Raw genomic sequence first — 57,268 nt, forward strand, 5'->3', positions numbered from 1 at the left:
GGGAAATGCATCGGCCTCGTCGACAATTACGGCATCAAACGCTTCCCTGAACCGGAAAAGCTGATGCGTGGTGGCGATGACCAGTCCGGCAAGACCATCCCCATGACCCGAACCCCCGTACAGTCCGTGGATGACTGTTTCGCCGATCGCCTTCTCGAATCTCGGCAGGAGTTCCAGAACCACATCAGTTCGCGGTGTCGCGATGCAAACCCGCTTCCCCTCCGACAACAGGCGGTGGACCGGTCCGAAGAGAATCTCAGTCTTCCCGGCACCGCAGACAGCGTGAAGCAGGTGCGTCCTGCGCGCCAGCAGGCTCTCTTCCAGTTCTCCCGCCGCCCTCTCCTGCAGAGGGGTGAGCCGGCCCTTCCATGCCAAGACCGCATTCCCTGCCGGCGGGAGGTCGGGTCCGCTCCAATAGAGCAGTTCATCGCACTGGGCGACGCGCCCCATGTTCAGGCAATGACGGCAATACCTGCAGATCTTTCCGCACTTTCTGCAGTTGAATGCGTGAAAGTGACGGGCATCTTCAGACAGGCACCGGTTACAGCGGGAGGCGGTCCCGCCATGCCATTTCCGTACTGTTGTGATGCCCGGAACGGTCCCGATCAGCCCGTCCCTGATCAGCCCGTCCACCGCCTCTTGGCCAAATGGCAAGAGTTCCCGAAGCCAGATCCGGCCCTGAAGAAATTCCTGCAATTCACTCTGAATGCCTATGCACCTCCCCCTTTTTTGGACAGAATTTTCTGAACAAAAAATTTACAAAAAATGACCGCCGGAAACGGTCACTTCTTCACCCAGCCGAGCCCCATCGCCCCTTCCCCGAGATGGGTGCCGATTACAGGTCCGAAATGGCTGATCGTAATATCAACATCAGGAAACTTCCCGCTCAGTTCCGCTCTCCATGCTTCCGCGTCTTCCCTTCGGTTTGCATGGATAATGGCTGCTTCCAGCGGACCTTCCTCAGTGTCCCGCGCCAGCAGGTCTGCAATGCGGTTCATGGCTTTTTTCCGGGTACGGATCTTCTCGAACGGAACGATCACCCTGTCCTCGAAGTGCAGCAGCGGCTTTACCTGCAACAATCCGCCGATCAGCGCCTGCGCTCCGGACAGACGGCCGCCGCGCTGCAGATGGGACAGGTCATCCACCATGAAATATGCACTGAGGTTTTTCTTCATCCGATTCAGTTCCGCCATGATTGACTCCGGTGAAGCACCTTCGATTGCCATTCCTGCCGCTCTCGTTACGTAAAACCCCTGCGGCATGCAGGCAATCTCAGAGTCAAACACGCGGACATCCAAATCGTCCACCAAATCTCCGGCCTGGACCGCGGAATTGAATGTACCGCTTATGCCGCTTGAAAGCGTGACGACGACAACTGCATCAAATCCTTCTTCTCTAAGGCTCTCAAAGCACTTTGTGAACTTTCCGATCGGAGGCTGTGAGGTTTTGGGGAGTTCTCCCTCTTTGACAAGATCATAGAACCGATCTGTTTCGAGGTCGACTTCTTCCTCATAGGTTTTCCCGTCAATGGTGACGCTGAGCGGAACCATCCGGATGCCCAGCCGGTCCCGCTCCGGTCCGGGCAGATAAGCGGTGCTGTCGGTCACGATGGCCGTTTTCATACTATCTACCTCCGTTGTCCTCATTCTACTAAATCCTGATGGAAAACGGAATCAATATAAAGCCCGGGCGGATATCCGCCCGGGCTTCAGGATTCAGCTACCCGGCATATTGCCGACGTAATAGACTTCCTTTACTTTCCATTCTCCATCCTGCTTTGTGAGCACGGTAACCTGCCGTCCTTTTTCGGTTACGGACTCACCAGTCTCCTTATCAACGAGTGTCGTCTCGAGGTTTGCAAACAGTTGCGCTTCCGATTCTTCGTAGGAGACGACCGTCATGTCCGACGGTGTCCGCTCAACCTTGTCAAACTGGGCGGACATCTGTTCGAAAGCAGCCCGCTCCTGTTCCGGGTCGTAGGCGTCTTCGCCCGTCGCGAGGACTTCCAGATAGCCGTCTATGTCTCCGCTGTTGAATGTATCGATGTATCGGTCAAACGTATCAAGGATGGCATTTTTCTCTTCCTCGGGAACGCCGGACGCTTCCTCGATCGAGCCGTCGTCCGTCATTTCAAAGCCGATCGCCCCGTCCTCCGTTCCGTGTCCGATGGCCGATTGTTTCCCGGCCGGCGCATTTCCTTCATCAGTGGAATTGGTATTTCCTTCATCGCTTCCGCCGCAGCCTGCCATCAGCAGAAGAGCTGCAGCCGGAGCCAGTAGCCATTTCATTTTTTTCATGTCGATTCCCTCCTCGGATAGTTTGGCACAGGAACGGATTCCGATGCAACGGATTAACTATCCGATACCTTGACGAAGCGGTGAACAAAAAGGTTCGGCAGTGGTGTTTCCATTTATTTGCAGAAAAAAGCCCGGACAAGGCCGGGCAATCTTTTAAATCGGTCAGCGAACTTCCACCCATCCGTTTTTGATGGCTGTCACGACAGCCTGGGTCCGGTCGTTGACGTTCATTTTCTGCAAGATGCTGGAGACATGGTTTTTGACTGTTTTCTCGGAGATGTAGAGAGATTCTCCAATCGCACGGTTGCTTTGACCGTCTGTCAATAACTGGAGCACTTCGCATTCCCGTTTTGTGAGCAAGTGGTACGGACGGCGGATTTCCGCCTGATGGAACGAGCCGAGATGCTCCTTTGCACTGAGCCGACGGAATTCGGCCACCAGGTTCTTAGTAACTTTCGGGTGGAGATACGAGCCGCCTGCCGCCACCACTTTGATGGCCTGGACAATTGCATCCGCGTCCATTTCTTTCAGCATGTAGCCGAGCGCGCCTGTCTTCATCGCATGGGTTACATATGATTCGTCGTCGTGGATCGAGAGGATGATGATCTTTGCTTCCGGATGGGCGGCCATCAGCTCTCCGGTCGCTTCGATCCCGCTTTTGCCAGGCATATTGATGTCCATCAGGACGACATCCGGATGGTGCTGCTCATACAGTCGGATGACTTCGTCCCCGTCGGAGCCTTCCGCCACTACATTGAATGTTTCTTCAAAGTCCAGGATTCGCTTCACGCCTTCGCGGAAGAGCTGGTGATCGTCGATAATAATGATGTTCGTCAACCTGATTTCCCCCCTGCGTCTTTATCTGTTGCATGCTGATCGTGCGGAAGGGTCAGGAGAACTTCGGTCCCGTTCCCTTCCTCTGTCCTGATTTCAAATTCGCCTTTCAGCAGTGCGACACGCTCTGTCATCCCCTGCAGACCGAAAGAAGAATCGCCGGTCTTTGAGGGATCGAAGCCGCGCCCATCGTCAGTGACCGATGCCCGGATCCAGTTTTCACAAATCTCAATCCGGATATCGATCACAGTTGCTCCGCTGTGCTTGATGGCATTTGTGACGGCCTCCTGTACCAGACGGAAAACCGCAACTTCGGTTCCCTGCGGAATCCGGGCCACGACACCTTTTGATTCGAACGTGAAACGGATATCCGGATGGTATTCCTGGATCTTTTCCACATACTTGCTGAGTGCGGGCACAAGCCCGAAATCATCAAGCACCATCGGCCGGAGATCGTAGATGATCCGCCGAATTTCGGACAGCGTGCTCCTGGCGAGTTCTTTCGTGAAACCGAGCTGGGCCAGCCCGGCATCCATGCCCTTGTCGTTAAATACACGCTCGACAAGTCCAAGCTGCATCACGAGATTCGCCATCATCTGGGCAGGACCGTCATGAATTTCCCGGGAAAGGCGCTTCCGCTCTTCCTCCTGGGCCTCAAGCACTTTCATGCTGAAGTGTTTGCGCATCTTGGCCGACTCGAGTGCCGGGCCGACATCCTTCAGATCGGAGGTGAGATACTTGGTCACGACGTTTACATGGCCGGCCAGATGATCTGCCCGTGCCATCGAGTCCTCGTATGTCCGGATCCGGTTTTGGAGATGTAGCTTCAGATCATTCAACTGGCGGATCTTCGTGCTGTTCAGCATGAACTCCAGCTGTACTTCATGTGCGGAGTCATAGGCCTCACGCACTTCATCCTTCGTGTAATCAGAGAAATGGACCGAGACGTGCTGAAGTTTCTCCCTGGCCGCAAAGGAAGCTGCCGACAATTTCTCCCCTTCGGTTATTGCCCGGGAAATTTCTTCTTCTGTCCGTCTCAGATCCTCCCGCAGTTCTTCAATCTGGCGGCGGCTTTCCTCATTAATGATGAAAATATCGCTTTTGGACTGGTCAAGCGACCGGACCATCGAGCTGAAAATGGCATCAAGTGCATGTATGTCTACTTTATCTACAGGCATTTCTTCTATCCCCTCATCGTCCGGAACCGGTAATTTCCGGCATTTGAGTTTAGACTGTGTATATTATAGCATTACAGCGATTGAAATATATTAAAATTACATTACAGCAAGGAGGCTGATGGCATGAGAGACGACTACCGCACCGTGAAAGCCAACGGCGAGAGCGAAATCACCATCAAAAAGTCCCGTTTCATCGGCCATGTTGCGCGTGCCGAAACGGAAGATGAAGCGATGGCGTTCGTCGCAAAAATTAAGCAGGCCCACCATTCTGCCACTCACAACTGCTCCGCCTATCTGATCGGCGAACATGACCAGATCCAGAAAGCCAATGATGACGGCGAACCGAGTGGCACAGCTGGTGTTCCCATGCTTGAAGTACTAAAAAAGCAGAACCTGAAGGACACCGTTGTCGTTGTGACGCGTTATTTCGGCGGCATCAAACTGGGTGGTGGCGGACTGATCCGGGCATACGGCAGTGCAGTCTCCGATGTGCTGAACAACACGGGAATTGTCGAACGGAGGCTCCACCACCTCATGAAAGTGACAATCGACTACACATGGCTCGGTAAAGTCGAAAATGAGCTGCATATGTCGCCTTACCCCCTGGACCGGCTGGATTATGCCGAAGCGGTCTCGGCTTTTGTCTATGTGCCTGCCGCAGAAGAAAACAAATTTCGCGACTGGATCGCCAATCTGACAAACGGCCAGGCAGTTGTCGAAATGGAGCACAAAGAATTTCTCGAGTTCGACGCATAAAGCACTAACCGTTTTACGTAAGGTTATAGGAGTAGTATAATATAGGGGATTGGCAATTTTACCAGAGTGTTAACTTATATAATAAGTACATGCACCCTGGCTTTCCCGGAGGAAAATAAATGAAAAGAAAAGAATACAGAAAAAGAAAGCATGCTTCGAAGAAAAAAACAATTTATAAAATAATCGGCATGCTCACTGTAACTGTTTTGCTTCTCGCCGGCTCCTATACTGTTCATCTTTACAAAAAAGCACAACATGCCGCCGATAATGCATATCATGCCCGGGATGGCTCGGCTCTACGGGAAGAAAAGATCGAGCCTTATAAGGACAATGTTTCCATATTGTTCATCGGTGTTGACGATAGCGAATCACGAAACGATTCGAACAGCCGGTCAGACGCATTGATGCTGGCCACTTTAAACAATGACGACAAGAGTATCAAACTTTTGAGTATTCCAAGGGACTCACTTGTATACATTCCTGAAGTTGGCTACCAGGATAAAATCACTCATGCACATGCCTTTGGCGGTGTGGATGCTTCTATCGAAACGGTTGAGGAATTACTTGATATTCCTGTTGACTACTTCGTCAAGATGAATTTCAATGCTTTTATTGATGTAGTTGACGCTCTTGGCGGAATTACAGTGGATGTTCCTTATGAACGCATAGAATTGGATGAGAACGACAAAAAAACTATTCACCTTAAACCGGGTCTGCAAAATCTTGATGGACGCCACGCGCTTGCTTTGGCAAGAACCCGAAAAGCAGACAGCGATATCGAAAGAGGTAAGCGTCAGCAGGTTATCCTTAAATCAATGATCGAAAAAGCAGGTTCCGTTTCATCCGTAGGAAAATACGGAGAGGTGATCGACGCCTTGGGCAATAACATGACTACAGATTTATCATTTGATGATATGAAAGCGATGATTGCCTACTTGAATAATGGATCGCCCCTGATTGAGACCTATACACTTCAAGGGTATGATGATAGTTCAACTGGAGTATATTATTGGAGAATTGATGAAGAGAATCTTCAGAGCCTTTCTTCCGATTTGCGGAGCCATCTCGAATTAGAAACACCCCTCGGCATGAGCGAGTAATTTTAGACTTGATCCATGCTTAACTGCATTAAATGACCCCGAGTTGCGGACATTGCAAAAATGTCCCGGCTCGGTTTTTTTATCGTTAAATACCAGACACAAAGACTCAAGTCCCTTTTGCGAAACGAACTCTCTGACGTTGAAAAATGATTATAACATCGGCTTATCGTCCAGATTGGCGCATCCGGAGACCTTCTCAACAGGCGATACACAGGCGAACTCAGTTTATCATTATAGAATTCAGAGACCGGCAAAGCCTCCTGCCTTTATCCAAAAAAAAAAAACTCCGGCAATTAACCGGAGTTATCTGTTCGCCCAATAGGCCGAATATTATATTCGATGTGTAGACCCACATGTTGCGGCTGTTGCCATCTCTTATTTATTTCCTTTGCCTGACCAAGCCCAGTATAGGACGATAATTTCTGCCGGCCAAACCTAAGACTTCAACAATGAGTTCCATTGCCAAGAGTATGATGACCGTGATTACCAAAGCCCCCCATACCGTTGCCTGGGAGAATAAAATGGCTGCGCCTCCAAGCAATATCGATCCGACATAGATCAAAAGCACAGATTGTCGATGTGAGAACCCGGTGTTGATCAGGCAATGGTGGAGATGCAGCATATCCGGTGCTGATATCGGCTGCTTATTTTTCACTCTGCGAATGATAGCGAAAAGTGTATCGAGAATGGGAATTCCGAGAATCAGAATCGGAATGACCAACGAGATGATTGTTACATTTTTAAATCCAAGCAATGCCAATACTGAAATCATAAATCCTAAGAACAGTGAACCGGAATCCCCCATAAAGATCTTGGCAGGATAGAAATTATAAAACAAAAAACCGGCACAAGATACAGCTAACAAAACTGACATCACGATAACAAATGAATCCTGCATAATGACGGCCATAACTGCCAATGTACAGGAAGCGATCATTGAAACACCGGCGGCCAAACCATCAAGCCCGTCAATAAGATTAATGGCATTTGTAATTCCGATAATCCAGACAATCGTCAGCGGGATACTCAAATAACCAAAATCCAACTGCCCGCCAAAAGGCAGATTAATGAATTCGATATGAAGTCCGCCAAATACAACAACAACGCCGGCTGCTATGAATTGAAAGAAAAGCTTAGCTTTTGCCGTGATATCGAGCAGGTCATCCATTACACCTGCAATGGTAATAATGAGCGCACCAATCAGTATTGGCATGAGATCCTCATTATTTGGTCTTGCTACAATCAGACCTGTCAAAAAGGCAGCGACAATCGCAAGTCCTCCAAGTCTGGGAATGTTTCGTGTATTGATTCTTCTATAATTCGGTTTATCGATAGCTCCCAGGTAAATTGCCAACCGTTTAACTAGCGGAGTGTAAAGCAATACCGCGATCAGCGTTACCAGTACTGCTATTATCATTTTTACCTGCCTCCCGCGAATCGCTATAACATTCAAATTAATTATACCACGTTCTTTGAAATGTTAACCCATTGTTAACTCGGTGTAAATAGACGATTGAGCAAGCGAAAAGTTTCATTTACCGTTTCGATTTAGCAAATCGGGGGAAATATCATGGTAACTACATCGTCAAGGAGGCATTTCGGATGGGACAAGACAATCAAGAGTTCATCAACAAAGCGAAAGATTCCCTTGAAGAACTGGCCGGCAAGACAAAGGAGATTTTTGGTGACGTGAAAAATCGCAACGAAGCGCGGATGGAGGGTAACCCAAGTCAGGACGATAATAACGACTGGAGCAACCGGGACCGGAAACATGCAGCCGGGGAATTCGAATTCCAGACCCGCAACCAATACCAGAACGGCGCCCAGCTTGATGCCGTTCCTGATTTCGGCAACAAGTCTGCCGGTGGGGACTCCCGCTATACGGAACAGGAGCCGGTCACAGACTTCACGGAACTGGGAGTCGCAGGAGGAGAGGCTGCAGTTGAAGACGCTGTTGAAGGCAGCCGCGCCGACTACGGGACAGAAGCGGTTTATGGTGACCCGACAGGGCGTTATGACGGCAATGAGGCGAACATGCTAGGTGATGCGGAGCGCCGGAAACGATATGACGAACAGGATTCGCTCGACAATTACCTTGATGAAGCAGAAGGACCGGAACATCCAGGGCACTGATACTGATCATTAAAAAGGATCCCGCAAGCAGACATCTGCTTGCGGGATCCTTTTTGATTATGGCTTACTTGATACCATTAAGGTCGGTAATGATGGTCACATCCGGATGGCCTAACAATGCAGTGATCGGATACTCAGTGGTCTCCTCGCCTTTTACGAGCTGTTCCAGGGCAAATCGTTTCTTTTCCCCGAAGGCGATCAAAATGATCTTCTTGGCCGAAAGGATCGAGGCAATTCCCATCGTCAGCGCAGTTTCAGGAATTGCGGACCGGTCTTCGAAATACTGGCTGTTTACACCAAGGGTCGATTCCGCAAGTTGTGTCACATGCGTATTCGACGTGAAGGGCGTCCCGGGTTCATTAAATGCGATGTGGCCGTTTTCCCCGACACCCAAGAACTGCAGATCGATGCCTGCATCACGGAGGCGGGCCTCATATTCCTCGCATTCTTCTTTAAGATTGTCAGCGGTACCGTCCGGAATATTCGTCTCCATGAACGGCTTCTTGCTGAACAGATGATGGTTCATGAACCAGGCATAACTGTTCGGATTATCCGCACCCAGACCGACATATTCGTCCAGGTTGAACGAAGTGACACCCGAGAAGTCAAGATCCGAATCGGCCCATGCCGCATAAATCGGTTCCATCGTGCTGCCTGTCGCCAGGCCGAGTACTTCCAGACCGCCTGCCAATTCCTCCCGCATGCGTTCAAGTACGACGTCTGCGCCTTCTTTTTTGTCCGCCACTTTCACATACCGAATGTTATTTGCCAACTATTTCACGTCCTTTTTTTATGGTTCATGCCTGTTAAGCCGCTATTGAAGCTTTCCTGTGTTTGCTGCCCGCTCAACTGCTTCGGTCACAGCGACGTGCACGTTCGGGTCGAGCGGATGCGGTACAAGATCTCCCTCGCGGGTGCTGTCCACAATCGCCTGTGCAGCTGCGATCAGCATCGGATAAGTGATTTCCTTTGTCCGGGCATTGAGTGCGCCTCTAAAGATGCCAGGGAATCCGAGCACGTTATTCACGAGGCGGCCATCCGCCGCGAATGCCGCCCCTGCCGCAAGCGCATCATCCGGTTTGATTTCCGGATGGGGATTGGACAGTGCCAGGATGATCTGGCCTTCCCTGACCTGCTCTTTCTTGATCAGGCCCTGTACGCCTGTGGTAGCGACGACGATATCACTTTTCTCCATGATTTCATCCACAGAGGATACGACGGTCCCGCCGCTTTTTTCAAGCCGGTCCTTCGCATCATCGCTCAGGTCACTGCCGTACATTTCCTCCACGCCATAGGCCATCAGCATCCGGCAGATGGCAAGCCCCGCTGCACCCAGTCCGATCTGGCCGACCTTCGCCTTTGCCAGGTCGACTCCCGCTGTCCGGCAAGCGGACAGGATGGCCGCAAGCGTCACGACGGCCGTACCGTGCTGATCGTCATGCATGACCGGGATATCGAGCTCTGCCTTCAGCCGATCTTCGATTTCAAAGCAGTGCGGCGATCCGATATCTTCCAGAAGGATTCCGCCGTACCCTTTATGGATATGCTTGATTGTCTCGACAACTTCGTCCGGATCGCTCGTATCCAAAAGGATCGGGACACCGCTGATGCCGACAAACTGATCGAACAGGACGGCCTTACCTTCCATGACCGGCATACCGGCAACCGGTCCGATATCACCGAGGCCGAGAATTGCCGTACCATCCGTCACGATGGCGACGCTGTTGCCGATGCTTGTGAAGTAGTTGGCCTGCTCGGGATCCTTCTCAATCGCCTTGCAGACGTTTGCCACTCCTGGCGTGTAGACACGTCGCAGGTCACCGAGAGAACGGATTTCCCTTCTGCTGCCCATGTGGATCTTCCCACCTTCATGCGCCTTCAGCACATCGTCCGATACGGCATGGATCGTGATGCCTCCGCCAAGCTGGCTGATTTTTTCGACGACGCGCTCGATGTGTGCTTCGTCTTCAAACTGGACAGAAATGTCCCGGATTGTTGAATGGGTTCCAATTTTCAGTGTTTCAATGTCTCCTAGATCTGCCTGTTCAGATCCGATCACAGAGACGACTTTTGCGAAATTCCCCGGCACTTGCGGAATTTCAACGATGAGATTTCTGATGATGCTATATTCCATTGATGAGTTTCCCTCCTGCTGTCAACAGTGCCTACTCATTTTACTATTGTGTTTACGTAACGTAAACTGGAAACCATTCCTCTCTGATTAACCCCGTTCCCTGTCTTCCCAGCATTCAGCGCCTTTGAGACCAGATATGGTTGATGCATGAAAGTCAGGATTCATGCCTCGCCGTCTCTGTACGATGAAGTCTTCCAGCACGCTATAGGCCACTTTTCCGAGGAGTAGAATGGCAACCAGGTTAATGATGGCCATCGTCCCCATAAAGAGGTCTGCCATGTTCCAGACCAGCTGGACCTGTGTCAGCGAGCCGAACATCACCATTGCCAGGACACCGATTTCCCTTCCCGACAATCCATTCAAGCACTTCCTGAAACATGTGCGTTCCCCTCTCACTATGTATTGATATTCCAAGCCAAACGGCCCGCTTTCTGTAAATGAAAAGATGCCGGCTGCCTGTTCTGCAGCCGCCATCTCCCCTATCTGTTTATAGGAAACGCTCCCGGTGGCGGTCATCAATCCGGTCACGGGTCACATTGGACTCGTAGTGATCGATGGCCGGCTCCACTTCCTCTCCGAACGGCGCAGGTCCAAGGTTCGGGTCGGCACCCGGGGACGGCACCCCGCCATCATAATAGTTTTCATCAACCATTTCGGCCGGAATCCTGCCTTCCGAGGCAGCGTTGCTTCTGCTGCGGTTCAACTGTTCTTCCTTGAACTCCCTGGCATCCGGCCCGATGCTGACGGAACCCTCATCAGGCGCACGGTCCACTGCCGGGGAATTCACGCTGCCGTCCTCAACTCCGATGACCTCGCTGTCCCCGTTATCCGGGTTACGGAACGTATCATAGACATCCCGGTCCCCTCCGGTTACTGCGACCCCATCTTCAGCCTGTGCTTCCCCGATACGGCCGTCTTCTTCAAGCCGGCCATTTCTGATTGCCTCTTCACGGTCCTCCGCATTGTAGAAGCCGCGCTGTTCGGACGGATGCAGGTTATCTTCCAGCAACGCATCTGAAGGCATCGTCGCACTCGTCAGATCCCCATCCAGCTCCGGCGACGGCGGGTCGGTACGCCCTGTTTCCATAAAAGGCCCGGCTGCTTCCGGCAATCCGGAATAATGCGCGTCTTCCATTGGACGCTCGTTTTGTTTCGGATCGTATTCTCGGTTCATATCGTTTCCCTCCTGTCGGGTCGTACCTTAAAAGTACCCGATATCAGGAATTCCAAAACGAGGAAACATACAAAACGCCCGACCGGCTCTCGCACGGTCGGGCTCACAATTACTTATGGTGATTTATATTTCCGGCTTTCGTCATACAATCAAGGTTTACCCGGCTTATCCGGTTTACCCGGCTTATCCGGTTTACCTGGCTTATCTGGTTTACCCGGCTTATCCGGCTTTCCGTTTCCAGGTGTTTCACCTTTTGCCGGCTTGCGCTCGATTGTGACGGTCTCAGTGGTTTCGTGTCCGCCAAGGTCAACGACTTTGAATGTGTAGTCGAACTTGCCTTCAACAAGCGGCACATCCACTTCGATTGTCTGATCGAAGATCTTGCTGCCGTAAGGTTCGCTCAGCTCATTTGCAAATACTTCGCTGTCGTTTACATAGAGCCGGATCTCATCGAAGCGATCCTTCACCTGTACCTCTACGGTGACAAATTCTTCTTCTGTCTTTTTAGGAAGCTTCGACTTGATGGAAAGTTCGGCAGCTGCCGCATCGACGAAGAATCTGCGGGCGATGGACATCTCATTGCCGTGTTCATCTGTCGCGCCCACTTTCACCGTCTGGAAACCGTCTTCCAGTGTGATCGTGTGGGAGAAGTTTGTGCCGTCGAATTCAGATACCGCTTCCCCGTTCACTGTAACAGAAGCGATTGAGGATTCATCTTCCACATAGCCGCTTACCGTGACTTTATTTGTATCGTAAACGGAGAAGTTGGTCGGCTCATCGATATAGATGACCGGCGGGTTCTGTTCTGCCGGTTTCACAGAAATATCGTACTCAGTAACGTTCTTTGCAGCGTCATAGACACGCGCTTTCAGCTCATCATCCTCATCCGCTGCAATTTCGAATGTGGTTTCGGTGACCGGCAGTGTTTTGACTGTCTTTCCGTTCAGGATGACTTCCCAGACATCCGCGCCTGTTCCCTCATCGGAGAAGCCGCCTGCAGTGACGACATCGGTTTCCGGGTTGTATGAGAATTCGGCTTCAGGAGCCACCGTATCCACCTTCACAGGGAACTTGATCGACTGCCATTCAGCATCTTCAAAGTCGATGACTGCCTTGAGTTCGATGAAGTACTGGCCGTCTTCCGCAGGCTTGCCGTTGATCTTGCCGTCCCATGCATAGTTCATGCTGTACGTATACGGCAAGGCGGTCGCGGAAGCGATATAGTGTTTGCGGAGATCCACAGCCGTCCGGATCGTGCGTACTTTCTTGCCTTCCGCATCAAGGACATTCACTTCCATCTGCTTGGCATTCCGGAACAGTGAGTAGACTGGTGTCACCTTGTCACGGAGACCGTCACCGTTCGGGGAGAAGCCGAAACGGTCTGTATCCCAGTTTCCGCCGCCTTTGATCAAGTAGCCCTGTTCATCCGCAAGGGCAGTGGAACCCCAGTACGTACGCTCGTCCCATGCAAAGTAATCGAAGATCGGAGCGTCATCCCAGCCGCCATTAAAGCCGAAGAACGGCACGGAAAGCGGGACATTGCCCGTGATCTCTTCATTCGGATCCTCCAAGAAGACGAAGCCGTCCACGAAGTAGCCGTTCGTGAAGACCGTCTTCAGATCGTCGACATCCGAAAGGTCGATCGAGACTTCGATGGTTGCTGTGCCGCCGGCCGGAACCGTTACGGTTTCAGGCGCATCAATGTCGACGTGATCGGTCAGTACCATAGAACCAAGGAGGTTGGAAGCCGTAACGAGGACGCCTGCATTTGCGTACTGGTCCGCCTGGACTGCAGTGGACACATTGTACGTCTTCTCCTCGTCAGAGAAGTTTTCCGCTGTCAGTGACAGTTTGACCGTATTGTTCTTGATTTCCTTCAGCGCCACTTTGGCTTCGTCTGTTGCCGAGTCAGTGACCACAACATCCGTATGGAGCGCGTTGGCCAGCTGCATCAGGCCTGAGCCCTGACGGCGTGGAGAAACATAGTCGCCGTTTTCTTCATCAAATACGACCGGCTTGGCCGTGTTCATGAGGAGTTTCTTGGCGAACTTAGAGCGCTCGCGGCCTGTGAGACCGAATTCTTCATCGACCCGTTCAAACATGAGCGCTGCTCCGCCTGCTACGTGAGGCGCCGCCATCGACGTCCCGCTCATGATGCCGTACTGGTTGTTCTCCAGTGTCGAGAAGATGTTGCCGCCCGGGGCGGTGATTTCCGGCTTGAAGTCCAGGTTCGGAGTCGGACCCCAAGATGTGAAGTCGCTCATCTGTCCTGCATTGGCGTTTGGAGTATTGACATACTCACCGTCGAATGTGACCGTGACGGTCTCGCCCGCCTTGGCCGCATCCGACATTGCCTTCCCGTCGCTCTGGAGGATCGACATGTACGGAATCCGGATGGCCGGATCGGATGCCATGTTGATCGTGCCAGCTGTGTTGTTATAAATGATGACCCCTGCAGCACCGGCTGCCTGTGCATTCAATCCTTTCTCAACGAATGGAAGATCGCCACGAGAGATCAGGGCATATTTGCCCGTCATGTCTTTTCCTTCGAAGTCTTTTGGATGGCCGAAGCCGGCATCCACGATTTCAAACGCCTTCTGTTCTTGAGCCACTGGATCGACGTCGTTGGCAAGAAGATAGCCGCTCCGCTGCTCTTCACCGCCGCCGATTGTGTAGCCGAAGCTCATCGTACGGACCATGTCATTCTCAAAGGATGCCACACCAAGCGAATCCTTCGAGACGCTCGGGGACCCGGTCACGCCGTAATCCTGGTTTTCCGTATAATTATAGAAGGTACCATCTCCGTAGAGAGCGGAGTTTCCTGCAGAGATGGAAACCAGAATACCATTATCGACAGCGCGGGAAACCGCCTGCTGTTCAGGGCTTGTCTCATCCACATAACCCGCCGTCGAACCAAGGCTCAGGTTCAGGACGTCAGCGCCAAGCTGGATGGCGTCATCCATTGCCTTGACGTACACATCCCCATAAGTGGACGGATAAAGCGGGTCGTTCCCGAACACTTTCAGCGCGAGGATCTGGGCTTCCGGTGCGACCCCTTTTACTCCACCGTTTTCTTCATCGCCGTTTGCCCCTACTGTGCCGGCTACGTGCATGCCGTGCATGGAAGCATCCGGTGCGATGTCGCCGATGATGTCGTTTTCATCCATATAGTTGTAGCCGAACGGAACTTTTGGCGTGTAGTATTTCCCGCCATGCAGGGTACCCGCAGCCAGTTCCTTCTGAACTTCGGCCTTTGTCAGTTCGCCAGTAGACGGATCGGTCAATACCATGTCCCGATGTTTCGGGTCCATCCCCGTATCGATGACCCCAACAATCATACCTTCACCCTTGAACCCGTACTCTTCCCAGAAGCGCTGGGCCTGTACGAGATCTTTGGACGAAATCATTTCCGGCTTCTCTGCCGGACGTTCATATTCGGCCGCTTCATAAACAGCCTTGACGCCGCTCACGGATGAAAGCGCCTTCACTTCTTTGGCTTTTACGTTGGCCGAGAATCCATTGAAGACGGTTGTGAAATGGTTTTTCACCTTCATGCTGGGCGCTTTGGCCTTCGCATTTTTCAGCACATTTTGCTGTGCAGTCTTCAGTTTCTGTTGAGTGGTTTCTTTCTGGAACTTGGAGAGATCCTTATACAGAATCCCTCTGTTCGTCGCTTCCTCAATCGCCGGCTTTTCGTTCAGCTCGACGATGACCCGCACCTCTGCTTCCGGCTTTTCCGGATCTGCCAGCCGCTCAGGCAGCTTCGGCGCAGGCTTTTCCAGCGCCAGTTTGCCCGAAGACGGCACATTGCCGGCCGACGGTATTGCCGCGAAGGCCGCCGTGCTGAATGAAAGGACGAACGCGAGTGCCAAAAGCAATGCCCGCTTCATCGTTTTCAAGCCAATTTCCCCCTTATAATTACATAATTTCACTCTGAAATAGAGTGGCAATTATGAATTTATCATTATATTCTAAAAACAGGAATATGCCATTAGAATCTATTAGAATAAAATGGATTAGGTATATTGACTCAAACAAAAAAAGCCTGACAGTCTTTCGCTCTACGAAGGACTGTCAGGGCATGTTTACAGTTATTTTCTTATCGAATTACGTTGCCGTTTCTTAAACCTGATTTGTAAAATGGCTACGAGATAAGCAGGCAGTAGCATGGACCTCTTCCACCTTGCAGGTTGAGTCAGAATCCGATAAAGCCACTCAAGATTGAGCTTTCTCCAAACCTTTGGCGCCCGTTTTACCGTACCCGAGAGCACATCAAAACTTCCTCCAACTCCGATAAAAATCCCCTTGCTGAAATTCTTATAATGATTATAAATCCATGTTTCCTGCCTCGGTGCCCCCATGGCCACAAAAACCAAATCCGGCACCGTCATTGCTATCTGTTTTGCGACATCTTCAGCAGAACTGGAATACCCATCACTCGAACCGACAATCTTCAGGCCGGGATAATCTTGTTTGATCACCGTATTCAGCTTTTGCAAAACTTCTTGCTTTGCACCATAAAAATATACACTCAAATTGTTTTCGTCTGCCATAACCAAGAGGTCTTGCATTAATTCTACACCCGGTATCCGTTCCTTCAGCGGATTTCCGATAATTTTGGATCCTATAATCAAACCGATCCCGTCCGCGACTACGTAATCAGCTGCCTGAATCACCTTTGCAAAGCCCGAATCCTTATTTGCCATCATAATAATTTCGGGATTGGCAGTAACCAGGAATCGACGCCGGTTAGACTTGATGGAATCAAAGAGCTCATTTAGTAGTTCCTGTTTTGTACAATTGTCTAATTCAATATTTAATACGTCTACTTTCTTCAAAGGTCCTCCACCGTCCGAACAAATTTAATCCCGCAGATCATTAGTTTATCATACCACTAAGCCGATCATTCTTTGAACAACGTGTCCGGGACGGTCGTGGGTGTATCCCCCCGCAGCTTCCTGACGAACCTGCCTAGCCGCTCCATTCCCTTTTCCAATTGCTCCCTGCTGGCGGCATAGGATATTCGGACATGGCCCTCCCCGTACATGGTGAACGCACTTCCGTGAACGACTGCCACTCCTTCCTCTTCGAGCGCCCTGATTGCAAATTCTTTTGATGTAATCGGGAATTCTTCGATGGAAGGGAATGCATAAAATGCGCCGGTCGGGCGAACGATCGATAAATTCATCTCTTTCAGTGCCTCCAATAGGAATGCCCTTCTCTTGATGTAGGCCCGGTTCATCTTTTCCGGTGCATCAGTGGTTCCTGTATACGCCTCAATCGCCGCGTATTGTGATGGGGTCGGCGCACAGATGGCGTTGTATGCATGTACCTTCACGATATGCTTCATGACCGCTGCCGGCCCGAACAGTACCCCAATCCGCCACCCCGTCATGGAATGGGACTTCGAGAGGCCGTGGATCAGGAACAGCCGGTCGCGGAGCGCCGGGTAGGCACCAAATGACTGATGCGGTGCGTCGAACGTATTCTCGGAATAGATGTCGTCGGACAGGATATAGACCTGGTGGCGGGCGAGCACCTCAGCCAGACGGTCCATCTGGTCTTTCGGGATTGCGACGCCGGTCGGATTGGACGGATTATTGAAGATGACCACCTTCGTCTTGGGCGTGATCAGCTTTTCAAGGGCATCTGCATCCGGGATAAAACGGGTACGCCGGGTATCCTGATAGACCGGGATTGCCCCTGCCAGCCTGATCAGCGGCTCGTAGCCCGCATAGATCGGCACCGGTATGATCGCCTCATCCCCCGGTTCGAGAATGGTCCGGAGCACCGCATCCATCGACCCGCTCCCGCCTGCAGTAATCACCGTCTCGGTCGCCGGATCATAGCGGAAACCGTACTTTTTTCCGTAGTACGCGGCAGCAGCCTCCCTCAGCTCCTGCAGCCCGGCATTCATCGAATACCCCGTCATCCGCTGCCCGATCGCCTGCCGTGCCGCTTCCTTTACGTCGTCCGGCGGCGGAAAATCCGGCTGACCCACCGTCAGATTCACCGCCCCCGGATGCGCAGGCAGCCTGTTGGACATCTGCCGGATCCCTGACAGCGGTGTCCCCTCCACCAGCGGATTGATCCTAAGCGCCATTGTGATCACCCTTTCCTTATGTCAGTTTATGTGCGGGAAGTAGGAGTATGAAGTGGAGAAACTTTGCCAAATTAGAGATTGATTATGTTCCTCTCTTTTCCGCTTCATATCATAATCCATAATCCGACGCCTGCTGGCTCTACTTGCAGTCATCCGCTCGAGTTGATGAAATCTCCTGGGACGAAACTTGAGGGAATAGATTAACTACAACTTCTATTCCGCAGGTGGGGGAAGCATAAAAAAGCGCTCGGCATTGTTTTCCTAACCATAGGACAAACAACTTCCGAGCGCAATAACTTTTTTGAATATTCAATATGAATAAATTTCGGGGTCTAGCCATAAAGCAACCTTTCAACCCCACCTCATCAACTTAACGTTCTCACCCCGCACCGGCATCAACGTTCCGCAGTCCCCGCTCCCTTCCCGGTGCGCCGCTTCCTCCACAGATCTTCCGCCGCTCCGGATCCGAAGAGGACACCGGTGACAATCAGGATGAGGCCGAGCAGGTGGCGGAGGGTAAGGACTTCGCCGAGGAACATGGCGGAGCCGAGAAGTGCGACAAGGGTGTTCAGGTTCATGAAGATGGCCGCTTTGGTCGGTCCGGCCTGACCGACGGAGTAGTTGTAGAGCATATGGCTGATGGCGGTGCCGAACAGTGCGCTGAGGCCGAAAATCAGCCAGAATGTCGGCGGGACTTCACCGAACGCGGCAATTTCACCCGGTTCAGCGAACAGGCCGATGACGAACAGTGTAGAGCCTCCGATCAGGAGCATGTAGGCGGTCAGCAGCCTTGGGTCGAGTGTAGCAGCTGCTTTCGCGACAATCAGGAAGCTGAGCACCTGGACGGCAATGGACAGGAAGATGAAGATATCCCCCTGTGAGATGTCCGACAGCCCGCCACCTGCCAGGACGACGGAGCTGACTCCGATGAGGCCGAGCAGGACACCGAGCCACTGCAGTTTTGACGGGAACATCCGGATCAGCAGTGAGGAGAATACCGCGGTCAGAAACGGTCCTGTTCCGAGGATGAGCGCGGCGTTTGTGCCGGAGGTCATCGTCAGACCGGCATTCAAAAAGTAGTGATGGGCAACGACGTTTAGCAACATGCCTGGGATGATGTAGATCCATTCCGAACGTCGAGGCAGGCGGATGAGTTTCATGGCGGATAGGATGATGAAAACGGCGATGCCCGCAGAAAATATTCGGAGGGAGGTCATCGTGACCGGCCCCACAAACTCAAGCAGATACTTCAGCATCGGCAGGTTCAGCCCCCACATGAACATCACGAGCGTCAGCATCAGATAAATCTTCCACATAGGCCTGTCTTCCTTTCCTCCGGCTGCAAGGCATGGACTGTCATGGATGTAAGTATATCAGACCCGAAGGATGTCTCCGCAAAAAAAAACCTGCCTCGGCGGCAGGCCATTCAGCCGATGACGCTGAGGCAGTGCTGATAGAGTTTGGCCGTGACCAGGCAGTCTCCTATGGCATCATGCGCATCGTGTTCCAGTCTCAGGTATCGGCTCAGTGTCGTGAGCTTGTGGTCGGGCGTTTCGGTAATGACTTTCCTCGAAAGCTGTACCGTATCGATGACTGTGTATTCCGGGATCGGGATGTCGTACAGGTCTTCGATGGCATAGAGGAAGCTCATATCAAATGCCGCGTTATGGGCAACGAGAGGAAGGTCGCCGATAAAGTCGATCAGGCCGCCGATGATTTCATCAACCGTCGGCGCATTCTTGACAGATTCATTCGTGATGCCGGTCAGCTGTGTGATTCTGGGGGGGATATGCCGCTTCGGATTGACGAGCGTCTCGAATGTTCCGGTTTTCTCATGTTCCTTATATTTCACTGCACCGATTTGGATGATCCGGTCCGCTCCGGAGCGGAATCCGGTTGTTTCAAAATCCAGGACGACATAGCTGGCGGCTTTCCTCACTGAGGTTTTGTATCGTCTTGGCCGCCTCGGCGGCCGTGCCTGCTTTCGTTGCTTGCGGATCTTTTCTTCAAGCAGAGTCTCCACTTCCCGCCTCGGGTTCACCATAGGTATCCACCGCCTTCTGTCTAGTATTCTTCTATTTCCGTTTTTTCGATGATGTAATCATATTGTAATATTTATTTTCCCGAAAAAAAACCGTTCCGGTAAATTTCCCGGAACAGATTTTTTCTTTATCAACCTTTGCCGCGGAGGCGCAGTACTGGCACTTTCAACATTCCAATAATAAAAAACCTTCGGACCCACCTATCACATTCAGGTCCAAAGGTTCATTTTTTCAGTTTAGGCTGTTTCAGTGTGACATCCAGCGTCTTGTCCTCCAGCAGTTGGGCAAAAAATACTTGGTCTGACCGAGAAACGCCGTGTTTGCTGATTTCTTCAAGGAGCCATTCTTCGCTCAATCCATATAACCGGAGATTTTTCCGGTTGACCCTTCCGTCCGCGATGATTTCCGAAGGCATGTACTGTGGAGTGCCCCCTCCAGCCTTGACGTCTTTTTTGGTGGCAGGCAACTGCGGTACTTTCTGCAGGACACTCAGGGCACCGTTTGTTTCCAGTACGGCATACTGAACATCCTTAATGGTAAAAATCCCGGTTTCCCGAAGCATCATGTTCAAGTCATCCAGATGCAGCTGCACGGACTTCATCGCCTGTTCGTCAATCCGCCCATCCCTGATCACAATGGTCGGCTGATTGTCGAGAATCATCCTGGTACTGCCCCATTTCAGTGTGATGAAACTCAGCAGAACGACAAACAGTACCCAGACCACAAGAGATACGAGCCCATTCCAAAACGGTGTCTCGCTCTCCCCCGCAATGTTGGCTGCAATTGAACCGATCGTAATCCCCGTGATGTAATGGAAAAACGTCAGCTGACTCATCTGCTTTTTGCCTAGCAGCCGTGTCAGAAGCAACAGTGCCGCGAACGACACCGATGTCCGGAAGACCATTTCCCAAAAGTGGACTTCACCCCATCCTTCTCCCCATCCATCAAACATAGGACGCACCCTTTCCTTCGTTCTCCTCCTCCATCCTGCCACTCAAGCTAAATCTTTATTCACAAAAAAACCGCTGCACTGATGTGCAGCGGTCCGTGCGCTAAACCTTCAAATTATAGAGGGTCGTTGAAACGGTCCCGGCTTGCAGGGTCAACCGTGTCATCCATCCGTGTGCGGTCAGTTGTGGCGGCAGTTTCTCCTACCCGATCACGGTCCATCGTGAAGTAAGTGTCTTCTACGCTGGCATTGCGGTCAACAAGGACGAGAATCTTTCCTTCGTTAAAGTACGTCTCGTAGCGCTCAGCTTCGTCTTCCGGCACGCCCATACCGATCAGCGCACCCGCCAGTCCGCCGACGCCCGCGCCTGCTGCTGCTCCGGTGAGTCCGGCAACGACCGGGCCTGCAGCGACGATCGGCCCGATTCCCGGAATCGCCAATGCCCCAAGACCTGCAAGCACACCGCCCAGGCCGCCCAGTACGCCGCCGGTCGCAGCGCCGGTCGCGGCGCCTTCTGCAGCCTGTGTGCCGGTCTCATCCTGGATCGCTTCCACATCGTCATTGTTCTTCGAAATGACAGAAATGTCTTCCGTTGTGTATCCCTGGCGTTTCAGATCCTCGATTGCATCAATCGCTTGCTGTTCGTTGTCGTAATAGCCTACTACTCTACGTTCAGTCATGTTTCCTAACGCCTCCTTTATAAGTCTAGTCTGAGAATACCCGCTGAACAGTAGGCTAAACACGGAAGGCCGCCCGCAAATGCGGACGGCCTTCCCAAAAATCGTTTATCGGAATAACATAAAACGGAGATAATCCCGCCAGTCATGGGCTTTCCATTCTTCTCTGGACGGCCACTCAAGCGGCATCGGAAGAATGATGGCAGGCGGCGCAATATATCGGTCATAGATCGGCCCGGTTATCACCAAGTCACCCTCATACAGGTTATCCGTGATGATGCTCTGACCTTTCCAGTCAAACGGGGTTATGACCGGGACGCTCACCGCATGCCCGTCCCCGTTGATGACTGTGGCGGTCGCTTCATCCATGTACCTGTCGGTGAGGGCTTCCGCTTTAACGGCGACGGCATCAAACGCCTCCTTGGTGTAGATGACGGCATTGACATTGTTCGCAAACGGAAGCGTGCTGACGTCTTCATTCGGCACGATCCGCACCTCGTAGTATGCCAGCGGATTGCTGACATCACGCTTTTCGAGCTTGCGGTAAGTATCGAGCCACTTTGACTCCGGCGCCTCGACCTCCGAAACCGAATCAACACTGCCTTCGATTGCGGCTTCAAGACCGGGAGCCTGGATATAAGCCCGGTCTCCCTGCTGAATATCCTGCCACTCTTCGCCGGCCGCATATGTCAGGATCGTCCGCTCCAGTGCGTACACATCCACTGCCAGTTGCTCACCCTGACGATGGACATTGGCCACCGTCCCTTCAACCGGGCTGACCAATGAAGGGGATTCCCCGGTTTGTTCCAGCTGGGCCTCGACAACCGTCAGCTGGCGCCTGATGTCAGATAGCTGGTTTTCTACAGCGGTGATTGCATGGGCATAGGCACCTTCCTGCGGAACATCAACAGTGACATCGACGCTCAGATCGACGATCGGGCTGTCGTTGTCGCCGCTGCTGTTTCCGAACCGTTCATTGGTGTTGGAGTCAGAGCCTGACTGTGCAGAACTGCGTTCCCGTTCCAACTGGCTGAGTGTGGACTCCAGCTCACTTTCCTGAGCTTCAAGCGCGCTCTGTTCCGACTGCCAGATCGAGCGCTGGCCTTCCATCCGCCCGGCGTCCAGCTTTGCGATCGGCTGGCCGGCCGTGACCGATTCCCCTTCCCTGACAAGCCATTCCTCTACAGTGGCATCACTGTCGACATACGCCGTATAGACCGTATCCGGCACGACCAACGCCTCCTTGGGCAGTTTCTCTGCGTAGTCTGCGGCGGCCATTCGCTCGGTTTCAGGCGCGTAGACGTACTTTGGAATCAGGCTCTTCTGTCCGTACAGCAATATGAGGTTCGTTGCAATAAAAGTGGTGACCGCAATCGCCACGGCAATATTCCCAAGCTTATTCAACTGTCGCACCTCCCCCGATTAGCTCAGTGAACAGCTGTTCAGTAGGAATCATTCCATACAGGCCAACGGCAAGTGCCATCAGCACCTGTATGCCGAGGATGATCCAGAGAAGGCTCCGGCCGGCATTCGGCAGAATCTGGCGGATAAATCGGAACTGGAACGCCACGACGAGCGCAGTCCCGACACTGAGCTGGTTCAGGAAGTAGATCATGAACGGATAGGTCAGGAATGTCGATGCAAGCGGCCCGAAAGACAGCGGCGAAACAGGCGTCGCGGCACCGCTCAGCAGAAAGAAGGCAAAGACGACGGCTTTTTCAAACAGCAGGATTGCAGTCACGAACAGCTGGAGGACGATGAGCTTCCCGTATTCGGCATTTGTCAGCTTATGTAGGATGAACGCGACACCATACAAATGGAACGCCGTATAAAAGACAGACCAGAGAATGGCGGCTGCGAGCGAGAGGATCCGCCTCAAGGCGAACGTTTCCTCCGCTCCGCTAACGGCGATCGGCGTGAGGGCCCGTGAACCTACCCCCCACATGTCCATCAGGGCATACAGGACAACGGCGGATAGGAACAATCCGGCCACACGCCACCGGAAGCCCTTCATCGAGCTCCCATTCATCCGGTCCGTCAGTTCCCGCTGATTCAGCAGGAAGCGCCAGAATTTGAATTCAAAGAACATACACCCATATCCCTTCGAGCCGATAGGTTAATAGTTTCTTCTTAACTTTACCAAATAAAAGCCGTTTTGTATTCGTTCAAACGACACAGGTCCAGAGGATTATCCAAAAATTGCGGCACCAGGCAGTACTTTTATAAATTGTTTCAAACTATGCACCATTTCCCCATTCCTGCGGGTTCTGCGCCAAATGCCAAGAACCCGCCGTTGTCCTCGAGGCGGGTTCTTTAAAATTCATCTATTTTTATAAAGTACCATTCAACTGTCCGGTCAGGTGGTGGAAGAGGTCCCGGTCTCCTTGTTCTAGTGCGCGATCGATCAGATTCAGCAGGTTCATCCGCTCAAGTTCTTCGATCAGGTTTTCCGCTTCACCGGGTTCGAGCAGCAGCGGGTCATTTTCCATAATGTCCGCCCCCTGCAGGATTTCTTTAAGATGAGTATGAATGTCTGATATGAGCAGCAACTGATAGAGCGGGAGGCGGATGAAGCGGCTGCCTTTCTGGAAAACGAAAATGTCACCAAGGTTTTCGACTTGAAGGTTCTGGAGGTTAATATGGATCTCTTTCCCCTCCGACGGAATGAAATGAAATAGCTCTTCGCCTTTTTTGATCGTGAAGTACTGATACTCAAATACCAACTTCACTTTCGCCTGTTCCTGCGTAACGTAAAATGGCTTCATTCGTTGAATGTGCAGCATGGGGCTCCCTCCTTTTCTAAATATTCCGTTATCAACAGTTTACCATAATTATATGAAAGCGCATACAAAATAATCCGGGCTTGAGGCCCGGTAACTTTTTTATTCGCCGGGACTCTTTCTTTCCCGGCCTTTTTTCCGGGGGCGCTGGCTCCCGTCTACAAAAAAGCCGAAACCGTCTTCCCCGAATTCCATGATATAGGATGACATGAACTCGTTCCCGGTCTCGCGAAAAAGCTGACGATCCTCGGGTGGCTTGTGAAAGACGATTACCTGCTCGGCAAAATCCATGCTGACGTTGCTCAGCCTGAATGGACCGTAATTCATTCCGGGAAGCCGGATGTAATCCCCGTCTCCTTCCATGACCACCTTGTAGCCTGTTTCTCCTCCACCCTTCCTCTCAATCAGCCTCCACTTCCCCGGTCTGATTCCACTCCTTTTCCCCTTCAGCCTGATTTCATACCGCGTCATCCTATACACTCCCTTCTGCCTATTTCGTTATTATCATCATATTTACAATATCCGTTAATTTATTGACCTAAATCGACAAAATGATGATTATCAATCAACATTTTGTTGATTATGCCGGGCGCTTCCTTTCCAACCGTTAATTTGGGTCCATGAACGTCCCAAAAGGGGGTATGGGATCGTGGCGATCCAGGATAAATTTAGGGAATACCGTGAAGATGTGCTCGGCATCAAGCAGAAAGAAATGGCATACAGATTAGGCGTGGATCCGGCTGTGCTGTCCAACTATGAACTCGGGAAGCGGGACTTCCCGAATGATTTGCTCGTCAAGGCAAAAGAAGTGTTCGGGATGACCGACGAGCATTTCCTGGCGATGATGCTCGGCAGACCTTACGGCGGGGGCGGACGGAACACGGCCCGTCTCCTTGAAGAGACCCGGGAAGCCCAGGCCCGCTATTACGCCTCTTTTGCAGAAGCATTTGGGGGAGCCATCGAGCAGTCGGGAGAGCTGCGCGAACTGATCGCTTTTGTCTCTGGACAGGATCCAAAAACGCGAAAAGAGATGCTGTCGGTCACAAAGCGCATGCTGGATATTTTTAAAGACATGAACAGAGGCGAACACGCTTAAGAGAATCGGCAGTCCCTCCGTTTACGATTGTTTCAGGGCATCGTATAATGGAGGGACAGCCTTTTTTAGTTTGATGGCTGTTTCCGCCATACGGCTTACCGGAATGGACGGAACTCAGCCCATAGAAAGCGGTGTTTTCATTGATCGATCAGCTTACGGAAGTCGCCGATATATATAGAACAGAAATAATTGATGCGATGGAGCAGCAAAAGAGGCTTCCCGTCACACATGAAGTGAGGGAACGGCAGTTCCGCCAGGCAGCAATGATGGTCCGCAACGACTGGCTGCGGCTTCTCCAGTCCGATCAGACCGGAACTGTCCGTTTTGCCTTCCCCGGCTATCCGCAGCCGGAAGCGGAAATCCGCCTGTTTAATCCGCGGGCGGTATGCAGCGTCCACGGGGACAAGGGATGTGAGCATACGACGGCCGCCTATTTCGCGCTTTATCAGCGCTTTGCCTCCCTGTCAGATTGGCTTGCAGAGTGGCGTCATTCGGCAAGCCACATCCCCGCTCCGTCCCGGGCGGCGGAAAAGACGCCGGAAGCGTGGCGTGATGTGTTCGATCAGCTGACCGGCACCTTTCCTTCGATCGGGGAGAATCCCCCGTTCCATATGATTTCGTCTGCAGTCACACTGTACCGCCAGCAGGTGCGGGAGGCGGAGCCTCTGGAGCAGGAATGGAAACCGATCTTCCGGCTTTATGCAGGGCTGTTCGGTTTTCGCGCCGTCACTTCCGGTGCGCCGGCGGGCGGGTTCTCGATCGGTTATGACCGGTGGCAGTACGGCCGCCTTCTCGACTCGATCACGGACGGCATCAGGGACGAGCTGAAACTTCTTTCCACCACCCGCCGATTGTTTGCAGCCGATCCTTTTTATCAGGACCTTGAGGAACTGATCCGGACACTTACTCTGGTTGCCGAAAATGCCCAGGGTCTCTGGCTGTCCATTTACCGCGAGATGTGGGAATCCCTTTTCAGCGGCAACGATGCACGGCAGCGTGAACTCGGGACGCTCCGCCAGATGAAAGCCGAGGGCGAAGATGCGCCTGCTCTCCGGCTCATGACCGCATATCTGGAAGTGCTGTCAGGCGTTCCAGCCACAGACCTGGATGCCCCGCTTGCCCAAAGCGATCTGCCGCTTTTCCCTTCCTATCTGGATATGGCATCCAGCCTTGCGGAAAATGGGCATGCCGATGAAGCACGAAATCTTCTCATGTCGCTCGTTCCTCAGATCAGAAACTATATGGAATCCGTGTCGTTCCTTGACCAGCGCACCGCGGCAGGCAGACTGGCAGACCTGTGCCGTGAAACGGACGTGCCAGATGAGACGGCGGCCGATATCTTGTTCCGATGCGGGAGCGCCGCGGAAGCCGAGTATGCAGAATTTCTGCTAAGCCGCGGGCGCTACCTGGAATGGGCTGCGTACCATCATCTGAACCGCTCCAGTCTCGAAAGGATTGAACGGACCGGACTGAAGACGATGATGGATCAAGCACCGATGGAAGCCGTCTTCCTGATGAACGTCCATGTGGAGGAACAAATTGCCCAGAAAAGCAGGCAAAACTACCGGGAGGCCGTCCGGATACTAAAAAAGATGAAGCGAGCCGCGAAAAAGGCCGGGCGTACAGACTGGTGGTCCGGTTACGTCGCGGCACTGCGGCGGCGTCACCAGCGGCTCCGCGCACTCATGGAGGAACTTGAGAAAGGGGGCCTTCTGTCATGAAGCCTCTCACACTGAATCGCGATATCCGTCTATCCATCAGCGAATCGCCGGACGGCGGGTTTCTGTTTGCGGGGTTTGACGGATCCGGTGACTTTATCGGGAGCCGGGCCCTGAAGGAACTGTTGTTTTTCAGCCATTTGCGCTCTTTTATGGGCCTCCTCATCGAGGACATGGACGGCGCCGTCCGGGCAGGAAGCCGTGAAGTCATCGAATCATTCGGCAGCCCTCATCCGTTTGTCCGTTTTATCGGTAAGACGGATGCCGACGAGCAGTGGATCAGCATAATTAAGGAAGCCGCCTCCATTTACCGGGAACCTGGGCTGCCCCGGATCATCGGTGCTCCGGGCGGTTCGCTGCAGGTCGCCGAAGGCGTCTCTGAAGAAGCCGCCCGTCTGCTCGGACGGGTCTTTTCCGAAATCCTGGCGGAGGGCGGCATCGGGCAGGAACGCCTGGAAGACGTGATCCGCTTCCGCCGGTCTGAAGTTGCTGAAGCACCGGATGTTCCCCTTCCTTTCAGAATGGCCCTCCGTCTTTCGGAGCCCGAAGATGAAGAAGGAGGTTGGATGCTGGAGAGCATCCTCGTGAATCCTAAAACCGGCACACACTGGTCACCCGCAGCAGGCAAAGTTTCAAAGTCTCCGTCTGAATCTCTCCCGAAAAAATGGAAGCCGCATGCGGGTCCCGTTTCCCGGATGCAGTCCAGGATCCGTACTGTCCTCTCGGGAGACCACGGCGGCGGGGACGACTCGTTTATCGCCCTCTCCCTGGAGGACCATGAAGTTCGGGAATTCCTGAAGGACGATCTGCCTCTCCTGCAGGCGCTGGATATCGATGTCATCCTTCCCGGCTGGCTCCGGGAAGCCGCGGAACGCCGTGTGCGCGTGCGTGCTTCCGCCTCCGCCTCCTCATCCGGCAATGCCCGGCTTGAAGATGCACTCAGCTTCAACTGGACGTTTTCCCTCGGCGGTGCCGATATTCCCGCCGAACAATTTAAGCGGCTCGTTGAGGAAAAGCGGGAATTTATCCGGGCAGGCGACGAATGGTTCCGGCTGGATGCCGCCTGGCTTGCCCGCATCCGCGAGATGATGGAGACGGCGGAGAAAAGCGGCTGGACTGTAAAGGACCTCCTGTTCCGGGACCTCGAAGAGGAAATTGGGGCAGGCCGTGCCGAGCGGGAAGAAGAGGACGAAGACGATCCTCTGTTTGATTTCCTCCTTCAGCATTCACTGAAAGACGCGGTCGAGCGGATCCGCAGCAAGGAAGGCATACCGGAAACCCCTGTGCCCGCGGGACTGCAGGCAGAACTCCGGCCTTATCAGCAGAAAGGGTTTGACTGGCTTGTGTTTATGCGGGAGCACGGCTTCGGGGCTGTTCTTGCTGACGACATGGGACTCGGCAAAACGGTCCAGCTGATCGCCTACCTGCTCCATGTCCGGAAATCGGGAACAGCGGAAGCCCCTTCTCTCATCATCTGCCCGACATCTGTCATAGGCAACTGGCAAAAAGAGCTCCAGCGGTTTGCCCCCGACCACCCGGTCCTTGTCCACTATGGCACTTCCCGCCTGAAGGGCAGTGAACTCGAAGCGTCGCTGGAATCACTCGGCAACGGGCTTGTCCTGACGACCTACGGCACATTCATGCAGGACCATGAGGTAATGACCTCGATGGAATGGGACGCCGTCTCGCTGGATGAGGCGCAGAACATCAAGAACATGCAGACCAAGCAGTCCAGGGCGGTCCGCAAGCTCCGGGGCCGGCACCACATCGCACTGACCGGCACGCCGATCGAAAACCGTCTCGCTGAACTGTGGGCAATCTTTGACTTTATCCACCGGGGCTACCTCGGCCGCTTCTCGGAGTTCCAGGAAGCATTTATCGGACCGATCGAGCGTGACGGATCGGAAAAGCAGATGCAGCGGTTACGCACGAAGATCTCTCCATTCCTTCTCCGGCGTACCAAATCCGATCCGGCGCTCAAGCTGAATCTTCCCGACAAGCTAGAGGAAAACGAATTCGTGCCGCTCACAGAGGAGCAGGCCGCGCTTTATGAGGGCTATATCAGTGAGACGAAGGCAAGCCTAATGGAAGCGGAGGGCTTCCGCAGGCGCGGCATCATCCTGAAGATGCTCAGCCGCCTGAAACAGCTTTGCAACCACCCAGCGCTTTTCCTGAAGGAGCCATTCACAGAGCCGGACGACATGCTTGCCCGCTCCAAGAAGCTTGAGCGGATCATGACGCTCACTGCGGATATTGTCGATCGCGGCGAGCAGGTGCTCATCTTCACCCAGTACATCGGCATGGGTGAGCTGATCCGCCACTGCCTGTCCAGCCTCTATGATATCGAAGCGCCTTTCCTGACCGGGAGCATGCCAAAGGGCCGCCGTGACCGGCTCGTCGAGGAATTCCAGGAAGGCGGCTTCCCGGTGTTCATCCTGTCGCTGAAGGCTGGAGGCACCGGACTGAACCTAACGGCTGCCAACCACGTGCTCCACGCCGACCGATGGTGGAATCCCGCCGTCGAAAATCAGGCGACTGACCGTGCCTACCGGATCGGCCAGGACCGCTTTGTGCACGTGCGCAAATTTGTGACGATCGGAACAATCGAAGAAAAGATCGATAAGATGATCGCCGAGAAAGCCGCCCTCTCCGCCGACCTGATCCAGTCCGGCGCCTGGATCACGGAACTCACCGACGAAGAACTGAACGACTTGTTCTCCATCGGGTGAATGACGGGACAGCATCGGAATGTTGATCAAACTATCTTGTCAATTCAAACCGTACTGCCATATGTAGCAGACGGCCCGGCCACCCCCATGGCCGGGCCGTCTTTTATCCTGTATCTTCCACCAAATTCACTCATTCATCGCTTCATGACGAATTTCATAATGTCCGATTCTTGCCAATGACGGTCGTTCAGCTTTTTCTCCAGATAAATGACACGCTCGTTGAGGTGGGCGACAATCCGTATCAGCTGCTCGATCTGCTGCTCGGTCCGGCCGAGCTGTTTTTCAATGTGCTCCATGCCATAAAATCCTTTCTGAAGAGTGTGGTGCGGGATGGTTCCGGCTCAGTGCCGATCATTTTCCGGCGTTGCGGTCCCGCCGGAAGCCGTGATCATGGCCGGATCGGTTCTTCTTGTTCGTCTTCTTCCCGGTTTTCGAATACCAGGCCGGGTGGAAGGGTCTGCCCCCTGCCGGCCTGGCTCCCGTGGCGTTCGTGATGGGAGTCCTGCGTGACCCCGGCTTCCGGTCCCGTGTCCTGATACGGACCGGATCCGTTGCCACTTAATCGTTCCTGACTGTCCTCTTGCGGAATCTCGGCCACTGCAGTCGAGCGGGCAGGCGGTTTGGTGGCAAGGAAACGGACTTCCTCGCTCACCACCTCCGTGACATATACACGGTTTCCGCCTTTTTCATAGGACCTGGACTGGAGGCGGCCTCCTATACTGACAAGTGATCCCTTGCCACAGTACTTCACCGTATTGACTGCAGCCTTTCCCCAGGCCGTGCACAAAACGAAATCCGCGTCATTGTCCCGGTCATTCCTGAACCTCCGGTTGACGGCCAGCACAAAGCTGGTCTGGACCCTCCCTTCCGAGAGTTTCTTCAGTTCGGGATCTTTCGTGAGACGCCCGACCAATGCCACCTGATTCAATGGTTCACCTCCTTCACTGTGGTTGAGCCAATCATACCTGACCCGGGACAACTGCAGCAAAACACCATTTTTGAAGTATGAGCCCGTTTTTTGCCGCAAAATTGATTTTTCAGCACCCTAAATCCGTTTAGGAAAATAGCCGGCCCCTTGTACCACCTGCGTTTCCAGGCAACTTCAGGGACACTCCAATATTCAATTCCGGCAATTTCCGAAAGAATTTTCGGGCAGATGCGGGTATGGTATACTTGGCGTACGAAAATACTGGGGGGCGAAGGTCTTTGAAGTCGTTTAAACTGCTGTCAGTCGATTTTGATAAGGATGGAGAATTTTTCTCGTGTCCCCTTGTCGACGGGATCATCATCAATGAAGAAAACAGCCGCCGCTCCTGGATCCTGGAAATGTTCATTGATAAGGAGCACAAGACAGTGTTTGATGAATGGCTTGAATCGGGTGAAATCCTGAACGCCAAGGCGGTCATATCCTATCCGGAGAACGAGCCGGCCGGTTTCAGGCTCGCAGTCTATGCCGTGAAGGAAATCGGCGACCACATCTCGGTCCTTCTGAAAGGACCGCTGAAGCGGGTCCGCTCCCAATACGCTGAACACCTACTCGAGGAACTGATCGCCGAAGGGCTGCAGGGCGATGACATGCTCGACCGCTTCCGGGAGGACATGAAAAACCGGCCGCAGCTTAAGCGCGACCGGGACAAACATCATTCTTGATGGACCGTCTCAACCCGCGGTCCTTTCCATGAAAAAACCCGGCCGGGCGATTGCCCGGGCCGGGTTTTTTCTCATTAGCCTCCGCCCATACCGCCGCCGTTGCGGTTGCCGTTGCGGTTAAGATCATCTTCGATGATATCTTCCCGATTTTCGACATCCGTTCCGCCGCCGTTGCCATTGCCGAACTCACCGAATCCCGGACCTGTACCGTCAGGATCGACCGTGTGGTTCCTGTCTCTGTCCATGCCGTTACCGTTGTCGTTCCGGTTACCGTTTCCGTTGAACATCTCATTCGTGTCTTCCCGGACGTCCTCCATCGGTGTCTCGTTGTTATTCGGGAGCGCGTTGTTGTCGTTCCCGTTGCACCCCGCAAGCATGACAGCGGTGGCAAACAGTGCAGGTACCGCTTTTTTCATTTAAAAATCCTCCCCTCCGGCTGTTGTGTGAGGTTTCCGCACGACCGTCCGGACGGCCACTTCGCCTCGGTCATCACGCAGGCCTGCGCGATAACCTTAGCTTGGCCGTTTGGGGAGGAACGATGATAAAATTCGCATTTCCTATTTCAGCCTTTGCTTCCCGCATGAAGCGAAGTTTCCTGCACATGCTAAGTGTACAGGTCAGGCTTTTGTGTCCTCCGTTTTTGTGTCTTCCGCTTTCGGGCCAATTGCGAACAGGATATCCGCTTCACAGGCAATTTCGCCGTCGACACGGGCGATGGCATGGCCCTTGCCCATCGTGCCCCGAAGTCGAGTAAGCTCGACTTCCAGATCCAGCCGGTCGCCCGGCTTTACCTGACGTTTAAACCGGCAATTATCGATGCCGGTGAAAAACGCCAGCCTGCCTGCATTGTCTTTTATGGAAAGTACTGCAGTCGCACCGACCTGTGCGAGCGCCTCGACGATCAGGACGCCCGGCATGACGGGATAGCCGGGAAAATGTCCATTAAAAAAATCTTCATTAATGGTTACGTTCTTGTAGCCCGCCGCCCGCTTGCCCTCTTCCAGTTCCGTGATTCGGTCGACCAGAAGAAACGGATAGCGGTGCGGCAGGATTGCCTGGATCTGTTCTGTCGTTAACATGTGTGCTCCTCCTTCAATATGGCCTGCCTGACGGGGGTCATACATCGCCTTTAATCATTTTCCAAATGTGCTGCCAGGTCTCCGGCTTCAGGGCATCTAACGCCTTGCCATCACCGATAATACCATAGCCGAACATCACGCCCAGTACCGCCGCAGCCACTACGCCAAGCAGGAACAGCAGCACGCGCAGCCAGATCGGGATAAGCCGGATCTGGACCCAGCGTACGGCCTCCTGCCGGCTTCCGTCGCCTTCAGCCTGTTTTGATGCAAGTTTCTTTCGGGCTGCAGTACGGGCTTTTTCCCGCTCCGCTGTCCGGTTCGTCGCCTTGAACACTTTGCCTTGCGGGCGTTCCTTGGAAGGAACGCCGGTCTGAACAGCTGTCCCTGCTCTGCTCTGTGCGGCGTTTTTCTGACGCTCGGCGGTCCGGTTTGTAGCGCGGAACGTTCGTCCGTCGCCGGATTGGCTGATTTTCCCTCGGTCTTGCCGATTGCTGGTTTTCTGTTCGAGCTTTTCTTTTCCAGTCATTGCAATCTCCCTAATCCATGCACTGATTTAGCTTTTGACGAATACCGGCCGCTGGCGGTCCAGCATAATGCCTGTTCCGGCCACGACGCATCCAAGCGGATCGTCCGCCAGGTAGACCGGAACCTTCACCTGCTCGGACAGAAGGCTGTCGATTCCATTTAATAGCGCACCGCCGCCCGTCAGGATGATACCGCGGTCGATGATGTCTGCCGATAGTTCCGGAGGGGTCTTCTCCAGGACGTTCCTAGCACCCTGAACGATGGTCAGGACCGATTCCCGGATGGCCCCTGCAATTTTGTCCGAATCCACTGTGACGGCTCGTGGAAGGCCGCTGACGAGGTCCCGGCCGCGAATGTCGATCGTTTTCTTTTCCGAACCCGGAAGAGCCGTCCCGATCTCCTTTTTGATCAGCTCCGCGGTCGGCTCCCCGATCAGCAGCTGTTCGTGCTTCTTGATATACTGCAGAATGTCCGCATCAAACGTAGTGCCGCCGATTTTCACGGACTGGCTTGTAACGATCCCGCCCATCGACAGAACTGCGATGTCGGTCGTACCGCCTCCGATATCGATGATCATGTTGCCGCTCGGCTGGAAGATATCCATACCGGCTCCAATCGCAGCCACCTTTGGCTCTTCTTCTATGTATACACGGCGTGCACCCGCCTTGAGTGCGGCATCCTGAATCGCTTTCTGCTCAACTGTGGTCACTTCGACCGGACAGCAGATCAGGATTCTCGGTTTGCGGAGAAAGCCTTTAACGCCCAGACGGTCGATAAATTTGGTCAGCATGGCTTCAGTCATATCAAAATCTGCAATGACGCCGTCTTTCAGCGGACGGATGGTCTGGATGGTTTCCGGCGCACGTCCGAGCATCCGGTATGCCTCATCCCCGACTGCCAGAACCTGTTTCGTTTTCGGATCGATCGCGACCACAGACGGCTCGTTCAGCACGACACCGCTTCCCTTCACGTGGATCAGCGTGTTCGACGTGCCGAGATCGATTCCGATATCTTTGTAGAACATATCCGTGCTCCTTCCATCAGGCTACCGTACGTTTATCTGTCTTGTCCCATTTTATCATAGCGGCAAGACAATGAACATATGGGAATCCTGGCGTCCGGCCCATGAAAAAAGCGCCCCGTCGGTCCGGCTGAATGCCGGACGCGGACCGCTTTTTCAGGATTTTGGGGCCGCCGGTTCCTTGCACTCTTCCGATCCGGTGCGGGTGCGCCGCCATTTATCGCGCGTCGCCTCGCCTCCGCGCAGATGCCGGATCGCCTTGTGATAGGCGAGCACCTCCGCGACTTCACGTGCGAGCTCCCCATCCACGTTCGGGAGCCGCTCCGTCAGATCCTTGTGGACGGTGCTTTTGGAATATCCCGTCGATCGGGCAAGCGCCCGGACGGTCGCCCTCGTCTCCAGCAGCAATTCCCCCAACTTCAGGCATCGGCGCCGGATATGCTCGTGCACGTTCTCTTCCTTTCCTCATGTAGGAACGCTTTTCACAACATATGCCGCCGCGCCCGGATTCAGACCGGATGGAGGAAAAACGTCTTTGGGAAGAAAGGCGTAGACGGCCATCTTCCGGTGAACCTTGCACCCGGGAACAGGAAAAACCGGACAGTCCGACTCTCGGTCGGCTGTCCGGCTCCGTTCAGAAGGCCAGGAAATTGCCCGGGTTGACGGCGACGCCGTCTTTCTTGACTTCAAAGAGCAGGTGATTGCCTGCTGTCGGGTTCCACTCGTTGGCTGCAGTGGTGGCGATTGTCTCGCCCTGTGCGACCTGGTCGCCCTTTTCTACTTGAATGCCTGTCACCGAGCCGTAGGTCGTCTCCAGGCCGTCGGCATGCTTGATGGTCACTTTGTTGCCCATGAATTCATCAACCACTACGTCTTCCACCGTTCCGCTCAGCGCAGCCTTTACCTCGAAAGGCTCGTCACCGTTCGAGAGCGTCACGCCACTGTTCGTCACATACGTCTGATTGAAGACAAGAAGGGCTTTCTCGCGCTGCTCTGAATCTGCTTCCATGTCATAGTATTCCTGGAGCACGGATACGCCGTCAAGAAGAGCTTCATCAAACGGGAACTTCATTGTTTCGTTTGAAGCATTGGTTTCTACCGTGACGTTTCCGCCGCCTGCCGGATTCCCGGACTGCGACAATTCAGCATTTTCACCTGCATCGTCATTCGTTACTGCCTGATAAGTCCAGACCATCCCTACGAATAAGACCGCGAATCCTGAATAGATGGCAGGCCACAACCAGCTTTTGCGATTCTTGTTCTTCTGAGAAGGATTATTCGGTTTCTCTTCTCTCATTATCATCACCTCAACCGCATTGTTGGCAGGTTAAGGGGATTTTAAACACTCCGAATCGTCCGCTTCCAATTTTTTTATTGTCGTTCCCTCATAATAGTGGAATAAAATCTTTTCTGCGGGCCATCCTTCGCGCGCGTAGGCCTCTGCTCCATACTGGCTCATGCCGACGCCATGTCCATAGCCTTTTGTAAATACATGAACGATTTTCTTGGCGGGATCGTAGGCAATATCAAAGTCCGTGGAGCGGAGACCCAGTTTCTCACGCATTTCCCGGCCTTCCATCGTGAAGTCGTTTGCTTCCGCCTGCTGAACACGTCCCGTCTCGTTCCTTTTCAGTCGGAGCGTCCCGAATTGGGCTGCGTTCCAATCTCCATCCAACCGTTTGTTCCACTGGCTGAGTGTAAATGTCTCAGAATCCTCGAATCTCGGAGACACATCGGCATCCTCGGGGCTTTCGACGCTGCGCAGGTACGGAATATCCGTGCCTCCGTAATTCTTTGCTGTTTCAGTCCTTCCGTTGCTTGTGGAATGGAACATGGCAGAGATGAGCTCTCCTTCATGGACCAGAACTTTGCCTTCCGTTTCGGTCACCGCTTCCCTCACTTTCCGCTCGTTTTCCGGATAGTCCTTGTCCCACTCCTTCTTGCGCTCGGCCTCAGGCTTGTACACCTGGTGCGAGGTATCCCTGCGGATTGGTTCCTTCCCGCCGGACGTAATACGGAGCGCGTATGTGCGGGCGGCAATCGCCTGTGCCTTCAGAGCTTCCTTGCTGAAACCGATCGGCATCTCGCCCGAGACGACACCAATGACATATTCCTCGAGCGGCACCGGTTCAGGCTCGGCCTCGACGGTCAGGAAGATCTGGCACGCAGCCCCTTCTTCCGTGGCCTGGGCGTCTTCCGGCGCAGTTGCTGGGGGGAGCTTGTCCACGGATGTGCCTTGAGTTTTCTTGAGCATGATCGGCATGCAAAACAGAATGATGATCAGTCCGAGCGTAATCAGCTTTTTCATACCAGATTCTATGTGCCCGGCAGAGGAGATATGAAAAAGCGGACCGGCTCAAGGCCGGTCCGCCCTCTATAGATAGATAAGGATAAAATAATTATTGCATGATTGTGCGGGAGTGTGTGGAGCCGGCATAGCCGGCTTTCCACGGCCCGCGGAAGGGCAATTGCCGCCCTCCCGAAGGATCATACCAATTCCTTTTCCTTTTCATCTGCTGTTTCGTCGTCGTTCACCCGGACGATATCCGCTCCGAGCCGTGCAAGCTTTCCATGGAAATCGACATATCCGCGGTCAAGGTGAATGAGTTCGGTCACGCGTGTGATGCCTTCAGCGGCAAGTCCGGCCAGAATCAGCGCAGCCGCGGCACGCAAGTCAGTGGCTCCCACTTCGGCTCCCTGCAGGCTGGACGGGCCGTTCATGATGACGGAACGACCTTCGATCTTGACGTTTGCGTTCATGCGGCGGAACTCTTCGACATGCATAAAGCGATTTTCGAACACGGTTTCCGTGAGGACTCCGGTCCCTTCTGCAGTCAGCATGAGTGCCATCACCTGGGACTGCATGTCTGTCGGGAAGCCTGGATACGGCATCGTCTTGATGTCCACAGAACGCAGCGGCCGTTCAGCACGGATGCGCAGGCCGGCGTCGGTGTCTTCGATTTCGATGTTCATTTCCTTCAGCTTGGCGATCAGTGCGGCATTATGTTCCGGCACCGCATTCTCGATGATGACATCACCTTTCGTGATCGCTGCGGCGACCATGAACGTGCCTGTTTCAATCCGGTCAGGGATGATATGGTGGGTTGCGGCGTGAAGCGACCGGACGCCCTCAATGCGGATTGTATCCGTGCCGGCTCCGATGATGCGGCCGCCCATTTCGTTAATGTAGTTCGCCAGGTCAACGATTTCCGGTTCCTTCGCTGCGTTCTCGAGAATCGTCGTTCCTTCGGCAAGTGCTGCCGCCGACATGATGTTCTCTGTTGCGCCGACACTCGGGAAGTCCAGGTAAATGCGGGCACCCTTCAGGCGTCCGTCCACTTTTGCTTCAACATATCCGTTGCCCGTCTTGATTTCGGCACCCATCGCCTCGAAGCCCTTCAGGTGCTGTTCAATCGGACGGGAGCCGATTGCGCAGCCGCCAGGCTGTGCAACACGCGCATAGCCGTTACGTGCAAGCAGCGGTCCCATGACGAGGATCGATGCCCGCATCTTGCGGACATATTCGAACTGCGCCTCGCTGGACAGCGGGGCGGATGCGTCTATCCGAACTTCGTTGCGTTCCGCATCAAATTCGACCGTCGCGTTCAAACTCCTCAATACCTCATTAATCGTGTATACATCCGTCAGAATCGGGACATCCTTGATGATGTTCGTCCCTTCCGTTGAAAGGAGTGCCGCGGCAAGAACCGGGAGAACCGCGTTCTTTGCTCCTTCGACACGAACCGACCCTTTCAGCGGCCTGCCACCCTTAACAATAATTTTTTCCAATATAAGTCCCTCCGGCTTCTCTCTCGTATCCATGTGATCCATAATCTGATTTTCAGTCTTTTCGTCAGGTGCGGCCCGCTCTTGAGGCCATGAAAAAAGGCATTTCTGCGGGTCCGCCAAAAACCACAAACCATTAACATTTTACAATGCTTTAAGCAACGTTTCAAGATTTGAGCAAGCCTATCGGCCATGTCAATCAAAAATTGTACACACAATCACCATACTATACGTCGAAACTTTGGTTTTTGTGTCGGTAGACGCCCACCGGCCGGTACGGGGCTAATCGACTAATTTCTACATTCCCTATGAAAATCGTGTCAAACAGCTTTAAGCCTTTTTTATTAGCTGTCCCTCATGGACCGGGGCAGGAACTGGCATCCCGGTTGCTCCGCGCGCCCGTCCATGAAGGACAGAACTCAGCCGATGAGGCCGGGTAGCTGTCTTGACCAATAGGATATGTCCAGGAAGAAATTCGATACAGACGAACCGATGGCGATACTTAACAGAATATACAGGAGCTGTGCCTGAAACACTTTGTTTTTCCGGATCCAGCTTTCGGGCATAATCGCCTGCAGCGCGTAAAACGAGATGGCGATAAAGAAAATATGGGATATGAGCCCGGTGACGGACTGGAACGCAAAATATTGGTCCATCTCCTCATTCCGCCTTTCTGTATGGTTTCTATTCAGGATTCAGCACTTTTGGTCCTTCATGTTGTTCAATGTTTCAACATTTAAAAAATGAAAAGAAAGCGGGCAGATCATTTCTGCCCGCTTTTCTTTGTGATGATATCGTTAGATTTTGCCTTTCGCGACGTCCAAACGGTTCATCGCGCGTCTGAGTGCCAATTCTGCACGTTTGGCATCCAGGTCCCCCTGCTTTTGCTGAAGACGTTCCTCGGCACGCTTTTTTGCCTCAATGGCGCGGGCAGTGTCGATGTCTTCCGCAAGCTCAGCGGACTGGGCGAGGATCGTGACCTGATCCGGACGGACTTCCAGGAATCCGCCGCTGACCGCCACACGCTCGGTGGACGATTCTTTGTTCAGGCGGACTGCGCCGATTTCAAGCGGCGCCACCATCGGAATGTGGCCGGGGAGAATCCCAAGCTCACCAGTCGTAGTGACTGCGATGACCATGTTCGCATCCGAATCATATACCGGACCGTCGGGAGTGACGATATTCACTTTGATTGTGCTCATGCTTTCCCCTCCTGGTCAGGATAATCAGACTTCTACGCCCATTTCCTTCGCTTTCTCGATGACTTCCTCGATGCGGCCGACAAGACGGAACGCATCTTCAGGAAGGTGGTCGTAGCGGCCTTCAAGGATTTCCTTGAAGCCTTTGACCGTTTCCGCTACAGGCACGTAGGAGCCTTTCTGGCCCGTAAACTGCTCTGCCACGTGGAAGTTCTGGGAAAGGAAGAACTGGATACGGCGTGCGCGGTCGACGACAAGTTTGTCTTCGTCGCCGAGCTCGTCCATACCGAGGATCGCGATGATGTCCTGAAGCTCACGGTAACGCTGGAGCGTCTGCTGGACCTGAGTCGCCACCTCGTAGTGCTCTTCCCCGACGATTTCAGGGGAAAGCGCGCGGGAAGAGGAAGCCAGCGGGTCAACCGCAGGGTAGATCCCCATCTCCGAGAGCTTACGCTCAAGGTTTGTCGTCGCGTCAAGGTGGGCGAACGTTGTTGCAGGAGCCGGGTCGGTGTAGTCATCGGCAGGGACATAGATGGCCTGGATCGATGTGACGGACCCTTTGTTCGTGGAAGTGATCCGCTCCTGGAGTTTACCCATCTCGGTTGCCAGTGTCGGCTGGTAACCAACCGCGGAAGGCATGCGGCCGAGAAGGGCCGATACTTCGGAACCGGCCTGTGTGAACCGGAAGATGTTGTCGATGAAGAGAAGCACGTCCGCGCCTTTTTCATCACGGAAGTATTCCGCCATTGTCAGACCCGTAAGAGCAACACGCATACGTGCGCCCGGCGGCTCGTTCATCTGGCCGAAGACCATTGCCGTCTTCTTGATAACGCCGGAGTCGGACATCTCAAAGTAGAGGTCGTTCCCTTCACGGGTACGTTCACCGACACCCGCGAAGACGGAAATCCCGCCGTGCTCCTGTGCGATGTTGTTGATAAGTTCCTGGATGAGGACCGTCTTGCCGACGCCCGCACCGCCGAACAGGCCGATCTTACCGCCCTTGATGTAAGGAGCGAGCAGGTCGACAACCTTGATGCCCGTTTCAAGGATTTCGACGTCTGTCGTCAGTTCCTCGAATTTCGGAGCATCGCGGTGGATCGCGTCACGGCGTTCGGATGCAGGAATTTCCTCGTTCAGGTCGATCGTGTCTCCAAGAACGTTGAAGACACGGCCGAGTGTAATATCTCCGACAGGAACCGAAATCGGTGAGCCTGTGTCGGTGACAGCCGCTCCGCGCTGAAGGCCGTCCGTGGAGGACATGGCGATCGTGCGGACGGAGTCGTCGCCCAAGTGAAGGGCAACTTCAAGCGTCAGTGTTTGCGCCTCTTCGTTCGGGCGCGCAATCTGGACTGTAAGGGCATTGTAGATCTCAGGCATGTTGTCGCCGTCGAATTTTACGTCGACGACCGGACCCATGACCTGGAGGACATGTCCTTGGTTCATGCTGTTCCCTCCTGTCTGTATGCTGCGGGAGCCATGCATGGACAGGGCCGGCGCTTATTCGAGCGCTGCGACCCCGCCGACGATCTCCGTAATTTCCTGGGTGATCGCTGCCTGGCGCGCACGGTTGAATGAAAGTGTCAAATCGTCGATCAGTTCCTTCGCGTTATCGGTCGCCGCCTTCATAGCGGTCATCGACGAAGCGTGCTCGGAAGCCTTGCCGTCAAGCAGAGCACCGTACATCAGGCTTTCCGCGTATTGCGGGAGGAGCACTTCGAGGATCGCTTCAGCTGAAGGTTCGAACTCGTAGGAAGCGGTCGAATTCATCGAAGAGAGGTCAGTCAGCGGAAGGACCTTTTTCTCGGTCACTTCCTGGCTGATCGCACTCACAAAGTGGTTGTAGTACATGTACAGCTCATCGTACTCACCGTCGATGAATTTGCCGACCGCTTCACGCGTGACGTCTTTGATTTCGGCAAAGGTCGGGTGATCCGAAACGCCGATGACGCTCTGGATCACGTTATATCCGAGCTTGTTAAAGAAATCAACGCCGTTGCGTCCGATGGAAATGATGACGACTTCATCTTTGGATGTGTGCCGTTCACGGATTTTGCCGAGAGCCGCCTTCAGGACGTGGGAGTTATAGGCTCCGACAAGTCCGCGGTCGGAAGTGATGACGAGATAGGCGGTCTTCTTGACCGGCCTGCTCTCGAGCATCGGATGCGTCGCGTCCGGTGCGCCGGCTGCAATCGCCCCGATCACTTCCTGGATCTTCTCCATATACGGGTTGAACGACTTTGCGTTCAGTTCCGCCTTGCTCAGTTTGGAAGCCGATACCATGTGCATCGCCTTCGTGATCTGGCTCGTCTTTTTCGTGGAGTTGATCCGGCTCTGGATTTCGCGTAATGATGCCATCGGTTGTTCACCACCTTCTCGTTATTGGATCTGCCGGAACTCAGTCTTCGGAGCGGACGAATGTCTTCTTGAATGCGTCAAGAGCTGCTGTCATGTCTTCATCAGCCGGAAGAGCCTTAGTTGTGCGGATATGATCCAGAACGTTCGTGTGGTTGCTGTCGAGCCAGCTCAGGAACTCCGCTTCGAAGCGGCGGATATCCTGGACAGGGATGTCATCAAGATGGCCGCGGGTCAGCGCGTAAAGGATCGCGACCTGCTTTTCGACTTTAATCGGCTTGTTGAGGTCCTGCTTCAGGACTTCAACTGTGCGCGCACCGCGGTCGAGTTTCGCTTTCGTTACGGCATCGAGGTCCGAGCCGAACTGTGCGAACGCTTCGAGTTCACGGTAGGCAGCCAGGTCAAGACGGAGCGTACCGGCAACCTTCTTCATCGCCTTGATCTGCGCGGAACCGCCGACACGCGATACGGAAAGACCCGCGTTGATCGCCGGACGTACACCCGAGAAGAACAGGTCGGACTGAAGGAAGATCTGTCCGTCAGTGATCGAGATGACGTTCGTCGGGATGTAGGCGGAGATGTCCCCTGCCTGTGTCTCAACGAATGGCAGTGCCGTAATGGAACCGCCGCCGAGGTCGTCGTTCAGCTTCGCTGCACGCTCAAGAAGGCGCGAGTGGAGGTAGAAGACGTCACCCGGGTAAGCTTCGCGGCCCGGAGGACGGCGGAGCAAGAGGGAAAGTTCACGGTAGGCAGCAGCCTGCTTGGACAGGTCATCGTAGACGATGAGGGCGTGCTTGCCCTGGAACATAAATTCTTCAGCCATCGTTACCCCTGCATAAGGCGCGAGGTAAAGAAGCGGTGCAGGATCGGATGCGCCTGCGGAGACGACGATCGAGTAGTCGAGGGCGCCGTTTTTGCGGAGAGTTTCCACAAGGGCACGGACCGTCGATTCTTTTTGTCCGATTGCGACGTAGACACAGATCATGTTCTGGTCAGCCTGGTTGATGATCGTATCGACCGCAACCGTCGTTTTACCGGTCTGGCGGTCACCGATGATCAGTTCCCGCTGTCCGCGGCCGATCGGAACAAGTGCGTCGATCGCCTTGATTCCGGTCTGGAGCGGCTCGTCAACCGATTTACGTGCCATGACGCCTTGCGCCGGGCTTTCAATCGGGCGGGTTTTGGTTGTGTTGATCGGACCGAGTCCGTCGATCGGCATTCCGAGCGGATTGACGACGCGGCCGATCAGTTCTTCACCGACCGGAACTTCCATGATCCGGCCTGTGCGGCGGACTTCGTCGCCTTCCTTGATGTCCGTGAACGGTCCAAGGATGACGATACCGACGTTGTTTTCCTCGAGGTTCTGCGCCATGCCCATGACACCATTGGAGAACTCCAGGAGTTCACCGGCCATGACGTTATCGAGGCCATGCGCGCGTGCGATTCCGTCACCGATGGTGATAACGGTACCGACATCGCTGACTTCCAACTCAGATTGGTAGTCCGCAATCTGCTGTTTGATGAGAGCGCTGATTTCTTCAGCTTTGATGCTCATGCATGTCACCCCTTCATTTCAAAAGATTATGCATTCACGAGATCACGCTTAAGGTGATCCAGTTTAGTTCTGAGGCTGTTGTCGTAGATCCGGTTACCGATACGGATACGCAGTCCGCCGATCAGCGACGGATCCACGATGTTCACGATGCGGAGCGACTGCTTGCCGACCTTGCCGGCAAATGCAGCGGATAGCTCCTGCTGTTCCGTATCGGAGAGCGGCCGGGTGGAGTACACTTTGGCTTCGGCGATGCCTGCTGCCTCGTCCACGAGGGAAATGAAGTCATTTGCGACATTCACCGTCTCGCTGAGGCGGCCTGCATCGGAAAGCACATACAATGTATTGAGCGTCAGCTGGTCCGCGCCATTGAACAGCTTGGCCAGAAGCGCTTTTTTCTCCCGGTTCGAAAGTTTGGGGGAAGTCAGGAGCGTACGGAGGTCACGCGTCTCGGCGAAAACCTTGCGGACCTCACCCATTTCGGCGCTGATGACTTCCGTCTTCCCTTTTTCGCGGGCCACTTCAAACAGCGCGAGCGCATAGCGCTTGGCTACAGTGGACTCGCTCATCGGCTTTCCCCTGCCTTCTGGATCGTCTCCTCGATGAGGGCACGGTTGTCCTCTTCAGAGACTTCCTTGCCAAGAACCTTCTCTGCAGCCAAGATGGACATCGAGACGAATTCTTCGCGTACGGCCAGGATGGCCTTTTCTTTTTCGTTTGCGATTTCTGCCGCTGCATTTTCTTTCAGGCGGGCTGCTTCCGCACGTGCAGTTTCCATGATGTCTGCACGCTGGGCGTCACCCTGCTGCTTTGCGTTCTCCACAATCGCCTGTGCTTCAGTACGCGCTTCTTTGAGGAGCGCGCGCTGCTCTTCCAGCAGCTTGGCGGATTCGGCGCGGCTCTTTTCCGCTTCGTCGATTTCGGAAGCGATCAGTTCGGCGCGCTGGTCCATGATGCCCATGAGCGGGCCCCATGCGAATTTCTTGAGAAGAAGCATGAGCAACGTGAAGAAGAAGAGCGTGGCGAGGATATCACCGGTGTTCAGTTTATCCAAAATTCCATCGCCGGCTGATGCCGCCAATACGAACTGGTCCAAAGACACGATTGTCTCACTCCCTTCGGAAACTAGGGAAGCCGGCGGACCGGCTTCCGTCAGATGGTATTGCCTTCAATATCCGTACATAAAGGAATGGCGAAGGGATTCAATAGATGCTCTTCGCCATTTTTGCATTGCCCTATGATTATCTGTTCATTACGATGAACGCGATAACGACAGCGATGATCGGAAGGGCCTCGACGAGTGCGACCCCGATGAACATGGTCGTCTGGAGGACGCCGCGCGCCTCTGGCTGACGTGCAATACCTTCTACTGTCTTGGAAACGATGAGACCGTTACCGATACCGGCGCCAAGTGCGCCCAATCCTACTGCGAGTGCTGCTGCAAGAAGACCCATTTTATAATTTCCTCCTAAATAGTTGTTTTTGTTTTGTCGCCCGCTAAGCGGGAATTATATGATCAATGATCTGTCGACACTTTGTGGGACATGTAGACCATCGACAACATAACGAAGATAAACGCCTGGATCGTCCCGATGAAGATCGAGAAGCCCTGCCAGGCCATTGCCGGGAGAATTGCGCCCAGGAACCCGCCTACGCCTGCAGTTGCAAGGCCGGCGAGGAGTCCGATGAGGATCTCACCCGCATAGATGTTTCCGTAAAGACGGAGACCGAGTGTCAGCGTGTTGGCAAATTCCTCGATGATCTTAAGCGGCGTCATGAAAGCGAGCGGCTTCGTGAATCCGAGGAGATAATTCTTCACGCCTGTCATCTTGACGCCATAGTAATGCGTCAGGACGAGCACCATGACCGCAAGGGTCATCGTGATGGTTGGATCCGCGGTCGGAGATTTCCACCAGAGCACGTGGTCGTACGCGATGGCGAATGGAAGACCGAGCATGTTCGCGACAAAGATGAACATGATGAGTGTCAGGGCAAGCAGGTGGAACCGGCCGCCTGTTTTCCAGTCCATGTTGCTCTTGATGATCCCCTTGACGAAATCCATGACCCATTCCATGAAGTTCTGCATGCCTGTCGGCTTCAGTGTCATGTTACGGGTCGAGATGAACGCAATGAGGAAGACTACGAGGCATGTCACCGCCAACATGAGGATGTTCGACGGGTTGAACGTCAGCCCAAGAAATTCCCACTTGGGGTTTACGTGGTTCATTAAATGTTCACCTCTCTTTCCCCCCAGGATCCGGGTGTTTCAGTTGCGAGATGATCCGCTCTGCCAAAAGGAACAGATAGGGAATCATCAGGCCGATCACCGTAGCGATCAGATCGAATGTCTCCGGCAGCGAGACCGCAATGGCCGCGGCTGCGATGCCCGAAGCGAAGCGGAGTCCGGAGCCCAGTGAGGGTGCCTTCTTCCCCTCCGCCATGGCGCGGTCGAACCGTTCCATCCTCCTCGTGAGGATCCAGAAGTTATACAGACCGAAAAGGACCCCGAGGATCAACCCGGCAAATACAGTCGGCCAAGGGGAAAATCCCCATCCGAGGGCAAGCATTGCAAGCAAAAAAAAGAGAGCCCTCTTCTGCCTATTATGGATTTGCCGTAAATTCTCCATTTTTCGAGGTCCTCCGCATCATGTTTTCCGGACGGTTTCCGACTGTCGGAGCGAGTATGATAGAATGCAGTAAAAGCAAGTGCGCAAGCGCAAGAAACGCCTGAAACCCTTGTCATTCTTACCCTTAAAAAGCATACAATAGGGGTATTTTGATGTCAATTGATTCCCGTGAAATTATTCACAAGCGACCACCTTTGTCAAAGATTCGACAAATTCAAGCCAGGCACCCGAGTATGGCCCATTGAGCCTTTTTTGGGTGTCTTTTTTAGCGGTTTCGCGCAAGGTATTCCTTGAGTGCGGAGACGATCCGCTGCGAGGCATGGCCGTCTCCGTAAGGATTGGATGCGCGGGCCATGCGTTCGTAGGCTTCCCTGTCGCAGAGGAGTTCATCCGCCAGCCCGAAAATCGTCTCCTCGTCCGTGCCGGCCAGCTTAAGCGTACCCGCTTCGATTCCCTCGGGACGCTCCGTCGTATCACGGAGGACAAGAACCGGCTTGCCGAGAGATGGCGCTTCTTCCTGTATGCCGCCGGAATCGGTCAGGATGAGGTGCGACCTGGCTGCGAAATTGTGGAAGTCGACCACCTCGAGCGGTTCGATCAGCCGGACACGAGGGTGGCCCGCAAGAATTTCATCAGCCACTTCCCTGACTGCCGGGTTCAGGTGGACCGGATAAATGACCCGGGTGTCTTCGTGCTTGTCCAGCAGCCGGCGGATCGCCCGGAACATGTGGCGCATCGGCTCTCCGAGATTTTCCCTGCGGTGTGCAGTCATAAGGATGAGCCGGCCTTCTGATGCCCACTCGAGAAGAGGGTGCTCATAATCATCGCGCACCGTCGTCTGCAGTGCATCAATGGCCGTGTTCCCCGTGATGACGATACTTTCTTCCGGCTTCCCTTCAGCAACGAGGTTCCCTGCCGACTTTTCGGTCGGCGCGAAATGAAGATCGGCCAGAACACCCGTCAGCTGCCTGTTCATCTCTTCCGGATATGGAGAATATTTGTTCCAAGTCCGGAGGCCGGCCTCCACGTGACCGACCGCGATGTGGTTGTAGAACGCGGCAAGACTCGCGATGAAGGTCGTAGACGTATCCCCGTGGACGAGCACGATGTCAGGTTCCGCTTCCTTCATGACGCGGTCGAGGCCTTCCAGGCCCCGTGCTGCGACATCTGTAAGCGTCTGGCGTGCTTTCATGATGTTCAGGTCATGGTCCGGCATGATACCGAACACCTCCAGGACCTGGTCCAGCATTTCGCGGTGCTGTGCCGTCACGGTGACGATCGACTCAATCGTATCAGGATGCTTTTCCAGTTCAAGGACGAGCGGCGCCATCTTAATGGCCTCCGGCCGCGTTCCGAAGATCGTCATCACTTTCCACCGTTTTGTCAATTCAGTCATCCACCTTACTTCGTTCCGAACAGACGGTCTCCGGCATCTCCAAGGCCCGGTACGATATAGCCGTGTTCGTTGAGCTTTTCATCAAGCGCAGCGATGTAGATGTCCACGTCCGGATGGGCCTCAGCCAGCACCTCGACCCCTTCCGGCGCTGCGATGAGGCACATGAACTTGATGTTCGTCGCGCCGCGTGACTTCAGAGAGCCGATGGCGGCAACGGCCGAGCCGCCGGTTGCAAGCATAGGATCGACGACGATGAACTCCCGCTCACCAACGTCGGACGGCAGTTTGGCATAATACTCTACCGGCTGGAGCGTATTCGGGTCACGGTACAGCCCGATATGCCCGACTTTTGCAGTGGGGATCAGTTCCAGAATCCCTTCCACCATCCCGAGTCCTGCCCGGAGAATCGGTACGATTCCGATTTTTTTGCCGGCAAGGACAAAAGATTCCGCCTTCATGACCGGCGTATCGACTTCCGTCTTCCGGAGCGGCATGTCCCTCGTGATTTCGTAAGCCATCAATGTGGCGACCTCATCGACCAGCTCCCGGAACTCCTTGGTTCCCGTCTTGACGTCGCGGATGAACGTCAGCTTATGCTGGATGAGCGGGTGGTCGAACACATGCACTTTTCCCATCGTTTCACTCTCCTGTTCAGTGCCGGCGGGGCCGGCCTGTTTATCCGGCCGGGCAAAAGCCCGGCATCAATTTCAACCTCGTCCATTATACCAGTCGCACGGGCACATGGACAGTGCAGGAGGTAACTCGCCGCAAGGAAGAGAATGAGCCGATACACATTATTAAGACATTGATTTACTTCATCGTGTCGTGGACAGATCATCTTCTCCCTATAAAAAAGAGCCATCCCCCTACATACGGGGAATGGCTTTTCGCCTGATCAGCGCTCTGCTGCAGCGGCTTCTTCTTTAGTTTCGTAAAGCGGGAATTTCGAAGTGAGGGCGGCGACGCGCTCTTTGGCTTCCTGTTTCACGGATTCGTCTTCGTGGTTTTTCAGGAGTTTGGCCATGATGGCACCGATTTCCTTCATTTCTTCTTCCTTGAAGCCGCGGGATGTTACGGCCGGCGTGCCGATGCGGATGCCGGATGTGACAAACGGCTTTTCAGTATCGAACGGAATCGTGTTTTTGTTGACGGTGATACCGGCTTCATCAAGCACATGCTCTGCAATCTTTCCGGTGATGCCTACGGAACGGAGGTTCAGGAGAAGCAGGTGGTTGTCAGTGCCGCCGGACACGAGGTCGATGCGTTCGGCAGTCAGTGATTCGCCGAGCGCTTTTGCGTTCTTGACGACCTGTCCGATGTATTCCTTGAATTCCGGCTTCAGGGCTTCGCCGAATGCGACCGCTTTTGCGGAAATGACGTGCATGAGCGGGCCGCCCTGAAGTCCAGGGAAGATGGATTTGTCGATCTTCTTCGCGAACTCTTCAGTCGTCAGGATGATGCCGCCGCGCGGTCCGCGGAGTGTCTTGTGCGTCGTGGACGTAACGAAGTGTGCGTATGGAACCGGGTTCGGGTGAAGGCCAGCAGCGACGAGTCCCGCGATGTGTGCCATGTCGACCATGAAGTATGCGCCGACTTCATCAGCGATTTCACGGAACTTCTTGAAGTCGATCTCGCGGGGGTATGCACTTGCTCCTGCTACAATCAGCTTGGGCTTATGCTCCAGCGCTTTCTGGCGGACGTCCTCATAGTCGATCATCTCATCGCTTTCGCTGACACCGTATTCAACGAAGTTATATTGAACACCGGAGAAGTTGACCGGGCTGCCGTGCGTGAGGTGGCCGCCGTGGCTCAGGTTCATGCCGAGGACTGTGTCGCCATGCTCGAGCACCGTGAAGTAAACAGCCATATTCGCCTGTGCGCCGGAGTGCGGCTGGACGTTCGCGTGCTCTGCGCCGAAGATTTCCTTCAGGCGGTCACGTGCGATATTTTCCACGACATCGACGTGTTCGCAGCCGCCGTAGTAGCGCTTGCCCGGATACCCTTCCGCGTACTTGTTGGTCAGGACGGATCCCTGTGCTTCCATAACTGCTTCGGATACAAAGTTTTCGGAAGCGATCAGTTCGATGTTGTCCTGCTGGCGCTTTTTCTCTGCCATGATGGCTTCATATACTGCCTGGTCCTGGGACTTCACGTGTTCGAGTTTCATTCTTCATTCCCCTTCCATTTCATCTGTTTGTGATGATTCAAATTCGAAAACATCCATCTCTTCCTCTTCGGGCACGTACACGGCGCGGGCGCCGCCGATCAGCTTCGGCCTGGTGGTTGCGGCAGTGACAACCGCGCTCCCGATCTTTTCCACCGTTGTCCGGAGCGGGACTGCTACCGGGCGCAGCTGCATCCCGATCAGCGTCTGGCCGATATCGATGCCCGCGTGCGCACTTACGCCTTCCACGACGACAGGGTCGTCCAATTGGCGGTAGGCATGGGCCGCCATCGAGCCGCCCGCCCTCTGGACCGGAACTACCGATACCTCATCCAGCCCGTACTTTTCTGCCGCTTCACGCTCTAGCGTTACAGCGCGATTAATATGCTCGCATCCCTGGAAAGCAAGCCAGAGGCCGTTCCGGTCTGCAAATTCACGGAGCGGGCCGTAGAGGATTTCCGCGATATCCATCGCACCGGACGTGCCGATCCGGCTCCCCGCCACTTCTGACGTGGAGCAGCCGACGACAAACATCCGGCCCGGGCGGAACTCTGCCTGCTCCTCCAGCTGGCCCAAGATCTCCTCCAGCTGCAGCTTCCACAATTGACGCGCATCCAAGAAGACCACTCCTTTCAGACCGAAGTTACTGCTCCAGCTCCTTCAGCTTTTCGATGCGGCGCTCGTGACGTCCGCCCTCGAACTCGCCTTCCAGCCAGGTGCGGGCAATTTCCCTTGCCAGACCGGGACCGACAACACGCTCGCCCATTGCAAGAACATTGGAATCATTATGGCCGCGGGTCGCCTTCGCGCTGAACACGTCATGGCAGAGCGCACAGCGGATGCCCTTAACCTTGTTTGCTGCAATCGACATGCCGATGCCTGTCCCGCAGATCACGATGCCGCGGTCGAATTCACCGTCCGCTACGCGTTGCGCAACCGGCTTTGCAAAGTCGGGATAGTCAACGGACCCGTCATCTTTCGGTCCGAAGTCTTCATATTCAATGCCCATCTCACTCATCAGATTGATGATCTCGGCACGCAGCCGGTTGCCGCCGTGATCGGAAGAAATCGCTACTTTCATTCGCTTCCCTCGTTTCCGATATATTTCATCACCATCATATCATTATTTGACAAATAAAAATACAGCCCATTATGTCAATGGGCTGTATCACATATTGCGCCTCAGCGAATCCGCCAATATCGAGATCGCTTTCCGCAATTCTTCAAATGTCTGACTGTAGTCTTTTCTGCTTCCCCCGAATGGATCCGCAATATCCCGGTCCCCTATGCCCGTATAGGCATTGAGAGTGAACGTCTTGCCCGCCGCTTCGCGGACCGACCGCTCGAGCATGCGCTTGTGGGCATCCGTCATCGTGAGGATAAGATCCGCCCACTCGACTGCATCCCGGTCCGCCGCAGAGGAAAGCCCGGGCTCTTCGAATCCCGCCTCCCGGATCAGCGCTGCCGAGTGGCCGGAGACCGGTGACCCCGGAAAGGCGGAAATGCCTGCAGACCGGACGGAAACGCCCGAAATCTGTTCCGCTTTCAGTATCGCTTCTGCCATCGGGCTCCTGCATGTGTTGCCTGTGCATACAAAAAGTATATTCAATCCCATCACCGCCATTGCCGCCCGTCCATCCCCTGCTCAGCCGACAAGGGGAATAATCCCCATCACGACCAGACCAATGCCGCCCGCAACACGGAGTTTTCTTCCCCCGAGAAGGGCTACTGACCCGCGGACGTAAAGCGCTGCACAGGACAGGAGGAATGCACTGATCCCTGCACTGAGGATGAACCGGACCATATCTAATTGAAGCATACCAAACGACACGCTGACCGAAAAGGAATCGACACTGAGCAGTGCTGCAAGCAGATAGGGTGGCATTTTCACATCCGCTCCTTCCTCACTCAGCATCATGTGTATTCCGAGAAGGATCAGCATCAGTGCCGACAGATAGACTCCCAGGCCTGCCATGAGGTCCGCCGCCGCTCCGCCCGCCACGAATCCGGCCACCGGGAAAGCCATGTGGAGCAGCCCCGTCCAGACAGCTAGCAACAGTCGCTTGCGACGGAGCGGCAGGACCGTATAGACTGCCGCCACGTCCATCGCCGTCAAAAGACCCGCAACCGGTTCCTGCCACATCCGTTTGTTCCCCCCGTTCCGACTCTGTCCAGCTTATGCGGAGCAAAAGGGGTGTATGTACGGGCTCAGCTGCGGATCGTGCGTCCGCCGGCCGCCTTGTTGAGCCGGTTCATGACGGCACCCCCGATCCCGGCATCATCGACCGTCGCCGCCAAGATGATGTCGGCATCCGTACCGTCGCAGGCGCGGAGAGAGGCGTACAGTTTTCCCGAAACGGAAGCCGGGTCATTCAGCCGGCCTGTCGGGAAGTACCAGTCTGATCCGGTTTCTCCGAAGCCTTCCGGAGCGATAAGGGCAACCCTCTTGCCCTCTCCTCTAAGCCGGGTGACGGCATTCCGGATTTGCCCAAGATCCGGTTCGATCAGCCAGACCGGTGCATCCGGGGAGTAATGGGTGTACTTCATGCCGGGTGCACGCGGCGCCTCTTCACCGGCATCGGCTGCTTCTGCCGAATGGTTGACCTCACCGATGACCGGCCTGAGCATATCTGCCGTGACGGCGCCCGGGCGCAGGATCGCCGGCGGCTCGGACGTGAGATCAAGGACAGTCGACTCAATGCCGATGCCGGTAGGGCCGCCGTCCAGTATGTAGGGGATTTTGCCTTCCATATCGGCCGCAACATGTTCTGCACAGGTCGGGCTCGGTTTGCCGCTCGTGTTCGCACTAGGTGCGGCGACCGGCAAACCGGACGTTTTGAGCAGTTCAAGTGCCACAGGATGTGCGGGCATCCTCAGGCCAACCGTATCCAGTCCTGCAGTCACGGAAGGCGCGAATACGCCGGGCTTTGCATGGACGATGAGCGTAAGCGGCCCCGGCCAGAATGCCTCTGCGCATTTCCAAGCAGATTCGGGCACTTCTTCGGCATAACGTTCGATTTCTGCAGCCGTGCCGATGTGAACAATCAGCGGATTGTCGGAAGGGCGTCCCTTGGCACGGTATATATCAGCGACCGCCTCTTCGTTTGTTGCATCCGCCCCGAGGCCATATACGGTCTCCGTCGGAAATGCGACGAGTCCTCCATTTTTAAGGATTTTTGCGGCGTCTCTGAACCGTGTTTCGTCGCCTTCTCCCTTGAGCTGTGACATGACCGTATCCATTCGGCATCTCTTCCTTTCCGCCGGTCTTTAACCGAACAGCGACTTCAGCCATTCGACGATGAAAAAGGTGACCGGCTCATCTTCTGTGTCCTCTTCCTCCATGGCAACTTCTCCCGGTTCGCAAACATCCGAAAAAAGTGCACACCACCAGTTGTCCCCGCGGCCGTTTCCGACCGTCACAACGAGGGAATCCGTTCTTGCCTGAGGAATCATTCCTCCATTCACCACTTTTGGCGGGAAGAAAGCAGCCCCAACCATCACGCGGACAGGCTCGCCGTCTGAAACCTCTTCTGCCGCCAGCGTCATCTCCGGAATCAATGCTTCGATGCCGGACAGATCCGTGAGTTCGGCCTGGCTGAGCACACGGCTGACCTCGCCTGCCACGCCCGCTTTCACCTGTTGGGCTTCCGCCGTATTGCTGTCTGCGATGACCCGGACACGGAACGATTCCCTTGCCTCTTCCCCCGCCGTTCCCGACAGCAGGATCAGGGCACACTGCAGTGCAATCAGAAGGAGCATGAATTGTATGAACGGAAGGATGGCAAGCCACTTATCCCGCCGGCTGCCTTTCCTCTTAATATTGTAATCTGTCAGCATTTTGAACGACCTCCCTGACCGCATTGTGGACAGGAGGCCGGGAATCTATTCAACTAAACTAGAATTTTTCAATCAGAATGGTTTCCGGGAATCTCGCAGAACACCATCCGGTCCTTGCCGTTGATGTCCCGGATGATATCGACCGCTGCATGCGGGAAAGCGGCCCGGAACATCTCCCGGACTGCCGGTCCCTGGTCATGACCGATTTCAACTCCGATCAGTCCCGGCGACGCCATCAAATCCGGGAGTGAAGCGGCGAGAGTCCGGTAATGGGCAAGCCCCTGTTCCTCCGCAAAAAGCGCACTGTGCGGTTCATGGCCCGTCACCGTATCGGACATTTCCAATTCATCCCCCGGATCGATATACGGAGGATTGGAAAGGACGATGTCCCAAACCCAGCCTGCAAGCGGTGCTGCCATATTCCCTTCAAGGAAAGTCACATCTGCGCTCAACCGCTCTGCATTCTCCGCGGCGACACGAAGTGCTGCAGGAGAAATATCCGTCGCCATGACCTCTGTTCCCTGACGCTCCAGCTTGAACGTCACGGCGATTGCGCCGCTCCCCGTGCCGATGTCGGCCAGGCGGAGACCGGACCTGCTGGGCCAGATCCGACTGGCGCGTACCAAAGCATTGGATACGAGCTCTTCCGTCTCCGGACGGGGAATGAGGACATCCCGGTTGACCGTAAAAAAGCGTCCATAAAACATTTCCCTTCCGGTCACGTATTGGAGCGGCATGCCCGAAGCCATCTCGGCAATCCCGAAAAAGAAGCGTTGCCGGTCCTCTTTCCCGACTTCATCGCGCAGACGGATCAGGAGCTCCGTTCGGCTGAGACCGAGTATATCCATAAGAAGCAGTTCCGCAGCATTTGATTCACGTCCGGCTTCCGATAGAAGCTTTTTTCCTTCCGCGAGGACCGCGGCGGCCGTATCACTCTGCCGCATCAAGCGACTCCAGGCGTGCGGCCTGCTCTTCCATGATGAGGGCATCAACCACTTCGTCAAGCTTCCCGCTGATGATCTGGTCAAGCTTCTGGATCGTCAGGCCGATGCGGTGGTCAGTCACACGGTTCTGAGGGAAATTGTAGGTCCGGATCCGTTCGGAACGGTCCCCCGAACCGACCGCGGATTTCCGTATCGCGTCATACTGCGCCTGTGCTTCCCGGTGGAACTTATCATAGACTCGTGCACGAAGGACCTTCATCGCCTTTTCCTTGTTCTTGATCTGCGATTTTTCGTCCTGACAGGAGACGACGATACCTGTCGGCACGTGTGTCAGACGCACCGCCGACATCGTCGTGTTGACCGACTGGCCGCCCGGTCCGCTGGAAGCGAATGTGTCTACACGGATGTCCTTCTCATGAATGTCGATCTCGACTTCCTCTGCCTCGGGCAGGCAAGCTACAGTCGCGGTCGACGTATGGATACGGCCCCCGGACTCCGTCTCGGGCACGCGCTGAACGCGATGTGCCCCGTTCTCGAATTTAAGCCTGGAATAGGCGCCGTTTCCGCTGATCATGAAAATGATCTCCTTGAAGCCGCCGAGACCGGTCGGCGATGCGTCGATGACCTCGGTCTTCCAGCTCTTGGATTCGGCGTAGCGGCTGTACATGCGGAAAAGATCTCCTGCAAACAGTGCGGCCTCGTCTCCTCCGGCAGCCCCCCGGACTTCCATGATGACGTTTTTTGAATCGTTCGGGTCTTTCGGAAGAAGCAGCAATTTCAGCGATTCTTCCATTTTTCCGATATCGGATTCAAGTTCTGCAACCTCTTCTTTCACGAGCTCTTTCATCTCAGGATCCAGCTTATCCTCGAGCATTTCCTTTGCACCCGAAAGCTCATCAGACGCTTTTTTATAGGCACGGTACACCTCTACAGTCTCAGCAATCTCTGACTGCTCCTTTGAGTACTTCCTCAGCAGATCGGTGTCCTTGACGACTTCCGGATCGCTCAGCAGTTCATTCAGTTTTTCATAGCGGTCTTCCACCGCCTGAAGGCGTTCATACATAAGCGAATCCTTCCTCCCGCAATATCAGATTATCAGCAGGGGCCTGTACGGCCCCCCGACATTTTTCCGGTTCATTCATCCCATCATTATAACCCAAAAAGCACCCGGCCGTCATCGGCCGGGTGTATCGGTCTAGCATGTTGGATTCAGTTCTCTGCGTCGGAGCCGCTCTTTACAGAAACTCCGTTCGGGACTTCATGGTGCAGGCGGCAACGCGGCTCATAAGCTTCCTCCGCTCCAACAAGGATGACCGGGTCATCGTAATGCGCCGGCTTGCCGTCGATCAGCCTCTGTGTCCGGCTTGCCGGTGATCCGCAGACCGCACAAACTGCCTGGAGCTTCGTGACAAGTTCCGCTGTGGCCATCAGTTTTGGCATCGGTCCGAACGGCTCTCCGCGGAAATCCTGATCAAGTCCCGCGATGATGACACGGTAGCCGTGGTTTGCAAGGTCTGCCACCGTGTCTACGATTCCCTCATCGAAAAATTGGGCTTCATCGATACCGACGACGTCTACATTATCATCGATATGGCGCCATATATCAGCCGCCTTGCCGACCGGAAGTGCGACGATCTCGTTCCCGTTATGGCTGACGACTGCCGTCTCACTGTATCGGTTATCTATCGCCGGTTTAAATACCGCTATTGATTGTTTGGCAAACCGGGCACGGCGTACACGGCGGATCAGCTCCTCGGATTTCCCCGAGAACATGCTGCCGCAGATCACCTCGGCCCAGCCTCCCTGCATTGAAACGAACATCCGGTTTTCCCCTTTCAACCTCAGGGGCAATCCCCCGATCCTGGCATTCCAGTTTTTTATCTTAACGGATTTCGAGAAGTATTTCCCGTCTTTATTTTTGGCGTTTGATGTGTTATAGCATGTCTCGTCAAATGAGTTTCAGACATGCAAAAACCCGCCCGCCGCAGAAGCGGTGGACGGGGTTTTATGCAGAAATTACTCCTGGCCTTCTTCTTTGAGGCCATACTTTTTGTTGAAGCGGTCGATACGGCCGTCGGCTGCAGCGAACTTCTGGCGACCCGTGTAGAATGGGTGGCACTCGGAGCAGACTTCAACTTTGATGTCTTCTTTTACGGAACCAGTTTCGAAGGAGTTGCCGCAAGAGCAAGTCACTTTCGCTGTTTTGTATTCCGGATGAATGGCTGTTTTCATGAAATTCTTCTCCTCTCGCCCTGAACCATCTGGAACAGAGTTAAATTATCGTACTGCAGCCTTACACGACCATACAGGCGAGCCGTATATGCTGTCAGATAGTCACAAACTTACATTTCACAGTATAGCACCGAATCCGGCTTTATGCAAATGATAAATTTGGGTCCTTTGAACAGGACCTCCCTATCTTAAGAGGTCTTGCAACTGATGTCAATCAGAAAATCTTCAATGTCACCGCACATCAGAGCAGCCCCTTGCCGCCCCGCTTTTCTTTCATTTCCCTGTTCAGGAGTTCGAAAAATTCTTCGTTACTCTTGGTGTTGCGCAGCTTCTTCAGGAAGCGCTCTGCAAAGTCGGGAGTGTCGGAGAATGTCCGGCGGATCGCCCACAGCTTGTCAAGGCGCCCTTTCGGCAGGAGGAGCTCCTCTTTCCGGGTGCCGGAACGGCGGATGTCCAGCGCCGGGAAAATCCGGCGTTCGGCCAGATGCCGGTCAAGGTGAAGTTCCATATTGCCCGTTCCCTTGAATTCCTCGTAGATTACATCATCCATCCTTGAGCCTGTCTCCACAAGCGCCGTCGCAAGGATTGTCAGGCTTCCGCCTTCCTCGAGGTTGCGTGCGGCGCCGAAGAACCGCTTCGGCCGGTGAAGCGCGGCCGGGTCGATTCCGCCGGACAGTGTCCTGCCGCTCGGCGGAATGACAAGGTTATAGGCGCGTGCGAGCCGTGTAATCGAGTCCATCAGGATAATGACGTCCCGTTTATGCTCAACCAGACGCATCGCCCGCTCAAGGACAAGCTCGGCGACTCTTACATGGTGGTCAGGAAGCTCGTCAAACGTCGAGCTGACGACATCCGCATCGACAGAACGTTCAATGTCGGTGACTTCTTCCGGACGCTCATCGACGAGGAGAACGATCAGCTCCGCCTCCGGATGGTTTTCCGTGATGGCATTGGCAATCTCTTTCAGGAGCTGCGTTTTCCCCGCCTTCGGCTGAGCGACGATGAGGCCGCGCTGTCCGAATCCTACCGGGGAGACGATGTCCATGATCCGGGTCGACAGCTTGTCCGGAGTTGTCTCGAGTTTGATCTGCCTTTCCGGATAAAGCGGTGTCAGCGCCGGGAAGTGGACCCGCTCCTTTGCGACTTCCGGGTCTTCCCCGTTGACCGCTCCGACCTGCAGGAGGCCGTAGTAACGCTCATTCTC

Annotated in this window: 62 protein-coding genes (2 of these 62 running past the window's edge); 7 read left to right on the forward strand and 55 right to left on the reverse strand. The window is 54.2% G+C overall.

The features are described from left to right. The 5 genes from AV656_RS05905 to AV656_RS05925 all read right to left on the reverse strand — a co-directional run. A protein-coding gene (locus AV656_RS05905) for a DEAD/DEAH box helicase (RefSeq protein ID WP_231877241.1) crosses the window boundary here: on the reverse strand, positions 1-696 show its 5' portion. Its footprint begins 678 nt before the window's first position; 696 of the gene's 1,374 nt are visible here — the first part of the coding sequence; its start codon is at positions 694-696; the stop codon falls past the left edge of the window. A gap of 86 nt (positions 697-782) precedes the next feature. Then, positions 783-1,622: a DegV family protein gene (locus AV656_RS05910; RefSeq protein WP_063179810.1), complete on the reverse strand. Its 840-nt coding sequence runs from the start codon at positions 1,620-1,622 to the stop codon at positions 783-785. Positions 1,623-1,715: 93 nt separating this feature from the next. Continuing rightward, positions 1,716-2,297 (reverse strand): YybH family protein, encoded by a 582-nt coding sequence (locus tag AV656_RS05915; RefSeq protein WP_063179812.1) that lies wholly within the window; start codon positions 2,295-2,297, stop codon positions 1,716-1,718. 162 nt (positions 2,298-2,459) lie between these two features. Beyond that, entirely contained in the window at positions 2,460-3,134 is a 675-nt protein-coding gene (locus tag AV656_RS05920) for a response regulator (protein ID WP_063179814.1), read from the reverse strand. After that, complete coding sequence (locus AV656_RS05925) at positions 3,131-4,309, reverse strand: sensor histidine kinase (RefSeq protein WP_063179816.1); 1,179 nt, start codon at positions 4,307-4,309, stop codon at positions 3,131-3,133. The genes AV656_RS05920 and AV656_RS05925 overlap by 4 nt, the downstream gene beginning before the upstream one ends. A gap of 123 nt (positions 4,310-4,432) precedes the next feature. Between AV656_RS05925 and AV656_RS05930 the strand changes: the two genes are divergently transcribed. Beyond that, positions 4,433-5,065, forward strand: a complete 633-nt coding sequence (locus tag AV656_RS05930) for a YigZ family protein (protein ID WP_063179818.1) — start codon at positions 4,433-4,435, stop codon at positions 5,063-5,065. A gap of 119 nt (positions 5,066-5,184) precedes the next feature. Further along, a complete protein-coding gene (locus AV656_RS05935) occupies positions 5,185-6,165 on the forward strand; it encodes an LCP family protein (RefSeq protein ID WP_063179820.1) in 981 nt (326 codons plus the stop codon). A 379-nt stretch (positions 6,166-6,544) separates the two neighbouring features. On the opposite strand, the gene AV656_RS05940 is transcribed toward AV656_RS05935, so the two are convergent. Next, complete coding sequence (locus AV656_RS05940; protein ID WP_063179822.1) at positions 6,545-7,582, reverse strand: glycosyltransferase family 4 protein; 1,038 nt, start codon at positions 7,580-7,582, stop codon at positions 6,545-6,547. Between the two features lie 185 nt (positions 7,583-7,767). On the opposite strand from AV656_RS05940, the gene AV656_RS05945 reads away from it, so the two are divergent. After that, a complete protein-coding gene (locus AV656_RS05945; protein WP_063179824.1) occupies positions 7,768-8,298 on the forward strand; it encodes a hypothetical protein in 531 nt (176 codons plus the stop codon). Between the two features lie 64 nt (positions 8,299-8,362). Here the strand turns inward: AV656_RS05945 and AV656_RS05950 are convergent, their stop codons facing one another. The 15 genes from AV656_RS05950 to AV656_RS06020 all read right to left on the reverse strand — a co-directional run bounded on the left by AV656_RS05950 (position 8,363) and on the right by AV656_RS06020 (position 24,628). Next, positions 8,363-9,070: a glucosamine-6-phosphate deaminase gene (locus AV656_RS05950; RefSeq protein ID WP_082818626.1), complete on the reverse strand. Its 708-nt coding sequence runs from the start codon at positions 9,068-9,070 to the stop codon at positions 8,363-8,365. 42 nt (positions 9,071-9,112) lie between these two features. Further along, positions 9,113-10,432 (reverse strand): NAD-dependent malic enzyme, encoded by a 1,320-nt coding sequence (locus AV656_RS05955; protein WP_063179826.1) that lies wholly within the window; start codon positions 10,430-10,432, stop codon positions 9,113-9,115. Positions 10,433-10,519: 87 nt separating this feature from the next. Continuing rightward, positions 10,520-10,786, reverse strand: coding sequence for an alanine:cation symporter family protein (locus tag AV656_RS16585; protein ID WP_063179829.1), 267 nt, complete (start codon positions 10,784-10,786; stop codon positions 10,520-10,522). Between the two features lie 133 nt (positions 10,787-10,919). Next, positions 10,920-11,606: a hypothetical protein gene (locus tag AV656_RS05965; protein ID WP_063179831.1), complete on the reverse strand. Its 687-nt coding sequence runs from the start codon at positions 11,604-11,606 to the stop codon at positions 10,920-10,922. A gap of 149 nt (positions 11,607-11,755) precedes the next feature. After that, a complete protein-coding gene (locus AV656_RS05970) occupies positions 11,756-15,496 on the reverse strand; it encodes a S8 family serine peptidase (protein WP_231877267.1) in 3,741 nt (1,246 codons plus the stop codon). A 201-nt stretch (positions 15,497-15,697) separates the two neighbouring features. Continuing rightward, positions 15,698-16,444, reverse strand: coding sequence for a WecB/TagA/CpsF family glycosyltransferase (locus AV656_RS05975; RefSeq protein WP_063179835.1), 747 nt, complete (start codon positions 16,442-16,444; stop codon positions 15,698-15,700). A gap of 65 nt (positions 16,445-16,509) precedes the next feature. Beyond that, positions 16,510-17,709, reverse strand: coding sequence for an aminotransferase class I/II-fold pyridoxal phosphate-dependent enzyme (locus AV656_RS05980; RefSeq protein WP_063179837.1), 1,200 nt, complete (start codon positions 17,707-17,709; stop codon positions 16,510-16,512). A 395-nt stretch (positions 17,710-18,104) separates the two neighbouring features. Then, positions 18,105-19,025 (reverse strand): DMT family transporter, encoded by a 921-nt coding sequence (locus tag AV656_RS05985; RefSeq protein ID WP_063179843.1) that lies wholly within the window; start codon positions 19,023-19,025, stop codon positions 18,105-18,107. 110 nt (positions 19,026-19,135) lie between these two features. Next, positions 19,136-19,753 carry a PolC-type DNA polymerase III gene (locus tag AV656_RS05990; protein WP_063179845.1) on the reverse strand — a complete coding sequence of 206 codons (618 nt, stop codon included), beginning with the start codon at positions 19,751-19,753 and terminating at the stop codon, positions 19,136-19,138. 221 nt (positions 19,754-19,974) lie between these two features. Continuing rightward, a complete protein-coding gene (locus tag AV656_RS05995; protein ID WP_063179847.1) occupies positions 19,975-20,703 on the reverse strand; it encodes a DUF421 domain-containing protein in 729 nt (242 codons plus the stop codon). A gap of 113 nt (positions 20,704-20,816) precedes the next feature. After that, positions 20,817-21,380, reverse strand: coding sequence for a general stress protein (locus tag AV656_RS06000; RefSeq protein WP_063179849.1), 564 nt, complete (start codon positions 21,378-21,380; stop codon positions 20,817-20,819). Positions 21,381-21,485: 105 nt separating this feature from the next. Then, positions 21,486-22,781: a biotin/lipoyl-binding protein gene (locus AV656_RS06005; RefSeq protein WP_063179852.1), complete on the reverse strand. Its 1,296-nt coding sequence runs from the start codon at positions 22,779-22,781 to the stop codon at positions 21,486-21,488. After that, positions 22,774-23,466 carry a hypothetical protein gene (locus tag AV656_RS06010; protein ID WP_063179854.1) on the reverse strand — a complete coding sequence of 231 codons (693 nt, stop codon included), beginning with the start codon at positions 23,464-23,466 and terminating at the stop codon, positions 22,774-22,776. The genes AV656_RS06005 and AV656_RS06010 overlap by 8 nt, the downstream gene beginning before the upstream one ends. A 241-nt stretch (positions 23,467-23,707) precedes the next feature. Further along, the gene (locus AV656_RS06015; protein ID WP_063179856.1) at positions 23,708-24,160 is read right to left on the reverse strand and encodes an IDEAL domain-containing protein; all 453 of its coding nucleotides are present in this window, start codon (positions 24,158-24,160) and stop codon (positions 23,708-23,710) included. 99 nt (positions 24,161-24,259) lie between these two features. Continuing rightward, positions 24,260-24,628 carry a hypothetical protein gene (locus AV656_RS06020; protein ID WP_063179857.1) on the reverse strand — a complete coding sequence of 123 codons (369 nt, stop codon included), beginning with the start codon at positions 24,626-24,628 and terminating at the stop codon, positions 24,260-24,262. Between the two features lie 178 nt (positions 24,629-24,806). On the opposite strand from AV656_RS06020, the gene AV656_RS06025 reads away from it, so the two are divergent. From AV656_RS06025 to AV656_RS06035, 3 genes are all read left to right on the forward strand, one after another. Beyond that, entirely contained in the window at positions 24,807-25,253 is a 447-nt protein-coding gene (locus AV656_RS06025; RefSeq protein ID WP_063179858.1) for a helix-turn-helix domain-containing protein, read from the forward strand. 140 nt (positions 25,254-25,393) lie between these two features. After that, complete coding sequence (locus AV656_RS06030) at positions 25,394-26,974, forward strand: hypothetical protein (RefSeq protein ID WP_063179860.1); 1,581 nt, start codon at positions 25,394-25,396, stop codon at positions 26,972-26,974. Then, complete coding sequence (locus AV656_RS06035) at positions 26,971-29,700, forward strand: DEAD/DEAH box helicase (RefSeq protein ID WP_063179862.1); 2,730 nt, start codon at positions 26,971-26,973, stop codon at positions 29,698-29,700. The genes AV656_RS06030 and AV656_RS06035 overlap by 4 nt, the downstream gene beginning before the upstream one ends. 134 nt (positions 29,701-29,834) lie before the next feature. On the opposite strand, the gene AV656_RS16300 is transcribed toward AV656_RS06035, so the two are convergent. Continuing rightward, the gene (locus AV656_RS16300) at positions 29,835-29,996 is read right to left on the reverse strand and encodes a hypothetical protein (protein WP_156484802.1); all 162 of its coding nucleotides are present in this window, start codon (positions 29,994-29,996) and stop codon (positions 29,835-29,837) included. A gap of 92 nt (positions 29,997-30,088) precedes the next feature. Continuing rightward, positions 30,089-30,619, reverse strand: a complete 531-nt coding sequence (locus tag AV656_RS16090; protein WP_231877268.1) for a single-stranded DNA-binding protein — start codon at positions 30,617-30,619, stop codon at positions 30,089-30,091. A gap of 287 nt (positions 30,620-30,906) precedes the next feature. Between AV656_RS16090 and AV656_RS06045 the strand changes: the two genes are divergently transcribed. Continuing rightward, positions 30,907-31,350 carry a YwpF family protein gene (locus tag AV656_RS06045; RefSeq protein WP_063179864.1) on the forward strand — a complete coding sequence of 148 codons (444 nt, stop codon included), beginning with the start codon at positions 30,907-30,909 and terminating at the stop codon, positions 31,348-31,350. A gap of 74 nt (positions 31,351-31,424) precedes the next feature. On the opposite strand, the gene AV656_RS06050 is transcribed toward AV656_RS06045, so the two are convergent. The 32 genes from AV656_RS06050 to rho form a co-directional block, all read right to left on the reverse strand. After that, a complete protein-coding gene (locus AV656_RS06050) occupies positions 31,425-31,766 on the reverse strand; it encodes a hypothetical protein (protein WP_063179866.1) in 342 nt (113 codons plus the stop codon). Between the two features lie 201 nt (positions 31,767-31,967). Further along, entirely contained in the window at positions 31,968-32,429 is a 462-nt protein-coding gene (gene fabZ, locus AV656_RS06055) for a 3-hydroxyacyl-ACP dehydratase FabZ (RefSeq protein ID WP_063179868.1), read from the reverse strand. Between the two features lie 37 nt (positions 32,430-32,466). Further along, on the reverse strand, positions 32,467-32,955 hold the full coding sequence (locus AV656_RS16095) for a DNA-directed RNA polymerase subunit beta (protein ID WP_082818628.1): 489 nt from the start codon (positions 32,953-32,955) through the stop codon (positions 32,467-32,469). Positions 32,956-32,982: 27 nt separating this feature from the next. Beyond that, on the reverse strand, positions 32,983-33,978 hold the full coding sequence (locus tag AV656_RS06065) for a rod shape-determining protein (protein ID WP_063179870.1): 996 nt from the start codon (positions 33,976-33,978) through the stop codon (positions 32,983-32,985). 153 nt (positions 33,979-34,131) lie between these two features. Then, positions 34,132-34,425 (reverse strand): sporulation transcriptional regulator SpoIIID, encoded by a 294-nt coding sequence (locus tag AV656_RS06070; RefSeq protein WP_063179872.1) that lies wholly within the window; start codon positions 34,423-34,425, stop codon positions 34,132-34,134. Between the two features lie 184 nt (positions 34,426-34,609). Next, on the reverse strand, positions 34,610-35,272 hold the full coding sequence (locus AV656_RS06075; protein ID WP_063179874.1) for a M23 family metallopeptidase: 663 nt from the start codon (positions 35,270-35,272) through the stop codon (positions 34,610-34,612). Between the two features lie 30 nt (positions 35,273-35,302). Then, positions 35,303-36,283 carry a stage II sporulation protein D gene (gene spoIID, locus AV656_RS06080; RefSeq protein WP_063179876.1) on the reverse strand — a complete coding sequence of 327 codons (981 nt, stop codon included), beginning with the start codon at positions 36,281-36,283 and terminating at the stop codon, positions 35,303-35,305. Between the two features lie 179 nt (positions 36,284-36,462). Next, positions 36,463-37,764, reverse strand: a complete 1,302-nt coding sequence (murA, locus tag AV656_RS06085; RefSeq protein WP_063179880.1) for a UDP-N-acetylglucosamine 1-carboxyvinyltransferase — start codon at positions 37,762-37,764, stop codon at positions 36,463-36,465. A 416-nt stretch (positions 37,765-38,180) separates the two neighbouring features. Next, positions 38,181-38,417 (reverse strand): DUF1146 family protein, encoded by a 237-nt coding sequence (locus AV656_RS06090; protein ID WP_063179881.1) that lies wholly within the window; start codon positions 38,415-38,417, stop codon positions 38,181-38,183. A 141-nt stretch (positions 38,418-38,558) separates the two neighbouring features. After that, on the reverse strand, positions 38,559-38,963 hold the full coding sequence (locus AV656_RS06095; RefSeq protein WP_063179883.1) for a F0F1 ATP synthase subunit epsilon: 405 nt from the start codon (positions 38,961-38,963) through the stop codon (positions 38,559-38,561). 24 nt (positions 38,964-38,987) lie between these two features. Continuing rightward, a complete protein-coding gene (atpD, locus tag AV656_RS06100; RefSeq protein ID WP_063179886.1) occupies positions 38,988-40,403 on the reverse strand; it encodes a F0F1 ATP synthase subunit beta in 1,416 nt (471 codons plus the stop codon). A gap of 54 nt (positions 40,404-40,457) precedes the next feature. Then, positions 40,458-41,315, reverse strand: a complete 858-nt coding sequence (gene atpG, locus AV656_RS06105) for an ATP synthase F1 subunit gamma (RefSeq protein WP_063179888.1) — start codon at positions 41,313-41,315, stop codon at positions 40,458-40,460. 40 nt (positions 41,316-41,355) lie between these two features. Continuing rightward, a complete protein-coding gene (atpA, locus tag AV656_RS06110) occupies positions 41,356-42,867 on the reverse strand; it encodes a F0F1 ATP synthase subunit alpha (RefSeq protein WP_063179896.1) in 1,512 nt (503 codons plus the stop codon). Between the two features lie 26 nt (positions 42,868-42,893). Beyond that, a complete protein-coding gene (locus AV656_RS06115) occupies positions 42,894-43,433 on the reverse strand; it encodes a F0F1 ATP synthase subunit delta (RefSeq protein ID WP_063179898.1) in 540 nt (179 codons plus the stop codon). Further along, positions 43,430-43,966, reverse strand: a complete 537-nt coding sequence (gene atpF, locus AV656_RS06120; RefSeq protein WP_063179900.1) for a F0F1 ATP synthase subunit B — start codon at positions 43,964-43,966, stop codon at positions 43,430-43,432. Before atpF ends, AV656_RS06115 begins: the two co-directional genes overlap by 4 nt. Before the next feature lie 139 nt (positions 43,967-44,105). After that, entirely contained in the window at positions 44,106-44,318 is a 213-nt protein-coding gene (gene atpE / locus AV656_RS06125) for a F0F1 ATP synthase subunit C (protein ID WP_008296656.1), read from the reverse strand. 62 nt (positions 44,319-44,380) lie between these two features. Continuing rightward, positions 44,381-45,091: a F0F1 ATP synthase subunit A gene (atpB, locus tag AV656_RS06130; protein ID WP_063179902.1), complete on the reverse strand. Its 711-nt coding sequence runs from the start codon at positions 45,089-45,091 to the stop codon at positions 44,381-44,383. A gap of 7 nt (positions 45,092-45,098) precedes the next feature. Continuing rightward, positions 45,099-45,491 (reverse strand): ATP synthase subunit I, encoded by a 393-nt coding sequence (locus tag AV656_RS06135; protein WP_063179904.1) that lies wholly within the window; start codon positions 45,489-45,491, stop codon positions 45,099-45,101. Between the two features lie 265 nt (positions 45,492-45,756). After that, positions 45,757-46,878, reverse strand: coding sequence for a non-hydrolyzing UDP-N-acetylglucosamine 2-epimerase (gene wecB, locus AV656_RS06140; protein WP_063179906.1), 1,122 nt, complete (start codon positions 46,876-46,878; stop codon positions 45,757-45,759). A 14-nt stretch (positions 46,879-46,892) separates the two neighbouring features. After that, positions 46,893-47,522, reverse strand: coding sequence for a uracil phosphoribosyltransferase (gene upp, locus AV656_RS06145; protein ID WP_063179908.1), 630 nt, complete (start codon positions 47,520-47,522; stop codon positions 46,893-46,895). 260 nt (positions 47,523-47,782) lie between these two features. Continuing rightward, a complete protein-coding gene (gene glyA, locus AV656_RS06150) occupies positions 47,783-49,054 on the reverse strand; it encodes a serine hydroxymethyltransferase (RefSeq protein WP_063179910.1) in 1,272 nt (423 codons plus the stop codon). A 3-nt stretch (positions 49,055-49,057) separates the two neighbouring features. After that, on the reverse strand, positions 49,058-49,669 hold the full coding sequence (locus tag AV656_RS06155) for a TIGR01440 family protein (RefSeq protein ID WP_063179912.1): 612 nt from the start codon (positions 49,667-49,669) through the stop codon (positions 49,058-49,060). Between the two features lie 25 nt (positions 49,670-49,694). Further along, positions 49,695-50,132: a ribose 5-phosphate isomerase B gene (rpiB, locus tag AV656_RS06160; RefSeq protein WP_063179914.1), complete on the reverse strand. Its 438-nt coding sequence runs from the start codon at positions 50,130-50,132 to the stop codon at positions 49,695-49,697. A gap of 87 nt (positions 50,133-50,219) precedes the next feature. After that, positions 50,220-50,675 (reverse strand): low molecular weight protein arginine phosphatase, encoded by a 456-nt coding sequence (locus tag AV656_RS06165; RefSeq protein WP_269447379.1) that lies wholly within the window; start codon positions 50,673-50,675, stop codon positions 50,220-50,222. A 21-nt stretch (positions 50,676-50,696) separates the two neighbouring features. Continuing rightward, positions 50,697-51,194 (reverse strand): manganese efflux pump, encoded by a 498-nt coding sequence (locus AV656_RS06170; protein ID WP_063179920.1) that lies wholly within the window; start codon positions 51,192-51,194, stop codon positions 50,697-50,699. 65 nt (positions 51,195-51,259) lie between these two features. Beyond that, the gene (locus AV656_RS06175; RefSeq protein WP_063179922.1) at positions 51,260-52,291 is read right to left on the reverse strand and encodes an L-threonylcarbamoyladenylate synthase; all 1,032 of its coding nucleotides are present in this window, start codon (positions 52,289-52,291) and stop codon (positions 51,260-51,262) included. Positions 52,292-52,318: 27 nt separating this feature from the next. Then, the gene (locus AV656_RS06180) at positions 52,319-52,888 is read right to left on the reverse strand and encodes a stage II sporulation protein R (RefSeq protein ID WP_063179924.1); all 570 of its coding nucleotides are present in this window, start codon (positions 52,886-52,888) and stop codon (positions 52,319-52,321) included. 68 nt (positions 52,889-52,956) lie between these two features. Next, positions 52,957-53,832 (reverse strand): peptide chain release factor N(5)-glutamine methyltransferase, encoded by an 876-nt coding sequence (prmC, locus tag AV656_RS06185; protein WP_063179926.1) that lies wholly within the window; start codon positions 53,830-53,832, stop codon positions 52,957-52,959. Next, positions 53,819-54,895, reverse strand: coding sequence for a peptide chain release factor 1 (prfA, locus tag AV656_RS06190; protein ID WP_063179928.1), 1,077 nt, complete (start codon positions 54,893-54,895; stop codon positions 53,819-53,821). The genes prmC and prfA overlap by 14 nt, the downstream gene beginning before the upstream one ends. Before the next feature lie 146 nt (positions 54,896-55,041). Then, complete coding sequence (locus AV656_RS06195) at positions 55,042-55,653, reverse strand: thymidine kinase (protein ID WP_063179930.1); 612 nt, start codon at positions 55,651-55,653, stop codon at positions 55,042-55,044. 195 nt (positions 55,654-55,848) lie between these two features. Then, a complete protein-coding gene (rpmE, locus tag AV656_RS06200; protein ID WP_063179932.1) occupies positions 55,849-56,064 on the reverse strand; it encodes a 50S ribosomal protein L31 in 216 nt (71 codons plus the stop codon). A gap of 241 nt (positions 56,065-56,305) precedes the next feature. Continuing rightward, positions 56,306-57,268, reverse strand: the 3' portion of a protein-coding gene (gene rho / locus AV656_RS06205) for a transcription termination factor Rho (RefSeq protein ID WP_063179934.1). Its footprint extends 324 nt past the window's final position; only the last 963 of its 1,287 coding nucleotides appear in the window; its start codon lies off the right edge, out of view; its stop codon occupies positions 56,306-56,308.

This window comes from Bhargavaea cecembensis (genome assembly GCF_001619585.1).
Taxonomy (GTDB): domain Bacteria; phylum Bacillota; class Bacilli; order Bacillales_A; family Planococcaceae; genus Bhargavaea; species Bhargavaea cecembensis_A.

Excerpts from the sequence above, each read along its gene's own strand:
- AV656_RS06095 (WP_063179883.1), bottom strand. The coding sequence starts at position 38,963 with ATGAGCACAATCAAAGTGAATATCGTCACTCCCGACGGTCCGGTATAT.
- AV656_RS06115 (WP_063179898.1), bottom strand. The coding sequence starts at position 43,433 with ATGAGCGAGTCCACTGTAGCCAAGCGCTATGCGCTCGCGCTGTTTGAA.
- spoIID (WP_063179876.1), bottom strand. The coding sequence starts at position 36,283 with ATGAAAAAGCTGATTACGCTCGGACTGATCATCATTCTGTTTTGCATG.
- glyA (WP_063179910.1), bottom strand. The coding sequence starts at position 49,054 with ATGAAACTCGAACACGTGAAGTCCCAGGACCAGGCAGTATATGAAGCC.
- AV656_RS05945 (WP_063179824.1), top strand. The coding sequence starts at position 7,768 with ATGGGACAAGACAATCAAGAGTTCATCAACAAAGCGAAAGATTCCCTT.
- AV656_RS06075 (WP_063179874.1), bottom strand. The coding sequence starts at position 35,272 with ATGAGAGAAGAGAAACCGAATAATCCTTCTCAGAAGAACAAGAATCGC.
- rpmE (WP_063179932.1), bottom strand. The coding sequence starts at position 56,064 with ATGAAAACAGCCATTCATCCGGAATACAAAACAGCGAAAGTGACTTGC.
- AV656_RS06065 (WP_063179870.1), bottom strand. The coding sequence starts at position 33,978 with ATGTTCTACAAAGATATCGGAATCGATCTCGGCACGTCGAACACGCTG.
- AV656_RS06170 (WP_063179920.1), bottom strand. The coding sequence starts at position 51,194 with ATGTGGCAGGAACCGGTTGCGGGTCTTTTGACGGCGATGGACGTGGCG.
- AV656_RS06135 (WP_063179904.1), bottom strand. The coding sequence starts at position 45,491 with ATGGAGAATTTACGGCAAATCCATAATAGGCAGAAGAGGGCTCTCTTT.
- AV656_RS06000 (WP_063179849.1), bottom strand. The coding sequence starts at position 21,380 with ATGACTGAACGTAGAGTAGTAGGCTATTACGACAACGAACAGCAAGCG.
- AV656_RS05985 (WP_063179843.1), bottom strand. The coding sequence starts at position 19,025 with ATGTGGAAGATTTATCTGATGCTGACGCTCGTGATGTTCATGTGGGGG.
- AV656_RS16095 (WP_082818628.1), bottom strand. The coding sequence starts at position 32,955 with ATGACTGGAAAAGAAAAGCTCGAACAGAAAACCAGCAATCGGCAAGAC.
- AV656_RS06195 (WP_063179930.1), bottom strand. The coding sequence starts at position 55,653 with ATGTTCGTTTCAATGCAGGGAGGCTGGGCCGAGGTGATCTGCGGCAGC.
- AV656_RS05955 (WP_063179826.1), bottom strand. The coding sequence starts at position 10,432 with ATGGAATATAGCATCATCAGAAATCTCATCGTTGAAATTCCGCAAGTG.
- AV656_RS16300 (WP_156484802.1), bottom strand. The coding sequence starts at position 29,996 with ATGGAGCACATTGAAAAACAGCTCGGCCGGACCGAGCAGCAGATCGAG.
- AV656_RS05910 (WP_063179810.1), bottom strand. The coding sequence starts at position 1,622 with ATGAAAACGGCCATCGTGACCGACAGCACCGCTTATCTGCCCGGACCG.
- AV656_RS05980 (WP_063179837.1), bottom strand. The coding sequence starts at position 17,709 with ATGGCGCTTAGGATCAATCCGCTGGTGGAGGGGACACCGCTGTCAGGG.
- AV656_RS05990 (WP_063179845.1), bottom strand. The coding sequence starts at position 19,753 with ATGGTGAACCCGAGGCGGGAAGTGGAGACTCTGCTTGAAGAAAAGATC.
- prmC (WP_063179926.1), bottom strand. The coding sequence starts at position 53,832 with ATGCGGCAGAGTGATACGGCCGCCGCGGTCCTCGCGGAAGGAAAAAAG.
- AV656_RS06090 (WP_063179881.1), bottom strand. The coding sequence starts at position 38,417 with ATGGACCAATATTTTGCGTTCCAGTCCGTCACCGGGCTCATATCCCAT.
- AV656_RS05930 (WP_063179818.1), top strand. The coding sequence starts at position 4,433 with ATGAGAGACGACTACCGCACCGTGAAAGCCAACGGCGAGAGCGAAATC.
- AV656_RS05970 (WP_231877267.1), bottom strand. The coding sequence starts at position 15,496 with ATGAAGCGGGCATTGCTTTTGGCACTCGCGTTCGTCCTTTCATTCAGC.
- atpD (WP_063179886.1), bottom strand. The coding sequence starts at position 40,403 with ATGAACCAAGGACATGTCCTCCAGGTCATGGGTCCGGTCGTCGACGTA.
- AV656_RS06035 (WP_063179862.1), top strand. The coding sequence starts at position 26,971 with ATGAAGCCTCTCACACTGAATCGCGATATCCGTCTATCCATCAGCGAA.
- AV656_RS06165 (WP_269447379.1), bottom strand. The coding sequence starts at position 50,675 with ATGGCGGTGATGGGATTGAATATACTTTTTGTATGCACAGGCAACACA.
- AV656_RS06050 (WP_063179866.1), bottom strand. The coding sequence starts at position 31,766 with ATGAAAAAAGCGGTACCTGCACTGTTTGCCACCGCTGTCATGCTTGCG.
- AV656_RS06015 (WP_063179856.1), bottom strand. The coding sequence starts at position 24,160 with ATGCTGCACATTCAACGAATGAAGCCATTTTACGTTACGCAGGAACAG.
- AV656_RS05915 (WP_063179812.1), bottom strand. The coding sequence starts at position 2,297 with ATGAAAAAAATGAAATGGCTACTGGCTCCGGCTGCAGCTCTTCTGCTG.
- AV656_RS06175 (WP_063179922.1), bottom strand. The coding sequence starts at position 52,291 with ATGGATACGGTCATGTCACAGCTCAAGGGAGAAGGCGACGAAACACGG.
- fabZ (WP_063179868.1), bottom strand. The coding sequence starts at position 32,429 with ATGTTAACGACAGAACAGATCCAGGCAATCCTGCCGCACCGCTATCCG.
- atpG (WP_063179888.1), bottom strand. The coding sequence starts at position 41,315 with ATGGCATCATTACGCGAAATCCAGAGCCGGATCAACTCCACGAAAAAG.
- atpE (WP_008296656.1), bottom strand. The coding sequence starts at position 44,318 with ATGGGTCTTCTTGCAGCAGCACTCGCAGTAGGATTGGGCGCACTTGGC.
- AV656_RS05965 (WP_063179831.1), bottom strand. The coding sequence starts at position 11,606 with ATGAACCGAGAATACGATCCGAAACAAAACGAGCGTCCAATGGAAGAC.
- rpiB (WP_063179914.1), bottom strand. The coding sequence starts at position 50,132 with ATGAAAGTAGCGATTTCTTCCGATCACGGCGGCAACCGGCTGCGTGCC.
- AV656_RS05940 (WP_063179822.1), bottom strand. The coding sequence starts at position 7,582 with ATGATAATAGCAGTACTGGTAACGCTGATCGCGGTATTGCTTTACACT.
- AV656_RS06180 (WP_063179924.1), bottom strand. The coding sequence starts at position 52,888 with ATGCTGACAGATTACAATATTAAGAGGAAAGGCAGCCGGCGGGATAAG.
- atpA (WP_063179896.1), bottom strand. The coding sequence starts at position 42,867 with ATGAGCATCAAAGCTGAAGAAATCAGCGCTCTCATCAAACAGCAGATT.
- prfA (WP_063179928.1), bottom strand. The coding sequence starts at position 54,895 with ATGTATGAACGCCTTCAGGCGGTGGAAGACCGCTATGAAAAACTGAAT.
- atpB (WP_063179902.1), bottom strand. The coding sequence starts at position 45,091 with ATGAACCACGTAAACCCCAAGTGGGAATTTCTTGGGCTGACGTTCAAC.
- AV656_RS06020 (WP_063179857.1), bottom strand. The coding sequence starts at position 24,628 with ATGACGCGGTATGAAATCAGGCTGAAGGGGAAAAGGAGTGGAATCAGA.
- upp (WP_063179908.1), bottom strand. The coding sequence starts at position 47,522 with ATGGGAAAAGTGCATGTGTTCGACCACCCGCTCATCCAGCATAAGCTG.
- AV656_RS06010 (WP_063179854.1), bottom strand. The coding sequence starts at position 23,466 with ATGTTCTTTGAATTCAAATTCTGGCGCTTCCTGCTGAATCAGCGGGAA.
- AV656_RS05925 (WP_063179816.1), bottom strand. The coding sequence starts at position 4,309 with ATGCCTGTAGATAAAGTAGACATACATGCACTTGATGCCATTTTCAGC.
- AV656_RS05995 (WP_063179847.1), bottom strand. The coding sequence starts at position 20,703 with ATGTTTGATGGATGGGGAGAAGGATGGGGTGAAGTCCACTTTTGGGAA.
- AV656_RS05935 (WP_063179820.1), top strand. The coding sequence starts at position 5,185 with ATGAAAAGAAAAGAATACAGAAAAAGAAAGCATGCTTCGAAGAAAAAA.